This is a genomic window from Amycolatopsis sp. NPDC051373 (genome assembly GCF_040689465.1).
Classification (GTDB): Bacteria; Actinomycetota; Actinomycetes; order Mycobacteriales; family Pseudonocardiaceae; genus Amycolatopsis.
Genome location: NZ_JBFBAE010000028.1, coordinates 1 through 44337, shown reverse-complemented (window position 1 = coordinate 44337; position 44337 = coordinate 1). Strand labels below are relative to the sequence as shown.

At 70.6% G+C, this 44337-nt stretch carries 38 protein-coding genes and 1 pseudogene; 16 read left to right on the top strand and 23 right to left on the bottom strand.

Going from position 1 to position 44337, the window contains the following annotated elements:
• Positions 1–81 precede the first annotated feature (81 nt).
• From AB0383_RS38870 to AB0383_RS38860, 3 genes are all read right to left on the bottom strand, one after another.
• Positions 82–1497 carry an SPFH domain-containing protein gene (locus AB0383_RS38870; RefSeq protein ID WP_366190009.1) on the bottom strand — a complete coding sequence of 472 codons (1416 nt, stop codon included), beginning with the start codon at positions 1495–1497 and terminating at the stop codon, positions 82–84.
• 53 nt (positions 1498–1550) lie between these two features.
• Positions 1551–1985, bottom strand: coding sequence for an NfeD family protein (locus AB0383_RS38865; RefSeq protein WP_285967010.1), 435 nt, complete (start codon positions 1983–1985; stop codon positions 1551–1553).
• Between the two features lie 103 nt (positions 1986–2088).
• Positions 2089–2895: a DUF3097 domain-containing protein gene (locus AB0383_RS38860; RefSeq protein ID WP_366189941.1), complete on the bottom strand. Its 807-nt coding sequence runs from the start codon at positions 2893–2895 to the stop codon at positions 2089–2091.
• Positions 2896–3008: 113 nt separating this feature from the next.
• Here AB0383_RS38860 and AB0383_RS38855 point away from each other — a divergent pair, with 113 nt between their 5' ends.
• A complete protein-coding gene (locus AB0383_RS38855) occupies positions 3009–3785 on the top strand; it encodes a M50 family metallopeptidase (RefSeq protein WP_366189940.1) in 777 nt (258 codons plus the stop codon).
• Positions 3786–3807: 22 nt separating this feature from the next.
• On the opposite strand, the gene AB0383_RS38850 is transcribed toward AB0383_RS38855, so the two are convergent.
• From AB0383_RS38850 to AB0383_RS38835, 4 genes are all read right to left on the bottom strand, one after another.
• Positions 3808–4503 (bottom strand): hemerythrin domain-containing protein, encoded by a 696-nt coding sequence (locus AB0383_RS38850; protein ID WP_366189939.1) that lies wholly within the window; start codon positions 4501–4503, stop codon positions 3808–3810.
• Positions 4504–4615: 112 nt separating this feature from the next.
• The gene (locus AB0383_RS38845) at positions 4616–5488 is read right to left on the bottom strand and encodes an aminoglycoside phosphotransferase family protein (protein WP_366190008.1); all 873 of its coding nucleotides are present in this window, start codon (positions 5486–5488) and stop codon (positions 4616–4618) included.
• Positions 5473–6282 carry an SCO1664 family protein gene (locus AB0383_RS38840; protein WP_364189518.1) on the bottom strand — a complete coding sequence of 270 codons (810 nt, stop codon included), beginning with the start codon at positions 6280–6282 and terminating at the stop codon, positions 5473–5475. Before AB0383_RS38840 ends, AB0383_RS38845 begins: the two co-directional genes overlap by 16 nt.
• Positions 6283–6290: 8 nt before the next feature.
• Entirely contained in the window at positions 6291–6866 is a 576-nt protein-coding gene (locus AB0383_RS38835; RefSeq protein WP_364189520.1) for a DUF3090 domain-containing protein, read from the bottom strand.
• 119 nt (positions 6867–6985) lie between these two features.
• On the opposite strand from AB0383_RS38835, the gene AB0383_RS38830 reads away from it, so the two are divergent.
• The 5 genes from AB0383_RS38830 (at position 6986) to AB0383_RS38810 (ending at position 11408) form a co-directional block, all read left to right on the top strand.
• Positions 6986–8917 carry a prolyl oligopeptidase family serine peptidase gene (locus AB0383_RS38830; RefSeq protein ID WP_366189938.1) on the top strand — a complete coding sequence of 644 codons (1932 nt, stop codon included), beginning with the start codon at positions 6986–6988 and terminating at the stop codon, positions 8915–8917.
• Positions 8914–9813 (top strand): LD-carboxypeptidase, encoded by a 900-nt coding sequence (locus AB0383_RS38825; RefSeq protein ID WP_366189937.1) that lies wholly within the window; start codon positions 8914–8916, stop codon positions 9811–9813. Before AB0383_RS38830 ends, AB0383_RS38825 begins: the two co-directional genes overlap by 4 nt.
• Positions 9810–10223, top strand: coding sequence for a TIGR03668 family PPOX class F420-dependent oxidoreductase (locus AB0383_RS38820; protein WP_366189936.1), 414 nt, complete (start codon positions 9810–9812; stop codon positions 10221–10223). The genes AB0383_RS38825 and AB0383_RS38820 overlap by 4 nt, the downstream gene beginning before the upstream one ends.
• 30 nt (positions 10224–10253) lie before the next feature.
• Positions 10254–10973, top strand: a complete 720-nt coding sequence (locus tag AB0383_RS38815; RefSeq protein ID WP_366189935.1) for a hypothetical protein — start codon at positions 10254–10256, stop codon at positions 10971–10973.
• Between the two features lie 231 nt (positions 10974–11204).
• A complete protein-coding gene (locus AB0383_RS38810) occupies positions 11205–11408 on the top strand; it encodes a hypothetical protein (RefSeq protein WP_366189934.1) in 204 nt (67 codons plus the stop codon).
• On the opposite strand, the gene mptB is transcribed toward AB0383_RS38810, so the two are convergent.
• The 5 genes from mptB to AB0383_RS38785 all read right to left on the bottom strand — a co-directional run bounded on the left by mptB (position 11405) and on the right by AB0383_RS38785 (position 18513).
• Positions 11405–12988, bottom strand: a complete 1584-nt coding sequence (gene mptB, locus AB0383_RS38805; RefSeq protein WP_366189933.1) for a polyprenol phosphomannose-dependent alpha 1,6 mannosyltransferase MptB — start codon at positions 12986–12988, stop codon at positions 11405–11407. The genes AB0383_RS38810 and mptB overlap by 4 nt on opposite strands.
• Before the next feature lie 160 nt (positions 12989–13148).
• A complete protein-coding gene (locus tag AB0383_RS38800) occupies positions 13149–14801 on the bottom strand; it encodes an ABC transporter ATP-binding protein (RefSeq protein ID WP_366189932.1) in 1653 nt (550 codons plus the stop codon).
• Positions 14798–15712: an ABC transporter permease gene (locus tag AB0383_RS38795; RefSeq protein WP_366189931.1), complete on the bottom strand. Its 915-nt coding sequence runs from the start codon at positions 15710–15712 to the stop codon at positions 14798–14800. The genes AB0383_RS38800 and AB0383_RS38795 overlap by 4 nt, the downstream gene beginning before the upstream one ends.
• Positions 15709–16740 carry an ABC transporter permease gene (locus tag AB0383_RS38790; RefSeq protein ID WP_366189930.1) on the bottom strand — a complete coding sequence of 344 codons (1032 nt, stop codon included), beginning with the start codon at positions 16738–16740 and terminating at the stop codon, positions 15709–15711. The genes AB0383_RS38795 and AB0383_RS38790 overlap by 4 nt, the downstream gene beginning before the upstream one ends.
• A gap of 6 nt (positions 16741–16746) precedes the next feature.
• Positions 16747–18513 (bottom strand): ABC transporter substrate-binding protein, encoded by a 1767-nt coding sequence (locus tag AB0383_RS38785; RefSeq protein ID WP_366190007.1) that lies wholly within the window; start codon positions 18511–18513, stop codon positions 16747–16749.
• 238 nt (positions 18514–18751) lie between these two features.
• Between AB0383_RS38785 and AB0383_RS38780 the strand changes: the two genes are divergently transcribed.
• Together AB0383_RS38780 and AB0383_RS38775 are read left to right on the top strand one after the other, a co-directional pair.
• Positions 18752–19579, top strand: coding sequence for a M55 family metallopeptidase (locus AB0383_RS38780; protein WP_366189929.1), 828 nt, complete (start codon positions 18752–18754; stop codon positions 19577–19579).
• Positions 19572–20879, top strand: coding sequence for a M20/M25/M40 family metallo-hydrolase (locus AB0383_RS38775; protein ID WP_366189928.1), 1308 nt, complete (start codon positions 19572–19574; stop codon positions 20877–20879). Before AB0383_RS38780 ends, AB0383_RS38775 begins: the two co-directional genes overlap by 8 nt.
• 3 nt (positions 20880–20882) lie before the next feature.
• Here the strand turns inward: AB0383_RS38775 and AB0383_RS38770 are convergent, their stop codons facing one another.
• The 3 genes from AB0383_RS38770 to AB0383_RS38760 are packed head-to-tail and all read right to left on the bottom strand — an operon-like array spanning position 20883 to position 22473.
• Positions 20883–21470, bottom strand: coding sequence for a hypothetical protein (locus AB0383_RS38770; protein ID WP_364189550.1), 588 nt, complete (start codon positions 21468–21470; stop codon positions 20883–20885).
• Positions 21467–21799: a hypothetical protein gene (locus AB0383_RS38765; protein ID WP_366189927.1), complete on the bottom strand. Its 333-nt coding sequence runs from the start codon at positions 21797–21799 to the stop codon at positions 21467–21469. The genes AB0383_RS38770 and AB0383_RS38765 overlap by 4 nt, the downstream gene beginning before the upstream one ends.
• Before the next feature lie 2 nt (positions 21800–21801).
• Complete coding sequence (locus tag AB0383_RS38760; RefSeq protein ID WP_366189926.1) at positions 21802–22473, bottom strand: class I SAM-dependent methyltransferase; 672 nt, start codon at positions 22471–22473, stop codon at positions 21802–21804.
• A 209-nt stretch (positions 22474–22682) separates the two neighbouring features.
• On the opposite strand from AB0383_RS38760, the gene AB0383_RS38755 reads away from it, so the two are divergent.
• Together AB0383_RS38755 and AB0383_RS38750 are read left to right on the top strand one after the other, a co-directional pair.
• Positions 22683–22997, top strand: a complete 315-nt coding sequence (locus AB0383_RS38755; protein ID WP_366189925.1) for a hypothetical protein — start codon at positions 22683–22685, stop codon at positions 22995–22997.
• A 175-nt stretch (positions 22998–23172) separates the two neighbouring features.
• Positions 23173–27480, top strand: coding sequence for a GH92 family glycosyl hydrolase (locus AB0383_RS38750; protein ID WP_366189924.1), 4308 nt, complete (start codon positions 23173–23175; stop codon positions 27478–27480).
• Between the two features lie 82 nt (positions 27481–27562).
• Here AB0383_RS38750 and AB0383_RS38745 read toward each other — a convergent pair whose 3' ends face one another.
• A complete protein-coding gene (locus AB0383_RS38745) occupies positions 27563–29014 on the bottom strand; it encodes an amidase (RefSeq protein ID WP_366189923.1) in 1452 nt (483 codons plus the stop codon).
• 220 nt (positions 29015–29234) lie between these two features.
• Here AB0383_RS38745 and AB0383_RS38740 point away from each other — a divergent pair.
• Both AB0383_RS38740 and AB0383_RS38735 read left to right on the top strand, forming a co-directional pair.
• Positions 29235–32386: pseudogene (locus AB0383_RS38740) on the top strand (GH92 family glycosyl hydrolase).
• Entirely contained in the window at positions 32383–34488 is a 2106-nt protein-coding gene (locus tag AB0383_RS38735) for an FUSC family protein (RefSeq protein WP_366190006.1), read from the top strand. The pseudogene AB0383_RS38740 and the gene AB0383_RS38735 overlap by 4 nt, the downstream one beginning before the upstream one ends.
• Here AB0383_RS38735 and AB0383_RS38730 read toward each other — a convergent pair.
• Positions 34472–34834, bottom strand: coding sequence for a VOC family protein (locus AB0383_RS38730; RefSeq protein WP_364189567.1), 363 nt, complete (start codon positions 34832–34834; stop codon positions 34472–34474). The genes AB0383_RS38735 and AB0383_RS38730 overlap by 17 nt on opposite strands.
• Positions 34834–35232, bottom strand: coding sequence for a nuclear transport factor 2 family protein (locus AB0383_RS38725; protein WP_364189570.1), 399 nt, complete (start codon positions 35230–35232; stop codon positions 34834–34836). Before AB0383_RS38725 ends, AB0383_RS38730 begins: the two co-directional genes overlap by 1 nt.
• A 106-nt stretch (positions 35233–35338) precedes the next feature.
• Between AB0383_RS38725 and AB0383_RS38720 the strand changes: the two genes are divergently transcribed.
• From AB0383_RS38720 to AB0383_RS38710, 3 genes are all read left to right on the top strand, one after another.
• A complete protein-coding gene (locus AB0383_RS38720) occupies positions 35339–35779 on the top strand; it encodes a MarR family winged helix-turn-helix transcriptional regulator (RefSeq protein WP_364189573.1) in 441 nt (146 codons plus the stop codon).
• Positions 35780–35860: 81 nt separating this feature from the next.
• Positions 35861–36850, top strand: a complete 990-nt coding sequence (locus tag AB0383_RS38715; RefSeq protein WP_364189576.1) for a malate dehydrogenase — start codon at positions 35861–35863, stop codon at positions 36848–36850.
• Position 36851: 1 nt separating this feature from the next.
• The gene (locus AB0383_RS38710; protein WP_366189922.1) at positions 36852–37445 is read left to right on the top strand and encodes an AAA family ATPase; all 594 of its coding nucleotides are present in this window, start codon (positions 36852–36854) and stop codon (positions 37443–37445) included.
• Between the two features lie 124 nt (positions 37446–37569).
• Here the strand turns inward: AB0383_RS38710 and AB0383_RS38705 are convergent, their stop codons facing one another.
• From AB0383_RS38705 to AB0383_RS38695, 3 genes are all read right to left on the bottom strand, one after another.
• Positions 37570–38562: a sigma-70 family RNA polymerase sigma factor gene (locus AB0383_RS38705; protein ID WP_366189921.1), complete on the bottom strand. Its 993-nt coding sequence runs from the start codon at positions 38560–38562 to the stop codon at positions 37570–37572.
• A 141-nt stretch (positions 38563–38703) separates the two neighbouring features.
• A complete protein-coding gene (locus tag AB0383_RS38700; protein WP_366189920.1) occupies positions 38704–39696 on the bottom strand; it encodes a zinc-binding dehydrogenase in 993 nt (330 codons plus the stop codon).
• A 118-nt stretch (positions 39697–39814) separates the two neighbouring features.
• Complete coding sequence (locus AB0383_RS38695) at positions 39815–40696, bottom strand: alpha/beta hydrolase (RefSeq protein WP_366189919.1); 882 nt, start codon at positions 40694–40696, stop codon at positions 39815–39817.
• A gap of 81 nt (positions 40697–40777) precedes the next feature.
• On the opposite strand from AB0383_RS38695, the gene AB0383_RS38690 reads away from it, so the two are divergent.
• Positions 40778–41302 carry a helix-turn-helix domain-containing protein gene (locus tag AB0383_RS38690; RefSeq protein WP_364189590.1) on the top strand — a complete coding sequence of 175 codons (525 nt, stop codon included), beginning with the start codon at positions 40778–40780 and terminating at the stop codon, positions 41300–41302.
• Between the two features lie 99 nt (positions 41303–41401).
• Here AB0383_RS38690 and AB0383_RS38685 read toward each other — a convergent pair whose 3' ends face one another.
• Together AB0383_RS38685 and AB0383_RS38680 are read right to left on the bottom strand one after the other, a co-directional pair.
• Positions 41402–43453, bottom strand: coding sequence for a M3 family metallopeptidase (locus AB0383_RS38685; protein WP_366190005.1), 2052 nt, complete (start codon positions 43451–43453; stop codon positions 41402–41404).
• A gap of 108 nt (positions 43454–43561) precedes the next feature.
• Positions 43562–44275 (bottom strand): histidine phosphatase family protein, encoded by a 714-nt coding sequence (locus AB0383_RS38680; protein ID WP_366190004.1) that lies wholly within the window; start codon positions 44273–44275, stop codon positions 43562–43564.
• Positions 44276–44337: the final 62 nt, after the last annotated feature.

Here is a 44337-nt window from a genome sequence, read left to right as displayed (position 1 = left end):
CGGCGCGTTTAGGGGGTTTATCCGGGGGGGCGCGCCACGTCTGGGCGGTCGCGGCGCCCCCCTTTTCGTTCGGGTGGTGTGTCAGCGGCGCGGCTGCGGCGGCCCGCCCTGGGGTCCGCCGAACGGGCCCTGCTGCGGAAACGGCCCGCTGCCCGGGCCCTGCTGTCCCGGCTGTCCGCCGAACTGCTGCGGCGGGCCCTGGTACGGGCCACCCGGCGGCGTGGTCGGGGGCTGCGGCTGCGGAAGCGACGGCGGGTTCTGCTGCTGGACACCCGGCGGCGGCGTGCTCGGCGGCGTGGCCGGCGGTGCGGGCGGCTCTTCCTCCGCCGGTGCGGCCGGGGCCGCGGCTTCCGGTGTCGGGGTGCCTCCGCCGAGGGCGCGGCGCGGCGGCGGCGCGTTGAGCGGGCTCGGCACCTCCTTGCGTGCCACGGCTTCCGCGGCGGCGACGGCTTCGGCGACCTTCGGGTCGGTCGAGGTGTCGAACCAGCCGGCGACCTCGTCGTCGTCGAGGTCGGGCTTCTCGGGGGTGTCGTCCTTCGGCGGCTCGTAGCGGAACACGCCGTCGTCGCCGGGAGCGCCGAGCGCGCGGGCGAAGCCTTCGAGGGCCTTGCCGTAGTCGCTCGGGATCATCCAGACCTTGTTCGCGTCGCCCTGCGCCATCTGCGGCAGGGTCTGCAGGTACTGGTAGGCGAGCACCTCGGGCGTCGGGCGGCCGGCCTTGATGGCGGCGAACACCTTCTCGATCGCCTTCGCCTGGCCCTGGGCCTGCAGGTAGCGGGCGGCGCGTTCACCCTGCGCGCGCAGGATGCGGGATTGCCGCTCGGCCTCGGCCGCGAGGATCGCGGCCTGCTTCTGGCCTTCAGCGGAGAGGATCTGGCTCTGCTTCTGGCCTTCCGCCGTCTTGATCGACGACTCCCGCTGACCTTCGGCGGTGAGGATCATCGCGCGCTTCTCCCGGTCGGCGCGCATCTGCTTCTCCATCGAGTCCTGGATCGACGGCGGCGGGTCGATCGCCTTGAGCTCGACCCGCGCGACGCGGATGCCCCAGCGGCCGGTTGCCTCGTCGAGCACGCCGCGCAGCTGGCTGTTGATCGCGTCGCGGGAGGTCAGCGTCTGCTCCAGGCTCATGCCACCGACCACGTTGCGGAGCGTGGTGGTGGTGAGCTGCTCGACACCGATGATGTAGTTGGAGATCTCGTAGACCGCGGCGCGCGAGTCGGTGACCTGGAAGTACACGACGGTGTCGATGTTGACCGTCAGGTTGTCCTCGGTGATCACCGGCTGCGGCGGGAACGAGACGACCTGCTCGCGCAGGTCGATCCGGGCGCGGACCTTGTCCAGGAACGGCACCAGGAACGTCAGGCCGGGCGAGGCGACCGTGCGGAACCGGCCGAGTCGCTCGATCACCGCCGACTGGGCCTGCGGCACCACCATGATCGCCTTGACCACCGTGATGATGACGAACAAGATCAGGAGCGCGACCACGACGATCGCAATTGTGGACAAGAGCGTTTCCCCTTACCTAGTACCGTTTTCCGGAGTTCTCGCGATCACGACACGATGTCCACCACGGCGGTGGCGCCGGAGATCTCGACAACGGTGACGCTGGTGCCCGGCGCGATCGGCGGGTGCGACTCGTGCACGGCGCGCGCCGACCAGATCTCTCCCCCGATCTTCACCTGCCCGGCGTCGTAGTCCACTGTGGACACGACGACGGCGCGGGCGCCGATGAGCGCGTCGGTGCCCGTGGGCGTGTGGGAGCCGGCGAGGAAGCGGCGCTTGAGCGCGGGGCGGGCCAGCGCGAGCAGCGCGACGGAGCTGACGGCGAACACGGCGACGTCGATGAAGATGTTGCCGGTGATCGCTTCGGAGCCGGCGCCGAGCAGCGCGGCGATGCCGAGCATGATCAACACGAAGTCGCCGGAGATGACTTCCGCGATCATCAGGACGATGCCGATGATCAGCCAGATCAGCGCTACTGCCATGTGGTCATGCTCTCAGATCGCGCCGGTTCGCACCGGGCAAGTGACTCGACGTGACCGACGCGTGACCTTGCCTGGAACCGGGCATATCGGGCTCGTTTCGAGCTCATTCCGAGGGCTCGGTGACGAAGTCGATGAGTCGTTCGACGGCGCCGATGAGCGGTGTCTCGAGGTCGCGGAAACTGCTCACGGCGGCCAGGACCCGTTGCCAGCCTTCATAGGTCTCGCCCCAGCCGAGCGCTTCGCAGATGCCGACCTTCCACTCGGTGCCGCGCGGGATCTCCGGCCACGCGCGGATGCCGACGGCGGCGGGTTTCACGGCCTGCCAGATATCCACGTACGGGTGACCCGTCACGAGCACCTGCTCATCGCGGACCTGCGCGACCAGCCGCGACTCCTTGCTGCCCTTCACGAGGTGGTCGACCAGCACGCCCAGGCGGCGGCCGGGCCCGGTGCCGAACTCGGCGATCTTCCCGGCCAGCACGTCGACGCCGTCGAGCGGTTCCACGACCACGCCTTCCACGCGCAGGTCGTGGCCCCACACCCGCTCGACGAGCTCGGCGTCGTGCTTGCCCTCGACCCAGATCCGGGAGTCCCGCGCGACGCGTGCCTGCAGGCCCTGCACCTTCACCGACCCGGACGCCGACACCTGCTTGACGGGCGCGGCGGCCTTGCGGACCGGCACGAGCGTGACGGGCTTGCCCTCCAGCAGGAACGCCGCGGGGCCGAGCGGGAACACACGCCGGCGGCCTTTGCCGTCCTCGAGGACGGCATTGCCGTACTCGATCTTCACGACCGCGCCGCAAAAGCCGCTGGCGGGGTCTTCGACCACGAGCCCGGGTTCGGCAGGGACCTCGGGGATCTTCCGCTTGCGCGGGCCCGACAGCACGTCGTCGTACGAATGTGAGCGCACGGCCGAGGACCGTAGTGCGGTTCGTGGGGTGAAGTCCTGCCGCCACGCCGGGCGGCGGCCGATCCTTGACGCGTTCGGCCGCCCTCCGACAGGGCCGGAAAAGTCGTACCCACGTGCGATTCTTCGGGTTCCTGCCGTTCCCAGGGGAGGTCGAGGTCATGGCGGGTGGGGGGTTCTTCGGGTCGCTGACCGAGACGGTCGAGGCGCCCGGGCAGTGGTTGGTGCTGGTGACAGGGCTGTTCGCGGCCGCGGTGTCGACGGGGACGTTCGCGTTCCTGACGAGCGAGAAGGATCTGCTGATCGGGCGCGCGAACGTGCTGGGGACGGTGTTCCACGAAGGCGGGCACGCGCTCGCCAGCGTCGTCACGGGCGGCGGGGTGTACCGGATCGCGATCACCGGCGCCGACAGCGGAGCCACGTGGTCGTGGACGCCCTCGCCGTGGTCGCGGACCTTGACCAGCGTGGCCGGGTACGCGATGCCGTCGCTGGCCGGGCTCGGCGCCGCCGGGCTGCTGCGGCACGGCTACGCGCCCGCCGTCCTCGCGCTCACCACTCTGGTGATGGTGCTCGTGCTGGTGGTCACGCGTGACCTGATCACCTTCGTCGCGGTTGTCGCGCTCGGGATGGTCACCTTCACCGTCTGGCGGACGGCGCCGGGGTGGGTGCAGAACGCGGTCGCGTATGGCGAGGCGTGGCTGCTGCTCACCAGCGAGATCGGCGGGCTGGCCGCGCTCGTGTCCAACCGGGTGCGCCACGGCCTGCGCCACCACACCGACGACGCGGCCGGCCTCGCGGAGCTCACTTCGATCCCGGCGTTCGTATGGATCGCCGGCTGGTTCGTGGTCATCGGCTGGGCACTGGAGAAGGCGGTGCCGCTGCTGTGGCCGTGACGTGTGGCCGTGACGTGCCGGTTCAGCGGGCGGGCGTGGATTCCTTCGGCGGGGTGCGGGTGCCGTGGAGGGTTTCGGCGAGGTCCGCATACAGGCGCGGCGCCAGTTCGGCGACGGTGTCGCGGGCTTCGGCGGGCAGGTTGCCGAGTGCGTCCTCGACGGCGCCGGGGTCGCCTTCGTACATCATGATCCCGAGCACGAGCGGGAGCTTCTCGGCCGGGAGCTCGGCCGCGCCCCGGGCGACCATCGTGTCCCACTCCGCGGCGGTGATGTGCCGTTCGATGAGCGGGAGCACGTAGTCCTCTTCCGCGCCGAGGTGCTCGTACAGCACGGTGATCAGCGGGTCGAGGACGCCCAGTACGGCGTCGCGGTGCGCGGTGTTCGGCTCGGCGCGCCAGGCCGCGACGGCGTCGGTGAGATCGACGCCGAGGAACGCGATGCGTTCGTGGTGGCGCTCCATGCCGTAGACGAGCGGGGCGACGTCGGTGGGGCAGCGTTCGAGCAGGTTGGGCCAGATCTCGAGATCTTCGGCGTGATGGTGGTGGTGCAGGATCGTGTTGACGAGCTCGAGGTGGTCGGCGACGAGCGCGGCGCGCTGCGTGTCCTGTTCGGCGACGCCGGCGACCAGCTTCGGCATCAGCCCGAACTCGCGGCGCAGCGCGGTGTGCACCATGCGCATCTCGCGGGTCATCGCGCCGGGAGCCTTCGTTGCGGTCATGTCAGTCCTTCGGCAGCGGGAGCCGGCGCGTGCTCGCCCGGCACCTCGCGACACGAGGCCCGAGGTGCCGGCGGTTGAACCCGCGGCCGAACAGTGACGAGCGCCACACCCGCTAAGGCAGGAGCGCGAGGACCGCGTCGGTGAAGGGCGTCGGGCCGGTGCGGCGCAGGGGTCCCATCACCATGAGCGGGGCGAGCGCGGCGCACCACGCGCGGGTGCGGTCGGGGTCGGGCAGGCGGGCGAGGCCGTCGTCGAGCGTGCCGCCGTCAAGGAGAGGGAGGAACGCCCAGTCGACGCCGTCGAGGGCGGGGTCGCCGATGCACGGGCGGGGGTCGATCGCGACGATGCCGCGGGCCGGGCCGGCGTCGAGGACATTGCCGGGGTGCAGGTCGCCGTGGACGAGGGCGACGGGACCGGTCGTGGCGAGGATTTCGGCGCGAGTGCGTCCCGCGTGCAGAACGTCTAGAGGCAGGTGTGCTTCCGCGGTGCTGCCGCGCAGACGGCGTTCAGCGAGGTCGAACATCGTGTGGACGCGCTCGAGCTGGGTCGGGAACGGGCCGTCCGCCGCGACCCCGTGGAGCTGGTCGACCAGGTCGCGGACTTGATCCCAAGGAACGTCCGTGCCGGTCAGGGTCGTGCCGGGCGCGAGGCCTTCGAGCAGGATCGCACCCGCGGCGAGGTCGGTGTCGAGCAGCTGCACGACCCGAGGCAGACCGGCCCACGCCAGCAACGCCGTGGCTTCGGCCTGGGCGATCCCGGGATCGGGGCAGAGCTTCAGGACGCGGGGACCATCAGGGCTGTCGCACAGCAGCGTCCGGCCGGTGTTGCCCGGGCGCGCTTCCCGGACCGTGAGGTTCCAGCGCCGCACAAGGCGCGCGACGAGGCCGGGCAGCGCGTCGCACCACGGTCCGACGCCCGCGCCGAACCGGTCGACCAGCCGGGCGCGGGCCGCGTTGTCCAGCGAGTCGCTCAGAAGAGCGGCCAGGGGATCGCGCGCCAGTCGTCGCCGGGCTCGGGGAAGACGCCTTCGGCGAGCAGGAAGTCGGTGCGCTGTGACAGCGCGCGGACCTCGAAGGTGGTGATGTGCTCGCCGAGGTCGGCGCCCAGCTTGCCGTCGAGGTCGGACCGCAGCTTGCGCAGCTTCTCCGCGGTGTCGTCCCCGAGGCCCTCGCCGATCCAGCCCCACAGCACGGTCCGCAGCTTCGGGTCAGTGTGCAGGCAGATGCCGTGGTCGACGCCGTAGACCCGGCCGTCGGTGCCCGCGAGCAGGTGCCCGCCCTTGCGGTCGGTGTTGTTCACGATGACGTCGAGCACGGCCAGCTCACGCATCCCGGGATGGTCGGCGTGCACCAGCACGGCCGGGTCGCCGAGGCGGTCGTGGGCGTGCAGCACGGTGCGCCAGCCTTCGGGGACCTCGTCGGGGGCGCAGACGTCGACGACGTCGTCGTCCTCGGCGGTCTCCACCCACAGCTGGACCATGCCGGGTCCGAACGGGCCGTCGCGCAGGACCGTGGGCGGGATGGCGCCGAGACCGGACGCGTCGGCGATCATCGCGGTCGCGACCTCACGGCCGGCGAGGGTGCCGTCGGGGAAGTCCCACAGCGGCCGCTCCCCCGACACCGGCTTGTAGACCACGCGGCCGGTGACGCCGTCGAGCTCGATCGCGCAGAACAGGGTGACGTTGGAGGCGTCGACGAGCCGGCCCTCGACGTCGATGCGGCCGTGCGTGACGAACTCGCGCGCGGCGGGGTCCGTCGGTTCCGGCGGAGTGCTGGCCACCGGCGCCCTCAGTCCTCGGCCACGTCGACATCGCGGCGGTAGCCGTTCTGCCGCGGGCAGATGTGCCCGGTCGCGTCGAGCGGTTCACCGCACAGCGGGCACGGCTTGCGCCCGGCGCTGACGACGCGGTCGGCGCGCTCGGCGAAGGCGCGGGCGGCGACCGGGGTGAGGAACACGCGCACGGCGTCGGGGCCCTCTTCGGTGTCGTCGAGGACCACGGTCTCGTCGACCTCACCCTCGGTGATCGCGAGGAGCTCGATCACGACGGCGCTGGAGTCGGCGTCCCAGCCCAGCCCCATGGTGCCGACGCGGAACTCCTCCTCGACGGGGACCGTGAGGGGGTCGACGTCGAGCTGGTCGTCGGGGACGTCGGTGGGCACGTCGGCGCCGAAGCGGCTGGCGACCTCCTCCAGAAGGGAGCCGAGGCGTTCGGCGAGAACGACGACCTGCTGTTTCTCGATCGTCACGCTGATCGTCCTGACATCTTCCGACGCCTGGAGGTAGAACGTGCGATCGCCGGGCTCGCCGACCGTTCCGGCGACGAACCGGTCGGGCTTGCGGAAGACGTGGATTACGCGAGACATAGCACCCCCGACCCTAGGCCACGGACGCATGATCGGCATCCGCCGCCCCTGGTTGACCGGGATTTCAGTGCGGTGCGTGCGGGTGCGGACACGCAGCGGATCGCCGTTAGGCTTTCCGGGTGCCACAGATCTCTGCATACGGAACCTGGACCTCACCCGTTTCGGCGGCGGACGTGGCGGCCGCGGGAGGTGGCGCACAGTGGCCGGCGACCGTGGGTGACGAACTGTGGTGGGCCGAGGCCCGACCGGCCGAAGGCGGCCGCGTGGCGCTCGTGCGCGCGGTTCCGGGTGGCGGGGTGGAGGACGTCGTGCCCGCGCCGTGGAACGTCCGCAACCGCGTGCACGAGTACGGCGGCCGCCCGTGGGTCGCGATCGGTGCCGTCGTGGTTTTCACCCATTGGGCCGATCAGCGGGTGTACGCGTGCGTTGGCGGTGAGGTGACGCCGCTGACGCCGGAGCCGGCCGAGCCGCAGGGCGTGCGGTACAGCGATCTTCGCGCAGGGCGCGCCGGCGAGGTGTGGGCGGTTCGCGAACGCAGCACCGGGCCGCGCCGCACGGACATCTCTCGCGAACTCGTGGCCATCCCCCTCGCCGGCGGTGCCGGGCGGGTGCTCGTGGAGGGGCACCGGTTTTTCACGGCGCCGCAGCTCTCGCCCGACGGCGCGTACGCGGCGTGGCTCGCGTGGGACCACCCGGCGATGCCGTGGGACGGCACGGAGCTGTTCGTCGCGCCCGTGGACGGCGACGGGGTGTTCGGTGAGGCCCGCGTGCTGGCCGGTGGCGCCGACGTGGCGGTCTGCCAGCTGGAATGGGAGGCGCCGGACCGGCTGCTGGCGCTGCTGGACCCGGATGGCTGGTGGAACCTGCACCGCGTCGGGCTCGACGGGTCGGTGGTGAACCTGGCGCCGGTGGAGCAGGAGATCGGCGGCGCGATGTGGAAGCTCGGCGCGAGCTGGTTCGCCCCGCTCGGCGGTGGGCGGCACGCCGTGCTCACTGCGGATGGGCTGGCGGTGCTCGACGAGCACGCCGGTTCGGTGACGCCGGTGGTTCCGGAGCTGAGCGCGTGGTCGACGTCGGGGCTGGCCGTGGTGCCGGGTGGTGTCGCGGGGATCGCCGGGGGCGCGGATCGCGAGAGCGCCGTGGTGCGGGTGGATCTCGAGGCGGGCAGGTGGACCGCGGTGACGCCGCAGCCGGCCGACCTGCCGCCGGCGGCGTACCTGCCGGTGCCGCAGGAGCGCGTGTTCACCGCGGCGGACGGTTCGCGGATCCCGGCGTTCGTGTTCGCGCCGCGGAACCCGGACTTCACCGGTCCCGAGGGTGAGCGGCCGCCGTTCCTGGTCCACGTGCACGGCGGGCCGACCGGGCGCAGCGACGCGGCGCTGGACCTGACGATCGCGTACTTCACCAGCCGCGGCATCGGCGTGGTGGCCGTGAACTACGGCGGCTCCACCGGTTACGGGCGGGCGTTCCGGGAGCGGCTGCGCGAGCAGTGGGGTGTGGTGGACGTCGGCGACTGCGTGGCGGTGGCCGAGGCGCTGGTGGCCGAGGGGGCCGCCGACAGCGCGCGGCTGGGGATCCGGGGCGGCAGTGCGGGCGGGTTCACGTCGGCGGCGTCGATCACGATGACCCGCACGTACGCGGCGGCGACGGTGAAGTTCCCGATCCTGGACCTCGCCACGTGGACGGGAGCGGGCGGCGAGACGCACGACTTCGAGTCGCAGTACCTGGTGGGGCTGGTCGGGCCGTATCCGGAGACCGAGGAGCGCTACCGGGAGCGCTCGCCGATCACGCACGCGGGTTCGCTGGCGGGGCCGGTGCTGTTCCTGCAGGGTCTGGAGGACCAGATCTGCCCGCCGGAGCAGGCGGACCGGTTCGTCGCCGGGCTGGCCGGCAGCGGCGTCGACCACGCCTACCTGCGGTTCCCGGGTGAGCAGCACGGGTTCCGGCGGGCGGAGACGATCGTGACGGCGCTGGAGGCCGAGCTGTCGTTCTACGGCCAGGTGTTCGGGTTCGCGACGAGGGACGTGGCGAAGCTGGAGCTGTCCCGATGAGACCACCGCGGCTGGCGTCAGGGGACACGGTGGCGCTGGTGGCGCCATCCGGTCCCGTGGCGCCTGACCTGCTCGACGCGGCACTGCCGGTGCTGCGCGGCTGGGGTGTGAAGGTGCGGGTCGGCGAGGCGGTGCACGGCTCGACGTCGGGTTACCTGTCGGCGCCGGACGAGGTGCGGGCGGCGGAGTTCGCGGCCGCGTGGCTCGACCCGGACGTCGCGTGCGTGCTCGCGGCCCGCGGTGGTTACGGCTCGCAGCGGATGCTAAATCTGATCGACTGGGCGGCGTTGCGGGCTGCCGGCCCGAAGGTGCTGGCGGGGTCGTCCGACGTGACGGCCCTGCACCGCGCCGTGGCCACGCACCTGGACCTGGACACGCTGTTCTCGCCGATGCCCGCTTCGGTCCTGTTCGACGAGACCGCGGCCGAGCACCTGCGGCGCACACTGTTCGAACCGGAGCGCACCCGCGTGCTACTGGCGCCCGACGCGGACGTGCTCGTGCCGGGTCGCGCGTCGGGGCTGCTGGTGGGCGGAAACCTCTCGCTGCTCGCGGCCGGGCTCGGCACGGCGGAGCAGGGGTCGGCCGAGGACGGGATCGTGCTGCTGGAGGATGTGACCGAGAGCGTCTACCGGATCGACCGGATGCTGACCCAGCTGCTGCGCTCGGGCTGGTTCGCCGGCGCGCAGGGCGTGGTGCTGGGTTCGTGGGCCGCGTGCGGCGACCCGGTCGAGATCCGGTCGCTGGTACTCGACCGTTTGGCGCCCTTGGCGATTCCGGTGCTGGGCGACTTCGGGTTCGGCCACGTGGCGTCGTCGCCGACCTTGCCGCTGGGCGCGCGGGCTTCGCTGGACACGGAGCTGGGCACGCTGACCCTCGACTCCCCCGCTCTGGCATGAAGCTCTCCGCCGACGAAGCCCGGTCCCGTTTCGCCGCCGCGCGCGTGGCCCGCCTGGCGACGGCGTCGGCTTCGGGCGTGCCGCACCTGGTGCCGGTGACCTTCGCGGTGTCCGGCTCGGAGATCGTCTTCGCCGTCGACCACAAACCGAAGTCTTCGACGGCGTTGCGGCGCCTGGCGAACATCGCGGAGAACCCGTCGGTGTCCTGGCTGGTCGACGCGTATTCCGACGACTGGACGCAGCTGTGGTGGGCCCGCGCGGACGGGGTCGCGCGGGTGGTGGACGAAGGTGAGCGGGCCGAGCGGGTGGCGTGGTTGGTGGCGAAGTACCCGCAGTACGCGTCGCGGCCGCCGGAGCATGCGGTGGTGTCGACTTCCGTCGGCGATTGGCGGGGTTGGGCGTTCTCGTAACGATCGTCCGGTGATCGGCGATCATGGGGCGTGCTGAGGAAAACGGTCGTGCTGGCCGGTCTGGTCGTGCTGCTCGCGGGGTGCTCTTCGGGTGCGGTCGAGTCCGCCCCGGGCTCGTCGGCCACGAAGCCGTCGCCGACGAGCTCGCATTCGCCGAAGCCGAAACCGAAGCCGCCGGATCTGTCCCAGTTCCTGCCGACCGACGAGGCCTTGGCGCCGACCGGCTTCGCGCTCGACGACGAGGTGCGGTCGGTCATCAACGCCGTGTACCCGAAGAAGCTCATGGCCGCGTGCGGGCGGAAGACACTCGAGGCCTGGGACCAAGCCGAGGTGGAGGGCAACTCGGCGGGCTTCTTCAAGCTCGGCGCGGGCCCCGACCCCGGGCTGACGTCCGAGGTCGTCGATGAGCGCATGGGCCGGTACGACGGAATGACCGGCGCGCAGGTCATCACCAAGCTCAAATCCGCACTGGCGTGCGGCACCTTCACGGATTCCGCCGTGGACTTCCGGATCGACGGCGCGTTCGACGCCCCGACCCTGCCGGGAGTCGACTCGCAATACGGCTTCTGCGCCACACAGACCGATGACGACGAGAGCCATCGGTGCGTCCTGCTGCTCTCCCACGGTGACCGGGTGGAATCCCTTCAATCCGTCGAGTTCGACAACGGGAACCTGCCGGCTGGCACGGCGAAGGAGGCCGTGCGCTCCACATTGCCGATGTTCGCGGCGGCGTTCACCAAGGACCGGTAACGATCACCGGGTGATCCACGATCTTGGGGCGTGCACAGACGGATTTCGTGGAAACGGCGGTGGTGTCCGGTCTCGCCGTGCTGGTCGCGGGGTGTTCGGCCGGCCAGGCGCAGGCGCCGGTGAACGCCGTTACACGGGGGCTCAGGTCGTGGACGGGATGAAGAAGGCGCTCGCCTGTGGTCACGTGACGGTGCACGACCTCGATTTTTCGCGTCGGTTCGCGAGTTCGCCGTGCCGAAGGTGGCGGATGCGCAGTACGGGTTCTGCGCGGCGCCGACGGACCCCATCGGCGTGCGGATGTGCGTTCTGGTGCTGGGCAAGGGTGATCGGGCCGAGTCGCTGTTGTTCAAGAACACCGACGGGGTCGCCAAGGCGGGCCAGCCCGTGTTGAAAAAGGTCGCCCCGGTGTTCGCCGAGGCGCTCGCGCGACCTTAGTCCTGGGTAGCAGAGGAAGCAGCAGGAGCAGCAGGTGCCGCGGGGAGGAACTTGTCTTCCCGCGGCTTGCGCCACGCCGCGATGAGGCCCAGCGGGTCCGGGCGCAGCAGCGACGCGGCCGCGTAGAGGCTCACCACCACGACGATCGCGATGAACCACCAGTCGTACAGGGCCTGCTCGCCGGTCGGGTAGTACACCAGGGTCACGAAGACCGACACGGCGACCACGGCGGAGAGGTTGCGGCGTCCCCAGGGGAACGCGGAGATGAGCACGAAGCCCCACGTGAGGTACCACGGCAGGGTCGGCGGCATGAGGATCGCGACGGCCAACAGGGTGATCGCGGCGCGGTAGACGGCCTTGGCGCCGCCTTCGCGGGCGAGCCACCACTGGCGGATGCCGAAGGCGACGAGGCCGAGCATGGCGATCGCGCGGGCGACGGTGACGAACGGCGAGGACTGGACGTTGGCGACGAGGTGCACGAGGTTGTACACGGCTTCGCCGATGCCGGTCGGGAAGTTCAGCCAGTTGGCGATGAGCTGGGGCGCCGCGAGGCCCGACCACCAGCCGAGGTTGAGCGAGCCCAGTGAGAGCCACGTGCCGGCGACGAACACGGGCAGGAAGAGCCCGACGGACGCGGCGCCGGCCTTGAAGAAGTTCTTGACCTTCGACTCGCCGGTCATGTTCGCGGCCCACATCCACACGAGGAAGGGCAGTGCGACGGCGGCGGTCGGTTTGATCAGCATGCCGATGGTGACGAGCACGACGGCGACGATGTACTTGCGTTCGAGCGCGGCGAGGACGCCGGTGGTGAGGAACCCGAGCATCATGAGGTCGTTGTGCGGGCCGCCGAAGAGGTGGATGACCATCATCGGGCTGGCGACCGCGAGCCACAGCGCCACGGGCAGCTTGCCGCCGAGGTGCTTCACGAGCCGCGGCAGCGCCCACAGGGTCATGCCGAGGCCGACGAGCAGCACGACGCGGGTGAGGATCACGCCTGCGATCATGTTGTCCTGCGTGATGGACACGATGCCCTTGGAGATCAGCAGGAACAGCGGCCCGTACGGGGCGGGCGTGGTCTGCCACAGCGGGTGGACGTTCTGCACCACGTTGGGGAGCACGTCGAGCTCGGCGGGGCCGTTGGCGTACGGGTCGAGCCCGTAGAGCAGCTGCGCGCCCTGGCCGAGGTAGGAGAAGACGTCGCGGGTGAACAGCGGCGGCGACACCAGCAGGGGCGCCATCCAGCACAGCGCGGCGATGAGGATCGGCTTGCTGCCGATGCGGCCGGCGAGCACGTAGCGGCCGAGGCGGACCCAGGCCCAGACGACGAGCGCGAAGCCGAGGTAGAGCAGTGCGTTGGCGAGCGCGCGTCCGTGGCCGTAGCGGATCCACGAGAGGGGCCCGTGGCCGAGGACGGGGTCGCGGATCAGGATTCCGCCGGCGCCGAGCGCGGCGAGCATGAGCAGCGTGGTCCCGATGGTGCCCATCGCGATCGTGCGGTAAGGGAACCGCGAGGGCGTGAGGAATCGCGCGTCCGGGGCGCTGATCGCGGACGGCTGCGCGGAGTCGGTGGTGGTCGCCATTTCGATCCAGGAGATTACCGGGTGAATCTTCGCCTCACCGCACGGGCTCCCGCTCCGATGCTGTTTCGCGCACCTGTTCGGGCGGCCGGCGTGCGGTCCGGGTGAATCTTCCGCCCGTGAGTGGTCAACGTCGGTTTTTCCGGAAGTGGTCCGGAACGCATCAGCTGCCGGTGGTCGCGCGCTGGGCCGTGCCGCCGGGCAGGGCGGCGAGCAGGGAGCGCGTGTACTCGTGCTGGGGGTCGAGCAGGACCTGTTCGACGGTGCCCGTTTCGACGAGCTCGCCCCGGTACATCACGGCGACGCGGTCGGCGATGTTCCAGGCCAGGCCCAGGTCGTGGGTGATCACGAGCCCGGCGAGGCCGAGCTCGCGCCGCAGCCGAAGCAGCAGCGCGAGGATCTCGCCCCGCACGGACGCGTCGAGCGAGGCGACGGGTTCGTCGGCCACGAGCACGGCGGGTTCGAGCGCGAGGGCTCCGGCGATGACCACGCGCTGGCGCTGGCCGCCGGAGAGCTCGTGGGGCAGGCGGTCGAGGAACTTCTCCGGGGGCCGCAGCTCCGCCGCCTCCAGTGCCTTGAGCACGGTGTCGCGTTCCGCGGGCAGGCCGTGGATGCGGGGGCCTTCCGCGACGGCTTCGTAGACGGTGTGGGCGGGGTTGAGCGCGCTGGTGGGGTCCTGCAGCACGAGCTGGACCTTGCGCCGGTACGCACGTAGCGAGGCGCCGCCGGCGGGGATGGGTTTGCCGTCGTGGCGGACCGCGCCGGAGTCGGCTTTCTGCAGGCCGAGCAGCGTGCGGGCGAGCGTGGTCTTGCCGGAGCCGGACTGGCCGACCAGGGCCACGATCTCGTCGCGGCGCACGGCGAGGTCGACGCCGTTGACAGCGTGGATGCGCTTGCCGGTGCGGTCGCGGAAGCTCACGTGGAGGTTCTCGGCTTCGAGCAGCGGCGTGTCGCCGGGCCCGGCGCGCTGCTCGGGTTCGGGAGGCAGCGGGGTGCTGGTGGCCGGGGCGAAGCGGGACACGGGGTCGCCGACGGTGGGGAACGCGGCGGCGAGCGCGCGGCTGTGTTCGTGGTGCGGGTCGGCCATGAGCTCGGCGCTGGGGCGTTCTTCGACGAGCTGCCCGTCGTACATCACGGCGATGCGGTCGCAGGTGGTGGCGAGCACGGACAGATCGTGGCTGATCATGACGAGCCCGATGTCCTGTTCGGCCACGAGCTTCGACAGCAGCGCAAGCACCTGGGCCTGCACGATCACGTCGAGCGCGGTGGTCGGCTCGTCGGCGATCACCAGACGCGGTGAGCAGGCCAGGGCCATCGCGATCATCACGCGCTGCTTCTGCCCGCCGGACAGCTCGTGCGGGTAGGCGCCGGCGCGGGAGGGAGGGAGGTCCACCTGTTCCAGCAGCTCGGCGACGCGGGCTTTCACCTGGGTCTCGCCGAGGGCGCCGGTCTCGGGTGGGTGCAGGCGCAGGGGTTCGGCGATCTGCTCGCCGATGCGGCGCACGGGGTTCAGCGCGTGCATGGCGCCCTGGAACACCACCGACGCTTCGGCCCAGCGCACGGCGCGCAGGCGGCCCCAGCGCATGGTGGTGACGTCTTCGCCGTCGAGCAGGATCTCGCCGGTCACGTCGGCGCTGCGCGGGAGCAGCCGCAGGACACTCATGGCGACGGTGGACTTGCCCGAGCCGGACTCCCCCGCCACGCCGAGCGTGCCGCCCGCTTCCAGGAGCAGGTCGACGCCGCGGACGGCGGGAATCTCGCCGCCGCCGGTGCGGTAGGTGACGCCGAGGTTCTTCAGTTCGAGCAGGGCGGTCACGAGTGTTGTCCTTTGAGCCTCGGGTTCAGCACCGTCTCCAGCCCGCGCCCGACGAGGGTGAAGAACAGCACGACGAGCACGATCGCGATGCCCGGCGGGAGCAGGTTCCACCAGGCGCCGCGGGTCACGGCGCCGCTGCTGAGGGCGGTCTCGAGCATCGCGCCCCAGGAGATGGCGTTGGGGTCGCCGACCCCGAGGAACGCCAGGGTCGCGTCGGCGATCACGGCGTTGCCGACGACCAGGGTGGTGTTGGCGAGCACGAGCGGCAGCACGCCGGGCAGCACGTGGCGGCCGACCACGTGCAGGTGGCCGCCGCCGAGCGCGCGTGAGCGCTCGATGTAGGGCCGGCTTTCGATGGTGAGGGTCTGGGCGCGCACGAGCCGGGCTGTGCTGGGCCAGGCCGTGAGGCCGATGGCGAGGATGATCGTGCGGGTGCCCTGTGGCAGCACGGCCGAGAGCGCGATCGCGAGGATCAGCGACGGCAGCACCAGGAAGAAGTCGGTGAACCGCAACAGGATCGCCGAGATCCAGCTGCCGAAGTGCGCGGCGGCGATGCCGACGATCGTGCCGATCAGGACGCTGAGCACGGTCGCGGAGAAGCCGACGAGCAGCGAGAGCCGGGTGCCCCAGATCGTCATGAGCAGCACGGAGCGGCCGTCGATGTCGGTGCCGAGCCAGAACTGTCCGTCGGGCGGGCTGAGCGGGTGGCCGGTGGCTTTGGTGACGTCGAGTCCGTCGGAGTCGCTGATCAGGGGCAGCGCGAGTGCGACGACGACGGTCAGCGCGAGCAGGCAGAATCCGGCGAGCGCGCCTTTCTGGGCTGCGAACTCGCCCCAGGTGCGGGCGACCGCGGCGCGGCGGCGGCGCCAGGCGATGGCGCGCGGAGTTTCTGCGGGAGCGGAGGTGGTCATGCGGTGCGCACCCTCGGGTCGAGTACGCGGTAGAGCAGTTCCGCGAACAGGTTCATCAGGACCACGCCGCCGGCCAGGACGACGAGCACGCCTTGCAGCACGGGAAGGTCGGGCCCGTGGATCGCGTCGTAGGTGAGCTGTCCGAGGCCGGGCCAGGAGAACACGGCCTCGACGGTGACGGCACCGGAGACGACCATGCCGAACTGCATGAACACCAGCGTCACCGTGGGCAGCAGCGCGTTGGGCACGGCGTGGCGGCGGCGCACCAGGTCCTCGCGCAGGCCTTTGGCGCGGGCGGTGGTGAGGTAGTCGGCGTTCATCTCCCCCAGTAGCGACGAGCGCATCACCAGCATGTACTGCGCGTAGAAGACCACGAGCAGGGTCACGCACGGCAGGATCAGGTGGTGCAGCACGTCGAGCGTCTGCGGGAGCAAGCCGGGTGCCGCGTCGGGTGAGTGCATGCCGCGACTGGGGAACAGGCCGCCGGTCGCGACGAGCAGGATCAGGCCGAGCCAGAACTGCGGGACCGACCACAACGTCAGGGCGATGCCGGTCTGGGCGCGGTCGAAGAAGCTGTTTCGCTTCCACGCGGCGCGGATGCCGAGCCACAAGCCGATCGCGACGGCCAGCACGGTGGCGCTGCCGACGAGCAGCACCGTGGGCCACAGCCGTTCGCCGATCATGTCGAGCACGGGCCGGCGTTCGATGTAGGACTCGCCGAAGTCGCCGCGGAACAGGCCGGTGAAGTAGTCCCAGAACTGCGTGAGCATGGGCTTGTCGATGCCGAGGCGGTCGCGCAGCTCTGCGATCTGGGCGGGGTCGGTGGGCCGTTCGCGGACCATGAACGCCACCGGGTCTCCCGGCAGGAGCCGGAACAACAGGAAGCCCAGCACAATCACGAGCAAGATGCTGGCGACGGCTTCGGCGACCTTGGTCAGGACGAAGCGGACGGTCCCGGTCCCGCTTCGCTGCTCGTCGGGGTCGACGAGCAGCGAAGCCGGGTCCGAAGAGGAAAGTGCCTGCGTCAAGAGGTGCTACTCCCGGTCGTCCGCGGCTTTGCCGCGCCGGCCGATCATGATCCCGCCGCCGACGAGCACCACGACCACGACGACGCCGAGCACGATCCACAGCACGGTGTTCGACCCGCCGCTCTCGGCGGCGGTGTTCTCCGTGCCGGCGGGAACGGCGCCGTAGACGCCCCAGTAGCCGGTCTGCTCCAGGATCGAGCCCTGCGGCTGCGGCTGGGTCTGGAAGCCGGAGAACTTGTCGGAGCGGTAGGCCTCGAGCGCGTTGTCGTAGTCGAGGACGACGTTCACGGCCTGGCTGTAGAGGCGGGCTTGGGCCTGCTTGACGTAGCCGGCGCGGGTGGCCGGGTCGGTGTCGGTGAGCTGCTGCTTGTAGAACCCGTCGTAGGCCGGGTCGCAGAAGAAGGTGTCGGTGGTGGCGCCCTTGCCCTCGGCGTTGGGCCGCGCGGCGCAGGTGTGCAGCGCGAGCGCGTAGTCCGGGTCGGGGTTGGTGGCGTAGCCGGAGATCGCGAGGTCGTAGTTGCCGGCGGTGGTGCGGTCGTTGAGCTCTTCGTCGGAGACGAGCTCCTGCTTGACCGAGATGCCGATCTGCTGCAGCCAGCCGGTGACGTACTGCGCGGTGCGCTGGTCGAACGCGCGGTTGGCGTGGCCGGTGAGGCGCAGCTCGAGGCGCGCGCCACCCGGGGCGATCCGGACACCGTCCTGCCCCTTGGTGTAGCCGGCCTGGTCCAAAGCCGCGTTGGTGGCGGCGAGGTCGAACTTGCGGGCCTCGGTCGGTGCGGGATCCCAGTGGTAGGCCGAGTAGATCGGCGGGATGACGCCGCCGCCGAGCTGGCCGTAGCCCCCCATGACCTTGTCCACGATGGTCTTGGTGTCGATGCTCTGGGCGATGGCCTGGCGCAGCCGGAGGTCCTTCAGCACGGGGTTGCCGTTGCCGATGGGCTTGTTGTTCACGTCTTCGACGCCGAAGTTGATGTTGATTTCGTTGTAGCGGCGGCCGGGCGCCTTGTTGGTGGCGATGTTCGGCTGGCCCTCGAGAGCGTCGAACTGGGTCGGGGTGAGCCGGTTGATCACGTCGACCTCGCCCTGCTTGAGGGCGTTGACGGCGGCCTCGACGTCCTTGAACACGAGCAGCTGCAGCTCGTCGACCTTGGGCGCGCCGCGCCAGTAGGACGTGTTGGCCTTGAACTTCACGTACTCGTTCTGCTTGTACTCGGTGAGCTGGTACGGGCCGTCGCTCACGCCGACCACGGACAGGTCGTCGGTCTTCGGGTCGTTGAGGTCCTTGATCGGCGCCCAGATGTGCTCGGGCACGATCGGCACGTCGAGCAGGTCCATGGTGGCCTGCACGGCCTTCGTCTTGATCACCAGCGTCGTGTCGTCCGGCGCGGCGACGCTCTGGAAGTTGGCGACGTAGTTGCCGTTCGCGGTGCGCGCGGTCTCGTCGTCGAGCATGCGCTGGAAGGTGAACGCCGCGTCCTTGGCCGTGACGGGCTGCCCGTCGGACCACTTCACGCCCCGGCGGATCTTGAACGTCCAGGTGAGCTTGTCGGGCGAGGTCGTCCACGACTCCGCGAGCGCGGGCGAGGCTTCGGCCTTGTCCGCGCTCGGGATGGTGAGGAACTCGTAGATGAACCGGCCGACCTGCGTCGACGCCGCGAGCGACGCCGTGAACGGGTTCAGATGGTCGATGCCGGTCGTGAGCGCCACCCGCAGCACTTTCGGCTGCGCCGGCTGCTGTGCCGCGGCGGTGCCCGCCAGCGGCAGAATCGCCATGGTTCCCGCGGCCAGAACCGCGATGGCGCGGTTCACCCCGCGCCGAACGTGCTTGATGCGCACTTGAAGACCACCCCATCGTCTAGCCCCAGATTCGAAAAGTAACCACATACCGAGGGAAGGGCGCAATATGTTCCGACAACTGTGCGGGTCCGATCGTTATGTGCGAAGGGGGGTCACCGTGGGTGACCTCGGGTGTTCCGCCGCGGGCCGGACGTAGGATGACTAGAGTGCCCGCATGCGGATCATGGTCTCGGCGGACATGGAAGGCGCCACGGGCGTCACGTGGACCGACGACGTCGTGCCCGGCACCGAGCCCTGGCAGCGGTTCCGGCGGTTGTTCACCGGGGACGTCAACGCGGTGCTGGCAGGGTTGTTCGATGCCGGCGCGTCCGACGTCCTGGTGAACGAGGCGCATTCGTCGCAGCGGAACCTGTTGCTGGAGGAGCTGGATCCGCGGGCGCGGATGCTCACGGGGCGCCACAAGCCGTTGTCGATGATGCAGGGCATCGATTCCGGTGTGGACGGTGTGGTGTTCCTCGGTTACCACGCGGGCGCCGGGTTCGACGGGGTGCTGTCGCACACGTACCTGGAGAACCAGATCACCGGGGTGTGGCTGGACGACGTGCCCGCGAGCGAGGGCCGGCTCAACGCGGCGCTGGCCGCGGAGTACGGCGTGCCGGTGCTGCTGGTCAGCGGCGACGACCAGGCGTGCGAAGACGCCCGTGACTACGCTCCGGAGGCGGAGCTGGTGCCGGTGAAGGAGTGCGTGAGCCGGTACGCGGCGATCTGCCTGCCGCCGGCGCGCACGTCGGAGCTGCTGAGGACGGCGGCGCTGGACTCGTGCGTGCGGGCCGGGCGGGTGGAGCGGTTGCCAGGGCAGCACCGGATCGAGGTGGAGTTCGACGCGAGTCACCTGGCGCAGGCGACGGCGGTGATCCCGACGGTGGAGCAGATCGGCACGCGCCGCGTGGGGTTCGACGCGCCGAGCATGACCGAGGCGATGAAGGCGTTCAAGGTGGTCACGGCCATCGCGGCGGGGGCGGTGCAGGGTATCTATGGCTGACGTGGTCGATGTTGTGCAGCTGTGCGCCGACTTGATCCGGTTCGACACGACCAACCGCGGTGGCGGGGACTCCGAGGGCGAGCGGGAGGCGGCGGAGTACGTCGCGGAATTCCTGGGGCGGCACGGGGTTCCGGCGAAGATCGTGGAGTCGGCGCCGCGGCGGGCGAACGTGATCGCGCGGATCCCGGGGTCCGACCCGGCGTTGCCGGCGCTGCTGGTGCAGGGGCACCTGGACGTGGTGCCGGCGGACGCGGCGGACTGGTCGGTGCCGCCGTTTTCCGGCGAGGTGCGCGACGGGTTCCTGTGGGGCCGGGGCGCGGTGGACATGAAGGACTTCTGCGCGATGGTGTTGTCCGCCGTCGCGTCGGGGCTGCGGCCGCGCCGGGATCTGGTGCTGGCGTTCGTGGCGGACGAGGAGGACAACGGCGACTTCGGGGCGCATTGGCTGGTCGAGCGGCACCCGGAGCTGTTCGAGGGCTGCGTCGCGGCGATCAGCGAGTCGGGTGGGTACAGCTACCACGTGCCCGCGGCCGACGGGCGCACCGTGCGGCTGTACCCGGTCGGGACGGCCGAGCGCGGCACCGCGCACATCCAGCTGACGACGCGCGGCCGGGCCGGGCACGGTTCGCGCCCCAACGACGAGAACGCCGTGACCATGCTCGCCGATGCGCTGCACCGGATCGCCGGGCATCGCTGGCCGGTGCGGCTGACCCCGACCGTGCGGGCGTTCCTGGACCGCACGGGTGCGGCTTTGGGCGTGCCCGTGGACCTTTCTTCGGGTGACGCTGTGGACGCGACGGTGGCGCGGCTCGGCCCGGCGGGTTCGCTGGTATTGCCGACGGTCCGCAACAGCACCACGCCGACCATGCTGTCGGCCGGCTACAAGGTGAACGTGATCCCGTCGACCGCGACGGCCCAGGTGGACGTGCGAGTGCTGCCGGACGCGGAGGACGAGCTGTTGGAGGTCCTCGACTCGTTGCTGGGTCCCGGGGTGACGCGGGAGTTCGTGGCGCACCAGCCGCCGGTGCAGGCGCCGGTGGACTCACCGTGGTTCGACGCCATGGCCGCCGCGCTGCGCGGCGAGGATCCCGACGCCGTGGTGGTGCCGTACTGCATGGGTGGCGGCACAGACGCGAAGGCGTTCTCCAAACTGGGCATGGCGTGTTACGGCTTCGCTCCCCTGTCGCTGCCCGAGGGGTTCCCGTATCGCGCGATGGCGCACGGTGTCGACGAACGAGTGCCGGTCGAGGGGCTCCGGTTCGGGACGCGGGTGTTGAAGCGGTTCCTCACGGAGTGCTGAGGGTCAGTCGGCGGGGATGCTGAACCCGAACGGGATCCTCGGGCCGGCGGGGTCGGTGCGGCCGAACGGCTCCGGTGGCCGCTCCCCGCGAGGTTTTTCCCGGACGGGGTTGGCGATGAGCTGCTCGATCGCGCAGGTGAGCCAGGCGTCGTACCAGGCTTCGAACGTCGGGGCGGGACCGAGGTCGATGGGGTCGCTTGGGTAGTCGGCCCCCGGTGGTGTGCGGGCGGGCCGGAGGATGTCGTCGCCGGCGTCCCGGACGGTTCCGGTCAGGTCGCCGGCGGTGACCAGCACGGTGGACTCCCCGCCGCCTCGGCGGGCGATCGTAACGTGGCCGGGGATCACCGCGGAGTCCTCGGGCTTCAGCCGGAGGATCCCGTGGTAGGGACCGGCGCCGGTGCCGACGCGGCTGAGGAAGTCGCGGAACGCGGAGGGCAGAACGCCCCGCATTGCTTCGATGCGTCGGAGTTCGCGCTCCGGGACACGCCGGCTGACGTAGCGGTGGGTGTCGGCGCCGAAGACGCAGCGGCGGGCGCGGTCGAGCTCGCGCAGGCGGTCGAGTTTGACCGCCAAGCTGTCGGTGGTGATCACCGGTAGGCGTTCGGGATGGCTGCGGGATGGGTGCGGGCGAGTTCGGTTTCCAGTGCGGCGGTGCGGCCTTCGGCTGCGGTCGCGTTCGGGAGGCCGAGGCGGTCGGCGATCTCCTGCCAGCTCCAGCCGCGCTTGCGGGCCTGTTCGATGAGCGCCGGTTCCGATTGGTCGGCGACCCGGCGGGCGAGGACTATTTCGCGTGCCCAGTGCGCGAGCAGGTCGTCCGGGAGGTCGTGGCCGAGCTGTGTTGCGGCGAGCAGCCGGGTGAGCAGCTCAGCGGCCGGCAGGCCGTGGTCCGCGAGCCAGTTTTCGACGTCGGGGTGGGACACTGTCAGGCTTCCCGGGTGAACTGGGCCCACCAGCGGCTGCCGTCGCGGACGCGATCGACGGTGGTGGCTCGGACGCCGTCGCGGGCGAAGGAGTCGAGTTCGGCGCGGTTGAGCGGCCAGGGTGGTCCGGACCAGGTCGCGAGGTCGATGCTCTCCTCGGCGAACGCGCCGACGACGAGAGTGCCGCCGGGCGCCAGGAAGCCGGCCACGGAGGCGATCGCCGCGTCGCGCACGGACTTCGGCATGGACTGCACGGTGAGGATCTCGACGACGACGTCGAAGGCGTGGTGCCATTCGGCGGGCGGGTCGAGCAGGTCGGCGGTGCGGTAGGAGACGCGCGTGTCGGGGAAGCGGTTCAGCACGGCCTTGATCGCGCTGGGCGAGACGTCGAACGCCGAGGTCGTGTAGCCGGCCTGGGCGAGCAGTTCCGCGTCGTCGCCCAGGCCGCACCCGACGACGAGCGCGCTGCGGCCCTGGCCGGGGTTCGCCGCCGCCCAGGCCGCGAGCTCGGGACCCGGTTCGCCGCGGTACCACGGCACGACGGCCTGCCCCGCTTCAGCCGCGGCGTACAGGGGTTCGAACCAGCCTGTCGGGTCGCCGGAGGCCAGCGCGGTCTCGGCGCGGCGGCGCGCGGCGTCGTCGGCCGCCGCCTGGTCGATCGCTTCGGGGGGCATGTTCCCCTTATACCGGCGGCGGCCATCCGGTGTGCGGGATTTCCGGATGCGCCACCCGGCCGCGCACCGGGGCGCGAATCCGGTGACGGCCCGGCTGCGCGGCTGCGGTTCAGTGACCGCCGTGGACCGACTGCCCGATCTCCAGACCAGCCCTGCTGATCCGTACGGACTTCGCCGATCCGGCGGGGTGGGACGCGGTTCGCACCGCCGTGACGACCCCGACCGAAGAGGATTTCCTGCCGAGCCTGCACGTGGTCGACGACCCGGCGTACCGCGACGCGACCGCGGACCAGTCGGTCGCGCTGGCGCCGGAGTGGGCACTGCTGGTGCTGGCGGACCGGACGGCGCTCGCGTCGGCGGAGCTGCCGTTGCTGGTGGTCCGGGTGAGTCCGCGCGAGAGCGGGCGGCTGCGGGTGGTCGCGGAGCACCTGTGGTCGATCGAGAACAACATCTCGCTGGCCAACATGGCCTGGGACGAGTTCGCGTCGGCGGCGGACGAGGACGGCGTGTTCCACGGGTTCTGACGCGCCCGGCGACCGGATGCGCCAGCGGGTACGTCCGGCGTTGTCCGTTTCCGGTCAGGTTTGCCCGCCGGATCTTGACATCGATGTCACACACGGGTTTCCCTTCCGTAGCGCCGCCGCCGGGAGGGTTCCTGCGCGGGCGCGCCCGACCCGCCCCGACAAGCTGGGAGCAACGATGCCCCGAAGCGCCAGACCCGTCCGCGCCGCGCTGGTCGCGGTCGTGGCGGCGGCCGGATTGGTCGCCGCGCCGGTGACCTCGACCGCCGCGGCGGACACACCGCCGCCGGATTTCTCGTCCTCGTTCGAGCCGTCGGATCCGCAGCCGACGTGGCAGGACACCGTTGACACCGATGCCGCGGGCAAGCCGCGGACCGAGGGGGTCAACGGGGCGAACGGTGCCACGATCCCGGGTGACATCCGCGGCAAGGTGACCGAGACGAGCGCGAGCAGCGAGAACACCGACGGTGGTGAGGTCTCGGCGAACCTGGTCGACGGCACCACGGACACGAAGTGGCTTTCGTGGGACCCCACGGCGTGGGCGCAGGTGAACCTGTCGGAGCCGGTGGCGATCACGCACTACGCGATCAGCTCGGCCAACGACTTCCCCGGCCGTGATCCGCAGGACTGGACGCTGCAGGGGTCGAACGACGCGCAGCAGTGGACGGACCTGGACAAGCAGTCGGGTCAGTCGTTCGACGCGCGGTTCCAGGAGCACCAGTACAAGCTGGCCGCGGCGAGCGCGGCCTACCGCTACTACCGCCTCGACGTGACGCGCAACCACGGCGACGACATCCTGCAGATGTCGGAGCTGCTGCTGGCCAACGACGACGCTCCGCCGCCGCCGTTGCCGAACATGCGCAGCTTCGTCGACTCCGGGCCGACCAGCGGGTACACGAACAAGAACCGCGTGGGCTTCACGGGCAAGAAGGCGTTCCGCTACGCCGGCACGCAGACCGCGGCCGGGCACGGTTACTCCTACAACAAGGTTTTCGACGTGAACCTGCCGGTGGTCCCGACCACCGAGCTGTCCTACAAGGTGCAGCCGCAGCTGACGGGCAACGACCTGAAGTACCCGAGCACGAACGTCGCGATCGACCTGGCGTTCACCGACGGCACGTACCTGTCGGGGCTGGGTGCGACGGACCAGTACGGGTTCCCGCTCACGCCCTCGGGCCAGGGTGCGAGCAAGATCCTTTACGCGAACCAGTGGAACCTGGTGCGTTCGGCGGTCGGCACGGTCGCGGCGGGCAAGACGATCGACCGGATCCTCGTGGGCTATGACGACCCGAACGGGCCGGGCGCGTTCCAGGGCTGGCTCGACGACGTGAAGATCTCGGCGACCCCGACGCCGCCGGCGAGCCAGCGCCCGAGTGACAACGTGCTGACCACGCGCGGCACGATGGCCAACGGCACGTTCTCGCGGGGCAACAACTTCCCGGCCACGGCGGTGCCGCACGGGTTCAACTTCTGGACGCCGGTCACGGACGCGGGTTCGGACAGCTGGCTGTACAACTACTCGACGCAGAACAACGCGGACAACCGGCCGCAGCTGCAGGCGTTCTCGGCGAGCCACGAGCCGAGCCCGTGGATGGGTGACCGGCAGAGCTTCCAGGTGATGCCGTCGGCCGCGGCCGGGGTGCCGGACGCGAACCGCGACGCGCGTGCGCTGGCGTTCTCCCACGACAATGAGGTCGCGCGGGCGCACTACTACGGTGTGACGTTCGACAACGGGATCAAGACGGAGATCGCGCCGACCGACCACGCGGCGGTCATGCGGTTCTCCTTCCCGGGCACCGACTCGAGCCTGATCTTCGACAACGTGAACAACTCCGGCGGGCTCACGCTCGACCCGGCCACGGGCACGCTGACCGGGTACTCGGACGCGAAGAGCGGGCTGTCGGCGGGTGCGGGGCGGATGTTCGTCTACGCGAGCTTCGACAAGCCGGTGACCGCCGGGGCGAAGCTGACCGGCCAGGGCCGCGACAACGTGACCGGCTACCTGCGGTTCGCCGCGGGCGCGGACAAGACGGTGACGATGCGGATCGCGACGTCGCTGATCAGCGTGGAGCAGGCGAAGAAGAACCTCGAGCAGGAGCTCGCCCCGACGGCGACATTCGACTCCGTGCGCGACGCCGCGCAGCAGGCGTGGGACAAGCAGCTGGGCGTGATCGAGGTGCAGGGCGCGTCGAAGGACCAGCTGGAGACGCTGTACTCGAACCTTTACCGGCTGTTCCTCTACCCGAACGAGGCGTTCGAGAACACTGGCACGCCGCAGGCCCCGGCGTACAAGTACGCCAGCCCGGTGGCGGCGAAGATCGGCGCGGACAGCGCGACGCAGACCGGGTCGAAGGTCGTGGACGGGCAGATCTACGTCAACAACGGGTTCTGGGACACCTACCGCACCACGTGGCCGGCGTATTCGCTGCTCACGCCGGACATGGCCGGGAAGATGGTCGACGGGTTCGTGCAGCAGTACCGCGACTCTGGCTGGATCGCGCGGTGGTCCTCCCCCGGTTACGCGGACCTCATGACGGGCACGAGCTCCGACGTCGCGTTCGCCGACGCCTACCTCAAGGGCGTGACGAACTTCGACGTGAAGTCGGCCTACGACGCGGCGCTGAAGAACGCCACGGTGACCCCGCCGAACTCGGCGGTGGGCCGCAAGGGCCTGGACCAGTCGATCTTCCTCGGCTACACACCGAACACCACGGGTGAGGGCTTCTCGTGGGCGATCGAGGGCTACGTCAACGACTTCGGCATCGCGAACCTGTCGAAGAAGCTCTACGACGAGGCACCGGCGAGCGACCCGCGCAAGGCGGAGTACCTGGAGAACTACCAGTACTTCACCAGCCGCGCGCAGCAGTACGTGAACCTGTTCGACCCGAGCATCGGGTTCTTCCAGGGCAAGGACGCCAGCGGCAAGTTCACCAAGACCGCCGCCCAGTATGACCCGCGGGTGTGGGGCGGGGACTACACGGAGACCGACGGCTGGAACATGGCGTTCACCGTGCCGCAGGACGGGCAGGGGCTGGCGAACCTCTACGGCGGCAAGGACAAGCTGGCGCAAAAGCTGGACCAGTTCTTCGCCGACCAGGAGACCGCGACCTTCCCGGGCACCTACGGCGGCGCGATCCACGAGATGCGGGAGGCGCGGGACGTGCGGATGGGCCAGTACGGCCACTCCAACCAGCCTTCGCACCACCTGCTCTACATGTACGACTACGCGGGTCAGCCGTCGAAGACGCAGGCCAAGGTGCGTGAGGCGCTCTCGCGGCTGTACTCGGGCAGCGAGCTGGGCCAGGGTTACGCGGGCGACGAGGACAACGGCGAGATGTCCGCGTGGTACGTGTTCGGCGCGCTGGGTTTCTACCCGCTGCAGATGGGCAGCCCGAACTACGCGATCGGGTCGCCGCTGTTCACCAAGGCGACGCTGCACCTGCCCGGTGGTGACGTGGTGATCAACGCGCCGAAGAACTCGGCGAAGAACGTCTACGTGCAGGGCCTGAAGATCAACGGCAAGGCCTGGACGTCGACGTCGCTGCCGCAGGACGTGCTCTCGCACGGGGCGACGCTCGACTTCGACATGGGCCCGAACCCCTCGGCCTGGGGCACGGGTGCCGACGACGCGCCGAAGTCGATCACCACGGGCGACGCGGTGCCGACGCCGCTGCACGACGAGACCGGCGCCGGCAAGGGCACGCTGTCCACTTCGGACGGTTCGAACGCGGCGGCGCTGATCGACAACTCCTCGCGCACCGAGGCGAAGGTGACCGGCGCGGTGACCTACCAGCTGAACTCGACGGACGAGGCGGTCACGCACTACACGCTGACCTCGCCGAAGGGCGCGGGTGATCCGAAGAGCTGGCAGCTGGAGGGTTCCTACGACGGGAAGACGTGGGCGGTCGCCGATCAGCAGACCGGTCAGACGTTCCCGTGGCGGCAGCAGACGCGGGCGTTCGCGGTGGCCAACCCGGCGCACTACGCCTACTACCGGCTCACGGTGGCCGACAGCAGCGGTGGTCCGGCGTCGCTGGCGGAGTTCGAGCTGCTGGGCCGCCCGGACGCGTCGTGCACGAAGACGCTGACGGGTGTGCAGAACGGCCCGCTGACGGTGTCGAGCGGCACGGTGTGCCTCAACGGCGCCACGGTGTCGGGTCCGGTGACCGTGTCCGCCGGGGCGTCGCTGGTGGTCCGCGGCGGGTCGATCTCGGGTCCGCTCGCGGCCACGGGTGCGGGCCAGGTGGTGCTGAACCGCACGAAGGTGTCGGGCCCGGTGGCGATCACGGGCACGACCGGGGCGGTGTCGATCGAGCTGACCGACATCGGCGGTCCGGTGACCCTGACGGGCAACCACGGGCCGGTGCTGGCCGGCAGCACCGTGGGTGGGCCGCTGGCCTGCACGGGCAACACGCCCGTCCCGACCGACCACGACTTCGCCAACACCGTCCGCGGCCCGGCCGCGGGGCAGTGCGCGAAGCTGTAGCCCGGTTCCGGTGACGGTGTGGCCCCGCAGGGTTTCCTGCGGGGCCACACCGTTGTCCGGGTTCGGTCGCCTGAGCGGGTGATCAGGCCTTGATGACCGCGGCGGCGTTCTCCGGGGCCTGGAAGCCGCCGATCTCCCGTTCCAGCAGTTCGGCCAGCCGCAGTGGGGTGCGGTCCTCGAACATCGGGCCGATGACCTGCACGCCCACCCGCAGGCCCTCCGGGGACCGGCCCGCGGGGATGGCCGTGGCGGGCAGGCCGGGCATGGTGGCCACACCGGCCCACACGAGCTGGTCCCAGTACGGAACCAGCTCACCGTCGATGTCGAGCCGGCGGTTGCCCGGGTCGGGTTCGTGGTCGTGCGGGAACGCGGGGGTCGGCGTGATCGGGCAGACGACGGCGTCGAACTCGGCGAAGAGCTGCCGCCAGCGGTGGCGGTGGAGTTCGCGCCGGTGGTTCGCTTCGAGCCACTCGTGGTGGCTCAGTGTCGGACCGTGGCGCAGGGCCGCGTCCAGAGCGGTCTCGGTGGGATCCGGTTCGCGGGGCGTGAACGGGAAGCGGGCGACGGAACCCGAAAACAGCAGTTGTGCGTAGAGCGCCGCGGCTTCGGTCAGGTCGGGCAGCAGCGGACTCTGCCGCTCGACGTGGGTGCCGCCGGCGAGGAGCGCGTCGGTCACCCGTTTCACACCCGCCCGTACGGCGGACCCGGTCGGGACGAGCGGGTGCTCGTCGAGGACCAGCACGCGGAAGTCGGCGAGCCGCTCGTGGCGGGCCGGCGGCAGCGCCACGGTGTGTGCGATGCCGAATGTGAGGGGATCCGGTCCGGCCATCACGTCGAGCAGGAGTGTGAGGTCGCGAGCGGTGCGTGCCATCGGGCCGACGACGGCGAGGTCGAGCTCGACCGGCAACGCCGGCCCGGGTGGCACGGTCATGCCGCGGGTGGCCGCGAGCCCTAGCGTCGGCTTGTGCGCGTAGACCCCGCAGAAATGCGCGGGGGTACGCAGGGAGCCGGCGATGTCCGAGCCGATCGACAGCGCGCCGAACCCGGCCGCCAGGGCCGCCGCAGAGCCGCCGGACGAACCGCCCGGCGTGCGCTCGTGATCCCACGGATTGTTCGTGGCGCCGTAAATCTCGTTGAAGCTCTGCAGGTCCTGCAGCCCCAGCGGCACGTTGGTCTTGCCGAGGATCACGGCGCCGGCGGCCTTGAGCCGGGACACCTGCACCGCGTCCTCGGTGGGCAGGTGGTCGCGGTGCGGCGGCAGGCCCCACGTGGTGGGCAGGCCGGCGATGTCGTAGGACTCCTTGACCGTGACCGGAATGCCGAGCAGCGGCCGGTCCTCGCCGCGGGCTCGCGCCTCGTCGGCTCGGTGCGCGGCGGCGCGTGCGCGGTCGAAGTCCGGTACGCAGATCGCGTTGATCACCGGGTCGTGGCGGTCGATCCGGGCGATCGCTTCGTCGGTCAGGTCCACCGAGGTCACTTCGCCGGCCTTCAACGCCGCCGCGAGCTGTTCTGCCGAGTGAAAACTCCATTCCATGGAATCCGACCGTAGCCGCGAGAACAAGTGTTGAGCGGAAAAGCACGTAATCAGTTGTGAGACATCGATCCCGTTGCGGGAAAACGTATTTCATGGCCTTCGCGATCAATTCGGATCGCCACAAAAAAGCGCTGATGTCAAATGCGGTCGGCAGGGACGGCGTGCGGGGAGGTCGTGGCCACACCGGGCCGATCGCGGCGTGGCCGACTACCGTGTGCGGGTGACCAGCGCCGGGTTCTTCTCATCGTTCGAGGCGGGTGACCCTCAGCCGGTCGCCGCCGGTGTCCGCGTGGACAGCGGACCCGACCGGTCCCCCACCGCGAAAACAGGAGTGGGGTTCACCGGCGTGCGCGCGCTGCGCTACAGCGGTGTGGCGCGGACGGCGCTGTTCGAGACCGACGTCGAGGTCACCGCCCACAGTGCACTGTCCTACGTGGTCTTCCCGGCGTCGGACGCGGCGGTCCCTTCCTACCGCAGCACGTTCGTCGCACTGGACGTCGAGTTCGACGACGGCAGCAACGCCGGGTTCTCGGCCACCGAGCAGGGGCACGCGAAGACGCTGCTGGTGGACCAGTGGAACCTCGTGCGCCGGCCGCTGGGCGCGTTCGCCGGGCGCCGCGTGCGCCGGATCGTGCTGCTCACCGACGCGCCGGGCGGCCGCGACGTCAAGGGCTGGCTCGACGACGTGCGCGTCGGCGAGCACCACCCGCGCACCGGCGATGCGGTCGACCACGTCCGCACGACACGGGGCACGCACTCCGGCTTCGGCTTCTCGCGCGGCAACACGTTCCCGGCCACGGCCGTGCCGCACGGGTTCAACTTCTGGACCCCGGTCACCGACGCGCGGTCGCTGGACTGGTTCTACTCCTACCACCGGCACAACACGGCGGCGAACGAGCCGGCACTGCAGGCGTTCGCGCTGAGCCACCAGCCGAGCCCGTGGATGGGCGACCGCCACACCTTCCACCTGATGCCCGGCACCGGTCCCGTCGAGACCGACCGCCGGCGCCGCGCGCTCGCGTTCTCCCACGAAGACGAGACCGATCGACCGCACCACTACGGCGTGCGGTTCGGCAATGGCGTCACGGCGGAGGTCGCGCCCACCGACCACGCGGCGATGTTCCGCTTCACCTTCCCCGAAGGCGCCGGCTGGGTGGTCTTCGACAACGCCCGCAACCGCGGCGGCCTGCGCGTGCACCCGTCGACGGGGGTGGTCACCGGGCACACGTGGGTGCGCAGCCGCCTGTCCACAGGAGCGCGGCGCATGTTCGTCCACGCGCAGGCCGACGTGCCCGCGTCCGGTGGGGGCCGCGGCCCGTTCCGGCGCCGGGTGACCGGGCACCTGGAGTTCGCCGCGCCCCAGGTGACGCTGCGGATCGCGACGTCGCTGATCAGCCTCGCGCAGGCGCGGCGAAACCTGGAGCTGGAGATCCCGGCCGGCACCACGTTCGACGAGGTCCGCGACCGCGCGCGGGAGAAGTGGCAGGACGTGCTGGGGCGTGTCGAACTCGAGGGCGCGAGCGAGGACGAGCTGGCCACGTTCTACTCGAACCTCTACCGGCTCTACCTCTACCCGAACCGCGCGCACGAGAACACGCCCGACGGCATCCGCCACGCCAGCCCCGTCGCCCGCGGCCGCGCGTTCAGCACCCGCAAGCGCACCGGCGCGAAGATCGTCGACGGCGAGCTGTACGTCAACAACGGCTTCTGGGACACCTACCGCACCACCTGGCCCGCGTATGCGCTGCTCACCCCCGAGCGCTGCGGCCGGATGATCGACGGGTTCGTGCAGCAGTACCGCGAAGGCGGCTGGATCGCCCGGTGGTCCTCCCCGGGCTACGCCGACCTCATGACCGGCACCAGCTCCGACGTCGCCTTCGCCGACGCCTACCTCAAGGCGTGCGCAACTTCGACGTCGAGTCCGCCTACGACGCCGCCCTGAAAAACGCGACCGTCGCCCCGCCCCGCGCCGGCGTGGGCCGCAAGGGCCTCGACACCTCACCGTTCCTCGGCTACACGCCCACCTCGACCCGCGAAGGCCTCTCCTGGGCGCTGGAAGGCTGCCTCAACGACTTCGGCCTCGCCAACCTCGCCGACGCGCTCGCCCGCGAAAGCGAAGGCCCCCGCGCGCGCCGCCGCGCCGACAACGCCGCCTACCTGCGCCAGCGCGCCCAGCACTACGTGCACCACTTCGACCCGCGCATCGGCTTCTTCCAGGGCCGCACCCCCGACGGCGGCCGCCACTTCCCGGCGCGGGGCTACGACCCCGAGGCTTGGGGCGGCGACTTCGTCGAGACCAACGCGTGGAACACCGCGTTCTCCGTGCCCCACGACGGGCCCGGCCTCGCCGCCCTGCACGGCGGCACCGCCGGCCTCGAAGCCAAGCTCGACACGTTCTTCACCACCCCCGAGACCGGCCGCAAACCCGGCTCCTACGGCGGCCTCATCCACGAGATGACCGAAGCCCGCGACGTGCGCATGGGCCAATACGGCCACTCCAACCAGCCCTCGCACCACATCCCGTGGATCTACGCCTACGCCGGCGCGCCCGCGAAGCTGCAGCGCACCGTCCGCGAGGTCCTGCGCCGTCTCTACCTCGGCAGCGAGCTCGGCCAGGGCTACCCGGGTGACGAGGACAACGGCGAGATGTCCGCCTGGTACGTCTTCGCCGCGCTCGGCCTGTACCCGCTCACGGTCGGCAGCCCGCGGTACGTGGTGTGCGCGCCGCTGTTCCGCCAGGCGACCCTGCACCTGGAGAACGGCCACGACCTCGTGATCCGCGCCCCCGGCGCCGCGAGGGCCGCCGACCTGGGAGACACCGCGGACACGCCCTACGTCCACGGCCTCACCATCGACGGCCGGCCCCACAAGTCGGCCACCATTTCCCACGCCGTGCTCGCCCGCGGCGCCGTGTTGGAGTTCGACGTGCGCAGCGAACCCGGCACGTGGGGCACCGAACCCGTAACCCCCGCCAAACCCGAGCCGCTGGCCGACCTCGTCGGCACCGCCTACAGCCCCGACGGTCCCGCCGCGCTTCTCGTCGACGACACCAGCCGCACCGAAGCCACCTTCACCACCCGCACCCCCGTGGTCGAGTTCTCCGTGCACGGCAACCCCCGCGAAGTCACGATGTACACGCTCACCTCGGGCAGCCGCGACGGAGACCCGAGCGCGTGGGTGCTGGAAGGCTCCACCGACGGCCGCCACTGGACCGTGCTCGACCGTCGCAGCGAAGAGCTGTTCCGCTGGCGCCGCCAGACCCGCCCGTTCGTCCTCGACAGCCCCGCGGCCTGCGAGCACTACCGTTTGCGTGTCACGGCAGCGAACCGCCGCCGCGTCACCCTCGCCCAGTGGGAGCTGCTCGCCCGATGATCGCCGACCTGCGCGACGCCACCCTCGACCGGCTGGCGGCAGCCGATCCCGGCCTCGTCCGCCTGCGGCTGGCCGGCTCCGCCGTACTGGGCATCATCATCGCCATCCTCGTGCTGCAGCCCCTGCACTTCCCGCTCACCACGTCACTGGTCGCCGCCATCGCCGCGATGATGAGCGCCTTCACCGTCAACGATCCCACCACCGGCGGCCAAGCCGTCACGCTGTGCCTCGCGGCCGTCGTCGGCGCCTGCTCCATCACCCTGGCCACCATCGGCGCCGCCTACCCACCGCTCGACAGCATCATCTTCGTCCTGCTGATCTTCGTCGCCGTCTACCTCCAGCGCTTCGGCCCCCGCGGCACCGCCCTGGGCTCCATGGCGTTCTTCCTGTTCTTCTTCCCCATGTTCCTGCAGGCCCACCTTTCCCAAGCCCCGCAGCTGCTCATCGCCATGGCCACCGGCGTCGCCGCCAACGCCCTCGTGCGCTTCGTCCTGCTGCGCCGCAACGCCGAAACCGAGTTCATCCGCATCCGCCGCGCCTTCCGCGCCCGCGTCGCCGCCACCGTGCGCGCCACCGAGGCCTACATCGCCTCCGCCGGCAGCGACCGCAGCAACCGCCAGATCCGCACCGCCCTGGCCCGCCTGCACGAGTCCGTCCTGCTCATCGAGGACAACGCCCCCGACGTTGTCGACGCCCGCAACGCCGACCTCCTGCGCCGCCGCGCCATCGAGGTCGAGCTCGCCGTCCAATGGCTCACGATCACCGTGCAACGCACCTGCTCCCACCCCCTCACCCGCGGCGTCGCCGACGACCTCGTCGCCCGGCTGGCGAAGTTCCGCTCCCTCATGGAACGCGACCCCCGAGAACTGCCCCTCATCAGCGAGACCGGCGAATACAGCCGCATGCTCGTGGAAGGCAGCCGCATCGACGAGAAAGCCCGCCCCGGCGACGGCGTCCGCCGCGCCATTGCCGAACTCGCCGTCGCCGACGACCGCGCCCAGCGCGTCGCCGGCCGCGAGGCCACAGTGGACTACTCCCTCGACGAAGACGACGACGAACCCGAACCCACCCAAGCGTTCGCTTACGACAACCAGACCCGCAGCGCCATCCAGGCCGTCATCGGCGGCGGACTCGCCGTCCTCGCCGGACAGCTCATCTCCCACCAACGCTGGTACTGGGCCGTGCTCACCGTCTTCGTGGTCTTCGTCGGCACCTCCAGCGCCGGCGCCCGCTTCGTCAAAGGCGTCCGCCGCACCGGCGGCACCCTCCTCGGCATCGTCGGCGGCGTCGCACTGGCGCTGCTCGTCAGCGGCAACACCATCGCGATCCTCGCCCTGATCATGGTCTGCGTCTTCGGCATGGTCTACATGGCCCGCGTCTCGCAGTTCCTCATGGCCTTCTTCGTCACCAGCATGCTCGGCCTGCTCTACAGCCTGCTCGGCACCTTCAGCATCGAGGTCCTCTGGATCCGCGTCGCCGAAACCGCCGTCGGCGCCGCCTCCGGCCTGCTCGCCGCCACGGTCATCGTCCCCGTCCGCACCCGCTCGGTCATGCTCGACGACATCGCGACCGTCCTCGACGAGCTGCACGAGTTCGTCGAATCAGCCGAAACCCTGCTCTCCGGCCGCGACAACGTGAACATCATCGAGATGTCCCGCGACCTCGACCGCGCCGTCGAACAGGTCCGCAAGACCCTCGAACCGCTCACCCACCCCATCAACCTCCGCAGCGCGCGGCGCGACTACGGCTGGCACGTGCTCACCACCCTCGAAGGCATCGCCTTCCGCGCCCGCCACGTCGCCGCCCGCGCCCAGCCCGGCCAGCTCGACGGACCCGTCGCCGACCGCCTCGACCTCTTCGCCGGCCGCGTACTCGCCAACATCGACCTCGTCGGCGAAGCCGTCCGCCACCCCAACACCACACCCACGGACAAGCTCATCCGCGACGACGGCACCCCCGTCGTCGACCGCATCGACGACTCCGAAACCCGCGCCGTCGTCTCCAGCTTCAGCCACCTCGACGAAGGCGTCATCGCGCTGGGCCGCGTGTTCAACGTCGAGGCGACCCAGCCCGCACCGGCCGGCGCTAACCGGCCCTCGTGAGCAGCTCCATGTTGTGCCCGTCCGGATCGTCGAAGTAGAACCCGCGCCCGCCGAACATCCCGTTGATCCCCGTCGTGCGGTGCAACGGATCGGCGTAGATCGCCGTCCCCGACGCCCTGAGGCGCTCCAGCGCGGCATCGAACTCCGCGTCGCTCACCAGAAACGCGTAGTGCTGACCGGCAACCTCATCCGCCTGCGCGAAATCCAGCGTCACCCCATTGCCCAGCACCACCGGCAGGAACGGCGCCGTCTCCTCACCCACAGCCAGCCCCAGGACCCCAGCGAGGAACTCCGCCGACGCACCCCGATCCGTCGCCCACACGATCGTGTGGTTCAGCTCCGCCATCACGCACCCCCGCGCGCGAACGCCGGCGGCGCACCGATCGGGCTCAGGTGCATCCCCGCCAGCAACCACCGGCCGCCCTCGCGCACCAGCACGTGCGTCGACCGGAACTGCCCGTCCACCGCGTTGCCCCGGTGCGTCGCCTCCTGCTCGTGCACGCCGACCGCGATCGCCGAATCACCGTGCTCGCGCACCTCGACCTCGCGCCAATCCAGCCGGCGCGTGACGAGCCCGCCGCCTTCGTAGCGCTGCAGCCACTGGTCGCGGTTCAGCACGAAGCCCAGCGGGCCGACCAGGGTGAAGTCACCCGTGGTCATCCCGGCCAGCGTCGTGGTGTCCCCGGCCGTCTCGGCCGCGACCCAGCGTTTCCCCAAATCGCTGATCTCTTCGGTGGTGCCCATGATCCCTCCCGCGGTCAGTGGAGCAGCTCAACGCGACAAACGTTAGAACTCTAATCGTTAGATGTCAAACGCTTAGTCTTCGATCAATCTACGCTACGGTGCACCCGTGCCACGACCAACCACCGCCCCCATCGGCGTCGTCCTCGCCCGCACCGCCAAAGCCGCGGGCCAGGCCTTCGACCAGGCCCTCGCCGCCGTCGGCGGCTCCCAGCCCGTCTGGCAGATCCTCATCGCCCTCAAAACCCACCAGCACACCAGCCAACGCCAGCTCGCCGACGCCGTCGGCATCCAAGGCGCCACCCTCACCCACCACCTCAACAGCATGGAAACCGCCGGCCTGCTCACCCGCACCCGCGACCCCGAAAACCGCCGCGTCCACCACGTCGAACTCACCGACCACGGCGAAAGCACCTTCCACCGCCTCGCCGAAGCCGCCGTCGCCCACGACAACCGCATGCGCACCGGCCTCACCGACCACGAGATCGCCACCCTCGCCACACTCCTGGGCCGGCTCGCGGCCAACGTCACGACACCGGCCGGAGAGTGACTGGACGCACCCGAACGATCGCACCCGCGAGTACTAGAGTCGCGGTACTAGCCAAAGTCGTCTCAAGCTGGAGAACCCGCTATGACCCAAGCCCCTGTCAACGTCACCGTCACCGGTGCGGCCGGCCAGATCGGCTACGCGCTGCTCTTCCGCATCGCGTCCGGTCAGCTCCTCGGCCCGGACACCCCGGTGAAACTGCGGCTCCTCGAGATCCCGCAGGCGGTCAAGGCGGCTGAGGGCACCGCGATGGAGCTCGACGACGGCGCCTTCCCGCTCCTGTCCGGGATCGACATCTTCGACGACCCCAAGCAGGCGTTCTCCGGCACCAACATCGCCCTGCTCGTCGGCGCCCGCCCCCGCACCAAGGGCATGGAGCGCGGCGACCTGCTCGAGGCCAACGGCGGCATCTTCAAGCCCCAGGGCGAAGCCATCAACGCCGGCGCGGCCGACGACATCCGCGTCCTCGTGGTGGGCAACCCGGCCAACACCAACGCCCTCATCGCCAAGTCCCACGCGCCCGACGTCCCGGCCGACCGCTTCACCGCGATGACCCGCCTCGACCACAACCGCGCCCTCGCGCAGCTGTCGAAGAAGCTCGACGTCCCGGTCTCGGACATCAAGCGCCTGGCCATCTGGGGCAACCACTCGGCCACGCAGTACCCGATGATCACCCACGGCACCGTCGGCGGCAAGAACCTCGCCGAGGCCGTCAACGACCAGACCTGGGTCGAAGAGACCTTCATCCCCACCGTCGCCAAGCGCGGCGCGGCCATCATCGAAGCCCGCGGTCTCTCCTCCGCCGCCTCCGCCGCGTCGGCCGCCATCGACCACGTCTACACCTGGGTCAACGGCACCGACGAAGGCGACTGGACCTCCGCCGCGGTCATCTCCGACGGCTCCTACGGTGTCCCCGAGGGCCTCATCTCGTCCTTCCCCGTCACCGCCAAGGACGGCAAGTACGAGATCGTGCAGGGCCTCGAGATCGACGACTTCTCCCGCGCCCGCATCGACGCCACCGTCGGCGAGCTCGCCGAGGAGCGCGACGCCGTGCAGAAGCTCGGCCTCATCTGAGTTGAACACTGCTTCTTCTGAGGGCCGCCCCGGATCCGTCCGGGGCGGCCCTCGCCTCATTCACCTCAACGGCCCGTCGGGCATCGGGAAGTCCACCGTCGCGCGCCTCTACGCCGATCGCCACCCCGGCGTGCTCGACCTCGACACCGACCACGTCGTCTCCCTCATCGGCGGCTGGCGCGACGACTTCTTCGCCACCCTGCCCGTCGCGCGCCGCCTGGCCGTCGCCATGGCGGAAACCCATCTGCGGTCCGGGTTCTCCGTCGTGATGCCCCAGCTGGCAACGCACCTGAAAGAGGTTTCGGGGTTCGAAGCCGCCGCGCGTGCCGCAGGAGCTTCGTACATCGAGATCGTGCTGACCGCGGCGAAGCCCCACGCGTTCGACCGCTATTCGTCCCGCTCCAGCGAGAGCGGACCGGCCCGCGACATCGACGAGATCATCACTCGCGCGGGCGGGCTGGAGCTGATCGACCGCGTCCACGACCACCTCTCGGCGTACCTGCGGCAGCGTCCGAAGTGCACTGTGGTCGACACGGAAAGCCTTGACGTGGAACAGACCTACGACGCCGTGGTGGAGATCCTCTCCGGTATTTAGCGGGGTTTTAGTGGTGGGCTGGTGGCCGGGTGACAGATTATTTTTTCGCACCTGGCCCGCCGTATAGATCGTTATACACTTTGAGAGTGACTGTCTACACCGGACTTGGCGCGACCGGTCAGGATCAGTCTGTGAGTGATCGGGGAAACCCGAACAGGGTGACCAGGGCCGCGTCGTGGAACGCGACGACACGGGAGACACCGGCGGCGGTCGGGTCCAGCACCACGATGCCCCTCCCCCGGAACACGCCGGCTTCGTCTCGGCGGTACTCGACGGCAGCGGGCTGGCCGTTGGCGGTGGTGGCGAGCATCCGCCAGTCCCCCGGCGCACCCAGCACGTGCGCGGCGAGCATGCGGATGCAGTTCACGAGCCCGGCCTGCCAGTCGCGCAACGGTGTCGCCTCCAGCGTCGCGTCCGCGCACAGCACCTGCTCCAGCAGGCCGGCATCCGAGCGTTCGAAGGCCGCGATGTAACCGTCGAGCAACGCCCGGGCCCGCTGGTCAGCCGGTTCCAGCAACTGCTCCGGCCGTGGTTCCAGCTCACCCAGCCGCGCCCGGGCCCGCTGCAGCCCGCTCTTCACCGCCGCTGTGGTGGTCCCGAGCAGCTGCGCGGTTTCGGCCGCGGAGAACGAAAGCACCTCACGCAGGATGAGGATCGCGCGCTGCCGTGCGGGCAGGTGCTGCAGGCTCGCGATGAGCGCCAGGCGCAGTGATTCGCGCGCGACGACCGACGTGGCCGGGTCGTCGTCGGCGGTGGTCCACCGGTCCGGCCACGGTTCCAGCCACGAGACCTCACCTGGCGCGACCGGGTCGGGAGAGGTCCCGGAACTCTCCTGGGGACCGCCCAGGCCAGAGGGCAGCATCCGGATCTTGCGCGGCTCCACCGCGGTCAGACAGACGTTGGTGGCGATCTTGTAGAGCCAGGACCGGATCGACGCGCGGCCCTCGAACCCGGCGTAGGACCGCCAGGCCCGCAGGTAGGTTTCCTGCACCAGGTCCTCGGCGTCGTGCGCAGAACCGACCATGCGGTAGCAGTGCGCCAGCAGCTCCCGGCGGAACGGCTCGGTTTCGGCGGCGAACCGGTCCCGATCCGCCGGCTCCCGCACCTGGGCCGTCATGTGGCGATTCTAGGTCGTGGCACGGGGTTCACCGTGGTTCGCCTGCTGACCATGAGTCGCTCCTCGTCCGGGCCGATCCCGCGGGCCGGGACCGTCTCCCCGTAGGACCGGCAAGCCGGGCCGAAGGAATCGAACCGCAGGTCAGGGCCGTAGGGCGAGCTTGCCGACGGTCGCCCTCGCCTCCAGCTCCGCCAGGGCTTTCGGGCCGTGGGCCAGTTCGTAGACAGCCGGATGTTCGGGCGGGAGGACGCCCGCGGCGACGAGGGCCGACAGCTCACCCATGACCTCACCGAAGATCCGCGGAGCCGCCTGGATCAGCGTCCCGAGGTTGAAGCCGACGACGTGGACCTGGTGGCGATACACCAGATCCCAGTTGGTGATCGCGGCCTCGCCGCCCGCCAACCCGTAGACGACGACCCGGCCGGTCACCGGCTTCGCCGAGGCCAGGGCGGCCGCGAAGCCGGCACCGCCGGCCGACTCCAGCACCAGATCGGCACCGGCGCCACCGGTCAGCCGCAGGATTTCGGCGGTGAGGTCGGCGTCCAGGGAGTCCAGGACGTGATCGGCGCCGAGTGCGCGCACGGTGTCGTGCTTGGCCGGGGAAGCGGTGGCAATGACTGTCGCCCCGTAGTGCTTGGCCATCCTCACGGCGGCTTGGCCGGTCGCGCCCGCCGCGGCGTGGACCACCACCGTCTCCCCCGAGACCAGTCGCCCCAGCGGTTTGAGCGCCGCGAGCGCGGCCGGCCGGTTTACCACCAGGCCCAGCGCCTGCCCGGCCGTCCAACCGGCCGGAACCGGCATCGCCGCGGCCGCGGGCAGGACCGCGTACTCGGCGAACGCACCGGATCCGACGCCGATGACCAGGCTCTCCAGGCCCAGGCCGGTGACCTCCGAGCCGAGCGCAACGACTTCACCCGCGGCCTCGAAACCCGCCAGGTACGGCGGCTGCGGGCCGCCCCGGAACACCCCACGGGCCTGCGAGAGGTCGGCGAAGTTGACCCCGGCGGCCCGGACCCTGACCAGCACTTCACCCCGGCCGGGAGCCGGTACCGGCGCGTCAGTGATCAAACGCAGGTCTTGCGGCCCCTCGAGCGAAGTCTGCTGCAGCGCGCGCATGGTCGCGGGAATGTTCACGGCGATCAGCTCTCTCTCTTCGACTGTCCGAACCGCGGCCCGCTCGGGGCGAGCCGGCCGTCGAAAAGGGAGACCTCCTGCCGCGCCGAAAGGAATCGGCAGCTCGCGCGGATCGTCCTCAGAGGACCGAGCGGATCGCCTCCACGACAGCGTCTTCGTTCTCCAGGTGCATCGTCTGGTGCGCCGCACCGTCAAGTGTGCGGTGCTCACCTCGCGGCACCGAAGAGGCGATCGACGCATGCAGGGCCTTGATCCCCGCCAGCATCTGCTCCATCAGCTCCGGGGAGGCGAACTGCGCCCAGTGCGGGTTGGCCCCGAGTGCGCTCAGCACCACCAGCGGGACGTCCGGCAGCGCTCCCCCGGCGCGGACCTGGTCGTACACCTCGGTTTCGAAGTTCCGGGTCTCCAGGACCGCCGTGCGCCAGTCCGTGAGGTGCTTGTCCACCAACGCTTCCCGGACACCGTCGGGCCAGTTCGCGTACAGGCCCAGCAAGGCGTCGCGCGAAGCCTCCAGTTGCGCGGACGTCGGCTCGGGCAGGGCGGCCGGGTCGGGTTTGAGGCTCTCGTTGAGCTCGGCGGCCTCCTTCGGCAGGAACTCCAGGATGTCCTCGTGGCCCGGATCGAGGAACACCAGGCCGGCGACTTCCGCGGGGAAGCGCTGCGCGTAGCGGCGGGCGTACAGCGCCCCGAGGGAATGTCCGGCCAGCACGTATGGCCCGGGCACGTCAGCGGCCGCGAGCAGGGCCCGCAGTTCGTCCGTCACCTCGTTCGGCGTGCGTGGCAGCTCGACAGCGTCGCTCCAGCCCGTGCCGGCCCGGTCGTACACGACGCTCGTGGTGAACTGCGCGATGCGCTGCTGCACGTTCAGGAAGTCATACGCCATCAAGCCCGCGCCAGGCAGGAACACCACCGGTGACCCGCCGGAGCCGCAGCGATGCAGCAGCAGCCGGCGCCCGGCCACCTCGTAGTGCTCGCCCAGTGGTGCCACGTCGACCTTCATCGCCGAATCTCCCGTCCCGGGCCCCCAGCGGCCCCACGTTCTCAAGATTGAGAACGGTAGCAGATGTGCGAACATAACGGCGTGGACGATCTGGAACTCCTGGTGCACCCGGTGCGGCTGCGCGTGGTGCACGCCCTCTCCGGCGGGCGGCCCCTGACCACCACCCAGCTGGCCGAGCGCATCCACGACGTGTCGAAGGCGACCCTGTACCGCCACGTCGGCCTGCTCACCGAAGCCGGAATCCTCGAAGTGGCCGAGGAACAACGCGTCCGCGGCGCCGTCGAGCGCAGCTACCGGCTGCGGCGTGATCGCGCGGTGGTCGACGCCGACGCGGCAGCCTCGGCAACGCTCGACGATCACCGCAAGGTGTTCGCGACCGCGATGACGACGTTGATCGCCGAGTTCACCGCATACCTGGGCCGGGCCGGCGCGGATCCGGTCATGGACCTCGTGGGCTACCGCCAGCACTCGGTCTGGCTGAGCCCCGAGGAGCTCGCCGAGCTCATCACCGATCTCCGCGAAGTACTCCTCCCCCGGCTGCGCAACGAGCCTGCCCCCGGCCGGCGCCAGCACCTCATCAGCCCGATCTTGTTCCCCCTGGAGTGACCGCGACCAGGCCAAACCCCCGCCGTATAGGTCGTTATACAGTCCACAAGAGACAAAAGTGGGGCCGACCGAGAACGGCCGGCCCCACCCGAAGAACGATCAGGCCCCCGCGAGACCCCGGCGCTCCAGCAGCGGCTGGATCTCCGGCTGACGACCGCGGAAGTTCGCGAACGCCTCCATCGGGTCCACACTCCCCCCGCGGCCGAGCAGCGTCGAACGGAAGTGGTCGCCGTTCTCGCGCTTGAGGCCGCCGTTCTCGCGGAACCACTGCACGGTGTCGGCGTCGAGGACCTCGCTCCAGATGTAGGAGTAGTAGCCCGCGCTGTAACCGCCGCCGAAGACGTGGTTGAAGTACGTGGTGCGGTAGCGCGGCGGCACGCTTTCCAGCGCGACGCCGGCCTTCTCCAGTGCGTCGGCCTCGAAGCGCTGCACGTCGTCGACGCGGTCGTCCACGCCGAGGCGGTGCCAGGCGAGGTCGAGCAGCGACGCGGCGAGGTACTCGGTCGTCTTGAAGCCCTCGCCGTACTGCTGCGCGGCTTCAAGCTTGGCGACCTGCTCGGCCGGCAGCGGCTCCCCCGTCACGTGGTGCTTGGCGTAGTTCGCCAGCACCTCGGGCCACAGCATCCACATCTCGTTGACCTGCGACGGGTACTCCACGAAGTCTCGCGGCACGCTCGGGCCGGAGAACGTCGGGTACTCGACGCCCGAGAGCAGCCCGTGCAGTGCGTGGCCGAACTCGTGAAACACGGTGGTGACCTCGTCCAGCGTCAGCAGGGTCGGCTCCCCCGCCGGCGGCTTCGCGACGTTGAGCACGTTGACCACCACGGACTTGCGCCCCAGCAGGTCCGACTGCGACACGAAGTTGTTCATCCACGCGCCGCCGCGCTTGGAGTCACGCGTGTAGTAGTCCACGAGGAACAGGCCCATGCCGCTGCCGTCGGCGTCGAAGACCTCGAAGGTCCGCACCTCCGGGTGGTACTTCGGCAGGTCGTCGCGCTCGGTGAAGGTCAGGCCGTACAGGCGGTTCGCGGCGAAGAACACGCCGTCGGTCAGCACCCGGTTCAGCTCGAAGTAGGGGCGCAGCGCGGCGGTGTCCACCTCGTAGCGCTCGCGGCGCACCTTCTCGGCGTAGAACGCCCAGTCCCACGGCTTCAGCGTCGCGCCGGGCACGTCCGCCTCGAGGTGCTGCTGCAGCTCGGCGGCCTCCACGCGGGCGTTGGCCACGGCGACCGGCGCCAGCCGCTCCAGCAGGCCCGAGGCCGCGTCGGCGGTCTTGGCCGTCTCGTCGGAGATCACGTACGACGCGTGGTCCGGGTAGCCCAGCAGCGCCGCGCGTTCGGCCCGCAGACGGACGATCTCGGCGGCGACGGAGTTGTTGTCGTACTCGTTGCCGCGGTTGCCCCGCGAGACCGAGGCGGTGAAGACGCGCTCGCGCACCGCGCGGTTCTCCAGCGACTCCAGGGCCGCCTGCGCGGTCGGGAGCGTGAGGTTCAGGACGTACTTGGCCTCTTCGCCACGAGCGGCAGCCGCCTCGGCGGCGGTGGCGAGCGCGCCCTCGTCGAGCCCGGCCAGGTCCGCGACGTTGTCGAGGACCACGGCGAGCTCGTTGGTGTCGCGCAGCAGGTTTTGCTGGAACTTCGTCTGCAGAGTCGAGAGCTGCTCGTTCAGCTTGCGCAGCTTCTCCTGCTCGGCCTCGGGCAGCCCGGCGCCGGCGCGGCTGAAGTCGGTGTGCCGGCGCTCCAGCAGACGCAGCGACTCGGGGTCGAGGCCGAGGCTCTCGCGCCGCTCGTACAGCGCGCTGATCCGCGCGAACAGCTGCGGGTCCAGGTGGATCGCGTCGGAGTGCGCGGCCAGCTTCGGGGCCAGCTCGGCCTGGATCTCCTGGATCTCCTCGGTCGAGTCGGAGCCCGAGACGTTGAAGAACGTGCCGGACGCCCGCTCCAGCAGCTCCCCCGCCCGCTCCAGCGCGGCGATCGTGTTCTCGAACGTGGGCTCCGCGGGGTTCGCGGCGATGTCGTGGATCTCCGCGGCGTGGGCGGTCAGGCCCTCTTCGAACGCGGGCCGGTAGTGCTCGACCGTGATGCGGTCGAACGGCGGCAGGGCGTAGGGCAGCTCACTCGGGGTGGCGAACGGGTTGTCCGGCGAAATCATCGGGTTGCGCTCCTGGTTCTTCACGTGCTTTCCCGCGCTGATCCCGCCACCCTACGGGTTTCGCGGCCCTGGTCGAGCCGCTTTCCGCCGAGGGCGTGTCCGCCGGGCTCAGCGCCCGGTGCTGCCCCCGACCACCGCGTCGCTGTCGCCTGCCTTCTTGCCGCGGCCGGACTTCTTCTTCGGCGGCGGCGGCACGATGCCCAACAGGTCGCCGCCGTTCTCGTTCACGCGCAGTACGAACGGCCGAGTCTCGGTGTAGCGGACCACCGACACCGACGCCGGGTCGACCACGATGCGCTGGAACGCGTCCAGGTGCTGGCCCAGGGCGTCGGCCAGCACCGCCTTGATCACGTCGCCGTGGCTGCAGGCGATCCACACGGCGTGGTCGCCGTGCTCGGCGGTGATGCGGGCGTCGTGCGCGCGGATCGCGGCCACCGCACGGGCCTGCATCGCGGCCAGACCCTCACCGCCGGGAAACACCGCCGCCGACGGGTGGGACTGGACCACCCGCCACAGCGGCTCCTTGACCAGCGTCTTCAGCTCGCGACCGGTCCACTCGCCGTAGTCCACTTCAGACAGGCGCGGCTCCACGGTCTTGTCCAGACCCAGCGCGGTCGCCAGCGGCGTCACCGTCTGCTTGCAGCGCAGCATCGGCGACACCACCAGCTCGGCGACGGGCACGCCGGCCAGCCGCTCGACCAGCTTCTCGGCCTGCGCTCGGCCGGTGTCGTCGAGACCGACCTTCGGCGTGCGCCCCGCCAGGACGCCGGACCCGTTCGCAGTGGACTTCCTGCGCGCCGACCTCGACGTCGTCCCGGGCATGGGCCACGACCTGCCGGAACCCGTGTGGCCCCGCGTGTTGGACGGCATCGAGCGGGTGGCGG

Coding starts and splice junctions, on each gene's coding strand:
- AB0383_RS38715 (WP_364189576.1), top strand. CDS start 35,861: ATGACCCAAGCCCCTGTCAACGTCACCGTCACCGGTGCGGCCGGCCAG.
- AB0383_RS38795 (WP_366189931.1), bottom strand. CDS start 15,712: ATGACCACCTCCGCTCCCGCAGAAACTCCGCGCGCCATCGCCTGGCGC.
- AB0383_RS38745 (WP_366189923.1), bottom strand. CDS start 29,014: ATGGAATGGAGTTTTCACTCGGCAGAACAGCTCGCGGCGGCGTTGAAG.
- AB0383_RS38695 (WP_366189919.1), bottom strand. CDS start 40,696: ATGAAGGTCGACGTGGCACCACTGGGCGAGCACTACGAGGTGGCCGGG.
- AB0383_RS38850 (WP_366189939.1), bottom strand. CDS start 4,503: ATGACCGCAACGAAGGCTCCCGGCGCGATGACCCGCGAGATGCGCATG.
- AB0383_RS38835 (WP_364189520.1), bottom strand. CDS start 6,866: ATGTCTCGCGTAATCCACGTCTTCCGCAAGCCCGACCGGTTCGTCGCC.
- AB0383_RS38775 (WP_366189928.1), top strand. CDS start 19,572: ATGGCTGACGTGGTCGATGTTGTGCAGCTGTGCGCCGACTTGATCCGG.
- AB0383_RS38705 (WP_366189921.1), bottom strand. CDS start 38,562: ATGACGGCCCAGGTGCGGGAGCCGGCGGATCGGGACCGGTTCGCCGCC.
- AB0383_RS38685 (WP_366190005.1), bottom strand. CDS start 43,453: ATGATTTCGCCGGACAACCCGTTCGCCACCCCGAGTGAGCTGCCCTAC.
- AB0383_RS38730 (WP_364189567.1), bottom strand. CDS start 34,834: ATGGCGGAGCTGAACCACACGATCGTGTGGGCGACGGATCGGGGTGCG.
- AB0383_RS38820 (WP_366189936.1), top strand. CDS start 9,810: ATGAAGCTCTCCGCCGACGAAGCCCGGTCCCGTTTCGCCGCCGCGCGC.
- AB0383_RS38760 (WP_366189926.1), bottom strand. CDS start 22,473: ATGCCCCCCGAAGCGATCGACCAGGCGGCGGCCGACGACGCCGCGCGC.
- AB0383_RS38725 (WP_364189570.1), bottom strand. CDS start 35,232: ATGGGCACCACCGAAGAGATCAGCGATTTGGGGAAACGCTGGGTCGCG.
- mptB (WP_366189933.1), bottom strand. CDS start 12,988: ATGGCGACCACCACCGACTCCGCGCAGCCGTCCGCGATCAGCGCCCCG.
- AB0383_RS38750 (WP_366189924.1), top strand. CDS start 23,173: ATGCCCCGAAGCGCCAGACCCGTCCGCGCCGCGCTGGTCGCGGTCGTG.
- AB0383_RS38825 (WP_366189937.1), top strand. CDS start 8,914: ATGAGACCACCGCGGCTGGCGTCAGGGGACACGGTGGCGCTGGTGGCG.
- AB0383_RS38680 (WP_366190004.1), bottom strand. CDS start 44,275: ATGCCCGGGACGACGTCGAGGTCGGCGCGCAGGAAGTCCACTGCGAAC.
- AB0383_RS38780 (WP_366189929.1), top strand. CDS start 18,752: ATGCGGATCATGGTCTCGGCGGACATGGAAGGCGCCACGGGCGTCACG.
- AB0383_RS38785 (WP_366190007.1), bottom strand. CDS start 18,513: ATGGCGATTCTGCCGCTGGCGGGCACCGCCGCGGCACAGCAGCCGGCG.
- AB0383_RS38735 (WP_366190006.1), top strand. CDS start 32,383: ATGATCGCCGACCTGCGCGACGCCACCCTCGACCGGCTGGCGGCAGCC.
- AB0383_RS38865 (WP_285967010.1), bottom strand. CDS start 1,985: ATGGCAGTAGCGCTGATCTGGCTGATCATCGGCATCGTCCTGATGATC.